Origin of the sequence: Staphylococcus nepalensis (assembly GCF_002442935.1) — a bacterium.
GTDB classification, from domain to species: domain Bacteria; phylum Bacillota; class Bacilli; order Staphylococcales; family Staphylococcaceae; genus Staphylococcus; species Staphylococcus nepalensis.
Genome location: NZ_CP017466.1, coordinates 2,825,902 through 2,883,572 on the forward strand (window position 1 = coordinate 2,825,902; position 57,671 = coordinate 2,883,572).

General features: G+C 32.8%; 62 protein-coding genes and 1 other annotated feature (1 of these 63 running past the window's edge). Of the genes, 23 read left to right on the forward strand and 39 right to left on the reverse strand.

Features of this window, described 5'->3' with window-relative positions:
• Positions 1-297: 297 nt before the first annotated feature.
• Positions 298-699, reverse strand: coding sequence for a type II toxin-antitoxin system death-on-curing family toxin (locus BJG89_RS13535; protein ID WP_096811086.1), 402 nt, complete (start codon positions 697-699; stop codon positions 298-300).
• 55 nt (positions 700-754) lie between these two features.
• Positions 755-997 (reverse strand): AbrB/MazE/SpoVT family DNA-binding domain-containing protein, encoded by a 243-nt coding sequence (locus BJG89_RS13540; RefSeq protein WP_096811087.1) that lies wholly within the window; start codon positions 995-997, stop codon positions 755-757.
• 544 nt (positions 998-1,541) lie between these two features.
• On the opposite strand from BJG89_RS13540, the gene BJG89_RS13545 reads away from it, so the two are divergent.
• The 5 genes from BJG89_RS13545 to BJG89_RS13570 all read left to right on the forward strand — a co-directional run bounded on the left by BJG89_RS13545 (position 1,542) and on the right by BJG89_RS13570 (position 4,792).
• Positions 1,542-2,234, forward strand: a complete 693-nt coding sequence (locus tag BJG89_RS13545) for an ABC transporter ATP-binding protein (protein ID WP_096811088.1) — start codon at positions 1,542-1,544, stop codon at positions 2,232-2,234.
• Between the two features lie 2 nt (positions 2,235-2,236).
• Positions 2,237-3,010: a DUF2705 family protein gene (locus BJG89_RS13550; protein WP_096811089.1), complete on the forward strand. Its 774-nt coding sequence runs from the start codon at positions 2,237-2,239 to the stop codon at positions 3,008-3,010.
• Between the two features lie 269 nt (positions 3,011-3,279).
• Positions 3,280-3,540, forward strand: a complete 261-nt coding sequence (locus BJG89_RS13555) for a hypothetical protein (RefSeq protein ID WP_096811090.1) — start codon at positions 3,280-3,282, stop codon at positions 3,538-3,540.
• Between the two features lie 284 nt (positions 3,541-3,824).
• Positions 3,825-4,064 (forward strand): DUF3923 family protein, encoded by a 240-nt coding sequence (locus BJG89_RS13565; RefSeq protein ID WP_096811092.1) that lies wholly within the window; start codon positions 3,825-3,827, stop codon positions 4,062-4,064.
• Between the two features lie 119 nt (positions 4,065-4,183).
• The gene (locus tag BJG89_RS13570) at positions 4,184-4,792 is read left to right on the forward strand and encodes a stage II sporulation protein M (RefSeq protein ID WP_096811093.1); all 609 of its coding nucleotides are present in this window, start codon (positions 4,184-4,186) and stop codon (positions 4,790-4,792) included.
• Between the two features lie 921 nt (positions 4,793-5,713).
• Here BJG89_RS13570 and BJG89_RS14860 read toward each other — a convergent pair.
• From BJG89_RS14860 to BJG89_RS13590, 5 genes are all read right to left on the reverse strand, one after another.
• Positions 5,714-6,043: a hypothetical protein gene (locus BJG89_RS14860; protein WP_232514188.1), complete on the reverse strand. Its 330-nt coding sequence runs from the start codon at positions 6,041-6,043 to the stop codon at positions 5,714-5,716.
• A 36-nt stretch (positions 6,044-6,079) separates the two neighbouring features.
• On the reverse strand, positions 6,080-6,319 hold the full coding sequence (locus BJG89_RS14865) for a hypothetical protein (protein WP_232514189.1): 240 nt from the start codon (positions 6,317-6,319) through the stop codon (positions 6,080-6,082).
• 239 nt (positions 6,320-6,558) lie between these two features.
• Positions 6,559-7,752, reverse strand: a complete 1,194-nt coding sequence (gene sqr / locus BJG89_RS13580) for a type II sulfide:quinone oxidoreductase Sqr (protein WP_096811094.1) — start codon at positions 7,750-7,752, stop codon at positions 6,559-6,561.
• 17 nt (positions 7,753-7,769) lie between these two features.
• Positions 7,770-9,104, reverse strand: coding sequence for a persulfide dioxygenase-sulfurtransferase CstB (cstB, locus tag BJG89_RS13585; protein ID WP_096811095.1), 1,335 nt, complete (start codon positions 9,102-9,104; stop codon positions 7,770-7,772).
• A 33-nt stretch (positions 9,105-9,137) separates the two neighbouring features.
• Complete coding sequence (locus BJG89_RS13590) at positions 9,138-10,205, reverse strand: DsrE/DsrF/DrsH-like family protein (protein WP_096811096.1); 1,068 nt, start codon at positions 10,203-10,205, stop codon at positions 9,138-9,140.
• A 138-nt stretch (positions 10,206-10,343) separates the two neighbouring features.
• On the opposite strand from BJG89_RS13590, the gene cstR reads away from it, so the two are divergent.
• The 3 genes from cstR to BJG89_RS13605 are packed head-to-tail and all read left to right on the forward strand — an operon-like array spanning position 10,344 to position 11,991.
• A complete protein-coding gene (gene cstR / locus BJG89_RS13595) occupies positions 10,344-10,604 on the forward strand; it encodes a persulfide-sensing transcriptional repressor CstR (RefSeq protein ID WP_017722250.1) in 261 nt (86 codons plus the stop codon).
• The gene (locus BJG89_RS13600; RefSeq protein WP_096811097.1) at positions 10,604-11,359 is read left to right on the forward strand and encodes a sulfite exporter TauE/SafE family protein; all 756 of its coding nucleotides are present in this window, start codon (positions 10,604-10,606) and stop codon (positions 11,357-11,359) included. Before cstR ends, BJG89_RS13600 begins: the two co-directional genes overlap by 1 nt.
• Positions 11,360-11,382: 23 nt before the next feature.
• Positions 11,383-11,991, forward strand: a complete 609-nt coding sequence (locus BJG89_RS13605; RefSeq protein WP_096811098.1) for a class I SAM-dependent methyltransferase — start codon at positions 11,383-11,385, stop codon at positions 11,989-11,991.
• A gap of 182 nt (positions 11,992-12,173) precedes the next feature.
• Here BJG89_RS13605 and arsB read toward each other — a convergent pair whose 3' ends face one another.
• The 6 genes from arsB to BJG89_RS13635 all read right to left on the reverse strand — a co-directional run bounded on the left by arsB (position 12,174) and on the right by BJG89_RS13635 (position 17,949).
• Positions 12,174-13,466 carry an arsenite efflux transporter membrane subunit ArsB gene (gene arsB, locus BJG89_RS13610; RefSeq protein ID WP_198401688.1) on the reverse strand — a complete coding sequence of 431 codons (1,293 nt, stop codon included), beginning with the start codon at positions 13,464-13,466 and terminating at the stop codon, positions 12,174-12,176.
• Complete coding sequence (locus BJG89_RS13615) at positions 13,463-13,780, reverse strand: ArsR/SmtB family transcription factor (protein ID WP_096811099.1); 318 nt, start codon at positions 13,778-13,780, stop codon at positions 13,463-13,465. Before BJG89_RS13615 ends, arsB begins: the two co-directional genes overlap by 4 nt.
• 904 nt (positions 13,781-14,684) lie before the next feature.
• Complete coding sequence (locus BJG89_RS13620) at positions 14,685-16,274, reverse strand: ABC transporter permease (protein ID WP_096811100.1); 1,590 nt, start codon at positions 16,272-16,274, stop codon at positions 14,685-14,687.
• Positions 16,275-16,276: 2 nt separating this feature from the next.
• Positions 16,277-17,173, reverse strand: coding sequence for an ABC transporter ATP-binding protein (locus tag BJG89_RS13625; protein ID WP_096811101.1), 897 nt, complete (start codon positions 17,171-17,173; stop codon positions 16,277-16,279).
• 17 nt (positions 17,174-17,190) lie between these two features.
• Positions 17,191-17,508, reverse strand: coding sequence for a general stress protein (locus BJG89_RS13630; protein WP_096811102.1), 318 nt, complete (start codon positions 17,506-17,508; stop codon positions 17,191-17,193).
• A gap of 42 nt (positions 17,509-17,550) precedes the next feature.
• Positions 17,551-17,949, reverse strand: a complete 399-nt coding sequence (locus BJG89_RS13635) for a hypothetical protein (protein WP_096811103.1) — start codon at positions 17,947-17,949, stop codon at positions 17,551-17,553.
• A 364-nt stretch (positions 17,950-18,313) separates the two neighbouring features.
• Between BJG89_RS13635 and BJG89_RS13640 the strand changes: the two genes are divergently transcribed.
• Positions 18,314-19,099 carry a VLRF1 family aeRF1-type release factor gene (locus BJG89_RS13640; RefSeq protein WP_096811104.1) on the forward strand — a complete coding sequence of 262 codons (786 nt, stop codon included), beginning with the start codon at positions 18,314-18,316 and terminating at the stop codon, positions 19,097-19,099.
• A gap of 86 nt (positions 19,100-19,185) precedes the next feature.
• Here the strand turns inward: BJG89_RS13640 and BJG89_RS13645 are convergent, their stop codons facing one another.
• From BJG89_RS13645 to BJG89_RS13655, 3 genes are all read right to left on the reverse strand, one after another.
• Positions 19,186-19,653 carry a nucleoside deaminase gene (locus tag BJG89_RS13645; protein ID WP_096811105.1) on the reverse strand — a complete coding sequence of 156 codons (468 nt, stop codon included), beginning with the start codon at positions 19,651-19,653 and terminating at the stop codon, positions 19,186-19,188.
• A 63-nt stretch (positions 19,654-19,716) separates the two neighbouring features.
• A complete protein-coding gene (locus tag BJG89_RS13650; RefSeq protein WP_096811106.1) occupies positions 19,717-20,301 on the reverse strand; it encodes a phosphatase PAP2 family protein in 585 nt (194 codons plus the stop codon).
• A complete protein-coding gene (locus BJG89_RS13655; protein WP_096811107.1) occupies positions 20,298-21,485 on the reverse strand; it encodes an FtsW/RodA/SpoVE family cell cycle protein in 1,188 nt (395 codons plus the stop codon). Before BJG89_RS13655 ends, BJG89_RS13650 begins: the two co-directional genes overlap by 4 nt.
• 141 nt (positions 21,486-21,626) lie before the next feature.
• On the opposite strand from BJG89_RS13655, the gene BJG89_RS13660 reads away from it, so the two are divergent.
• Entirely contained in the window at positions 21,627-22,235 is a 609-nt protein-coding gene (locus BJG89_RS13660; protein WP_096811108.1) for a class I SAM-dependent methyltransferase, read from the forward strand.
• A gap of 187 nt (positions 22,236-22,422) precedes the next feature.
• Here the strand turns inward: BJG89_RS13660 and BJG89_RS13665 are convergent, their stop codons facing one another.
• Positions 22,423-22,554: a beta-class phenol-soluble modulin gene (locus BJG89_RS13665; RefSeq protein WP_096811109.1), complete on the reverse strand. Its 132-nt coding sequence runs from the start codon at positions 22,552-22,554 to the stop codon at positions 22,423-22,425.
• A 507-nt stretch (positions 22,555-23,061) separates the two neighbouring features.
• Between BJG89_RS13665 and solA the strand changes: the two genes are divergently transcribed.
• From solA to BJG89_RS13680, 3 genes are all read left to right on the forward strand, one after another.
• Entirely contained in the window at positions 23,062-24,246 is a 1,185-nt protein-coding gene (solA, locus tag BJG89_RS13670; protein WP_096811110.1) for an N-methyl-L-tryptophan oxidase, read from the forward strand.
• A gap of 2 nt (positions 24,247-24,248) precedes the next feature.
• Positions 24,249-25,382: a M20 family metallopeptidase gene (locus tag BJG89_RS13675; protein WP_096811111.1), complete on the forward strand. Its 1,134-nt coding sequence runs from the start codon at positions 24,249-24,251 to the stop codon at positions 25,380-25,382.
• Between the two features lie 94 nt (positions 25,383-25,476).
• Entirely contained in the window at positions 25,477-26,337 is an 861-nt protein-coding gene (locus tag BJG89_RS13680; RefSeq protein ID WP_096811112.1) for a LysR family transcriptional regulator, read from the forward strand.
• Between the two features lie 169 nt (positions 26,338-26,506).
• On the opposite strand, the gene add is transcribed toward BJG89_RS13680, so the two are convergent.
• The 14 genes from add to BJG89_RS13750 form a co-directional block, all read right to left on the reverse strand.
• Positions 26,507-27,481, reverse strand: coding sequence for an adenosine deaminase (gene add, locus BJG89_RS13685; RefSeq protein WP_096811113.1), 975 nt, complete (start codon positions 27,479-27,481; stop codon positions 26,507-26,509).
• 268 nt (positions 27,482-27,749) lie between these two features.
• Positions 27,750-27,950, reverse strand: coding sequence for a hypothetical protein (locus BJG89_RS13690; RefSeq protein WP_096811114.1), 201 nt, complete (start codon positions 27,948-27,950; stop codon positions 27,750-27,752).
• A gap of 32 nt (positions 27,951-27,982) precedes the next feature.
• Positions 27,983-28,597, reverse strand: coding sequence for an adenylyl-sulfate kinase (gene cysC / locus BJG89_RS13695; RefSeq protein WP_096811115.1), 615 nt, complete (start codon positions 28,595-28,597; stop codon positions 27,983-27,985).
• Between the two features lie 28 nt (positions 28,598-28,625).
• Positions 28,626-29,801 (reverse strand): sulfate adenylyltransferase, encoded by a 1,176-nt coding sequence (sat, locus tag BJG89_RS13700; protein ID WP_096811116.1) that lies wholly within the window; start codon positions 29,799-29,801, stop codon positions 28,626-28,628.
• A 21-nt stretch (positions 29,802-29,822) separates the two neighbouring features.
• Positions 29,823-30,728, reverse strand: coding sequence for a sulfite exporter TauE/SafE family protein (locus BJG89_RS13705; RefSeq protein ID WP_096811117.1), 906 nt, complete (start codon positions 30,726-30,728; stop codon positions 29,823-29,825).
• A gap of 26 nt (positions 30,729-30,754) precedes the next feature.
• Positions 30,755-31,366, reverse strand: coding sequence for an NAD(P)-binding protein (locus tag BJG89_RS13710; protein WP_096811118.1), 612 nt, complete (start codon positions 31,364-31,366; stop codon positions 30,755-30,757).
• A 38-nt stretch (positions 31,367-31,404) separates the two neighbouring features.
• Positions 31,405-32,139, reverse strand: coding sequence for a sirohydrochlorin chelatase (locus BJG89_RS13715; RefSeq protein WP_096811119.1), 735 nt, complete (start codon positions 32,137-32,139; stop codon positions 31,405-31,407).
• A 13-nt stretch (positions 32,140-32,152) separates the two neighbouring features.
• Complete coding sequence (gene cobA, locus BJG89_RS13720; RefSeq protein ID WP_096811120.1) at positions 32,153-32,926, reverse strand: uroporphyrinogen-III C-methyltransferase; 774 nt, start codon at positions 32,924-32,926, stop codon at positions 32,153-32,155.
• Positions 32,927-32,948: 22 nt separating this feature from the next.
• Positions 32,949-34,658: an NADPH-dependent assimilatory sulfite reductase hemoprotein subunit gene (locus tag BJG89_RS13725; protein WP_096811121.1), complete on the reverse strand. Its 1,710-nt coding sequence runs from the start codon at positions 34,656-34,658 to the stop codon at positions 32,949-32,951.
• 16 nt (positions 34,659-34,674) lie between these two features.
• Positions 34,675-36,498, reverse strand: coding sequence for an assimilatory sulfite reductase (NADPH) flavoprotein subunit (locus tag BJG89_RS13730; RefSeq protein WP_186330070.1), 1,824 nt, complete (start codon positions 36,496-36,498; stop codon positions 34,675-34,677).
• Between the two features lie 188 nt (positions 36,499-36,686).
• On the reverse strand, positions 36,687-37,421 hold the full coding sequence (locus tag BJG89_RS13735) for a phosphoadenylyl-sulfate reductase (RefSeq protein ID WP_096811123.1): 735 nt from the start codon (positions 37,419-37,421) through the stop codon (positions 36,687-36,689).
• A 679-nt stretch (positions 37,422-38,100) separates the two neighbouring features.
• On the reverse strand, positions 38,101-38,547 hold the full coding sequence (locus BJG89_RS13740) for a helix-turn-helix domain-containing protein (protein ID WP_096811124.1): 447 nt from the start codon (positions 38,545-38,547) through the stop codon (positions 38,101-38,103).
• Positions 38,548-38,945: 398 nt separating this feature from the next.
• A complete protein-coding gene (locus BJG89_RS13745) occupies positions 38,946-39,680 on the reverse strand; it encodes an SDR family NAD(P)-dependent oxidoreductase (protein WP_096811125.1) in 735 nt (244 codons plus the stop codon).
• 5 nt (positions 39,681-39,685) lie between these two features.
• Complete coding sequence (locus BJG89_RS13750) at positions 39,686-40,132, reverse strand: GNAT family N-acetyltransferase (protein ID WP_096811126.1); 447 nt, start codon at positions 40,130-40,132, stop codon at positions 39,686-39,688.
• A 79-nt stretch (positions 40,133-40,211) separates the two neighbouring features.
• Between BJG89_RS13750 and BJG89_RS13755 the strand changes: the two genes are divergently transcribed.
• The 8 genes from BJG89_RS13755 (at position 40,212) to BJG89_RS13780 (ending at position 45,257) form a co-directional block, all read left to right on the forward strand.
• Positions 40,212-40,655 (forward strand): MarR family winged helix-turn-helix transcriptional regulator, encoded by a 444-nt coding sequence (locus BJG89_RS13755; RefSeq protein WP_096811127.1) that lies wholly within the window; start codon positions 40,212-40,214, stop codon positions 40,653-40,655.
• Between the two features lie 27 nt (positions 40,656-40,682).
• A complete protein-coding gene (locus tag BJG89_RS15005) occupies positions 40,683-41,381 on the forward strand; it encodes an MFS transporter (protein ID WP_325051516.1) in 699 nt (232 codons plus the stop codon).
• Positions 41,382-41,422: 41 nt separating this feature from the next.
• Complete coding sequence (locus BJG89_RS15010) at positions 41,423-41,962, forward strand: MFS transporter (protein ID WP_325051517.1); 540 nt, start codon at positions 41,423-41,425, stop codon at positions 41,960-41,962.
• Positions 41,955-42,710 carry an SDR family NAD(P)-dependent oxidoreductase gene (locus BJG89_RS13765; protein WP_096811128.1) on the forward strand — a complete coding sequence of 252 codons (756 nt, stop codon included), beginning with the start codon at positions 41,955-41,957 and terminating at the stop codon, positions 42,708-42,710. The genes BJG89_RS15010 and BJG89_RS13765 overlap by 8 nt, the downstream gene beginning before the upstream one ends.
• Positions 42,711-42,735: 25 nt before the next feature.
• Entirely contained in the window at positions 42,736-43,485 is a 750-nt protein-coding gene (locus BJG89_RS13770) for a glucose 1-dehydrogenase (RefSeq protein WP_096811129.1), read from the forward strand.
• Positions 43,486-43,528: 43 nt separating this feature from the next.
• Positions 43,529-43,693 (forward strand): hypothetical protein, encoded by a 165-nt coding sequence (locus BJG89_RS14520; protein ID WP_157772560.1) that lies wholly within the window; start codon positions 43,529-43,531, stop codon positions 43,691-43,693.
• A 67-nt stretch (positions 43,694-43,760) separates the two neighbouring features.
• Positions 43,761-44,000: a hypothetical protein gene (locus tag BJG89_RS13775; RefSeq protein WP_157774149.1), complete on the forward strand. Its 240-nt coding sequence runs from the start codon at positions 43,761-43,763 to the stop codon at positions 43,998-44,000.
• A gap of 201 nt (positions 44,001-44,201) precedes the next feature.
• Positions 44,202-45,257, forward strand: a complete 1,056-nt coding sequence (locus BJG89_RS13780) for a DUF418 domain-containing protein (RefSeq protein ID WP_157772561.1) — start codon at positions 44,202-44,204, stop codon at positions 45,255-45,257.
• A gap of 268 nt (positions 45,258-45,525) precedes the next feature.
• Here the strand turns inward: BJG89_RS13780 and BJG89_RS13785 are convergent, their stop codons facing one another.
• The 7 genes from BJG89_RS13785 to BJG89_RS13815 form a co-directional block, all read right to left on the reverse strand.
• Entirely contained in the window at positions 45,526-46,860 is a 1,335-nt protein-coding gene (locus tag BJG89_RS13785) for a GntT/GntP/DsdX family permease (protein WP_096811132.1), read from the reverse strand.
• Positions 46,861-46,912: 52 nt separating this feature from the next.
• Entirely contained in the window at positions 46,913-47,638 is a 726-nt protein-coding gene (locus BJG89_RS13790; RefSeq protein WP_096811133.1) for a GntR family transcriptional regulator, read from the reverse strand.
• A 7-nt stretch (positions 47,639-47,645) separates the two neighbouring features.
• Positions 47,646-48,662, reverse strand: coding sequence for a sugar kinase (locus tag BJG89_RS13795; protein WP_096811248.1), 1,017 nt, complete (start codon positions 48,660-48,662; stop codon positions 47,646-47,648).
• Positions 48,655-49,404, reverse strand: a complete 750-nt coding sequence (gene dagF, locus BJG89_RS13800) for a 2-dehydro-3-deoxy-phosphogluconate aldolase (RefSeq protein WP_096811134.1) — start codon at positions 49,402-49,404, stop codon at positions 48,655-48,657. Before dagF ends, BJG89_RS13795 begins: the two co-directional genes overlap by 8 nt.
• On the reverse strand, positions 49,404-50,510 hold the full coding sequence (locus BJG89_RS13805) for a DgaE family pyridoxal phosphate-dependent ammonia lyase (RefSeq protein WP_096811135.1): 1,107 nt from the start codon (positions 50,508-50,510) through the stop codon (positions 49,404-49,406). The genes dagF and BJG89_RS13805 overlap by 1 nt, the downstream gene beginning before the upstream one ends.
• On the reverse strand, positions 50,488-51,588 hold the full coding sequence (locus BJG89_RS13810) for an amidohydrolase/deacetylase family metallohydrolase (RefSeq protein ID WP_096811136.1): 1,101 nt from the start codon (positions 51,586-51,588) through the stop codon (positions 50,488-50,490). Before BJG89_RS13810 ends, BJG89_RS13805 begins: the two co-directional genes overlap by 23 nt.
• A 398-nt stretch (positions 51,589-51,986) precedes the next feature.
• A complete protein-coding gene (locus tag BJG89_RS13815) occupies positions 51,987-53,132 on the reverse strand; it encodes a globin domain-containing protein (protein WP_096811137.1) in 1,146 nt (381 codons plus the stop codon).
• 290 nt (positions 53,133-53,422) lie between these two features.
• Here BJG89_RS13815 and BJG89_RS13820 point away from each other — a divergent pair, with 290 nt between their 5' ends.
• A complete protein-coding gene (locus tag BJG89_RS13820) occupies positions 53,423-55,027 on the forward strand; it encodes an amidohydrolase (protein WP_096811138.1) in 1,605 nt (534 codons plus the stop codon).
• A 179-nt stretch (positions 55,028-55,206) separates the two neighbouring features.
• Here the strand turns inward: BJG89_RS13820 and BJG89_RS13825 are convergent, their stop codons facing one another.
• Complete coding sequence (locus BJG89_RS13825) at positions 55,207-56,046, reverse strand: ParB/RepB/Spo0J family partition protein (protein ID WP_096811139.1); 840 nt, start codon at positions 56,044-56,046, stop codon at positions 55,207-55,209.
• Between the two features lie 172 nt (positions 56,047-56,218).
• Positions 56,219-56,591 (forward strand) — a binding site (T-box leader).
• Between the two features lie 64 nt (positions 56,592-56,655).
• On the opposite strand from BJG89_RS13825, the gene BJG89_RS13835 reads away from it, so the two are divergent.
• Positions 56,656-57,671, forward strand: partial view of a PLP-dependent transferase gene (locus BJG89_RS13835; protein ID WP_096811140.1) — the 5' portion only. 88 nt of this gene lie beyond the right edge of the window; only the first 1,016 of its 1,104 coding nucleotides appear in the window; it begins with the start codon at positions 56,656-56,658; its stop codon lies off the right edge, out of view.

A 57,671-nucleotide genomic window follows, 5' to 3' on the forward strand; every position in this document is an offset into this window, starting at 1 on the left:
ACAAATTCTGTAAATCCCGAAGGTCTGCTGTCTTACTAATATATGTTTTAATAGTTGCTGATTTAAATTCACGAAATTTATGAGATACGTCTTTAATTCTTTTATAATAATCTAACTCACTCATTTTATATTTTTATGAGACTCTTCTATACGAAAAATAATTTCCTTTTACATTATCTATATTCTCTAAATTCCTTCCAGAACTTCACTTTCTATTACTATTATTAATTAAATTGACTATACATTAGTAACCTGTATAGTCAAAACATATTTACGGGGATATGCAACGCCCGATAATCAATCCTTTTCATTCATTAGTGTTATATACTTTTTAATCCATTGCTTAATGTCTGCTTCCTGTAAGTCGTCTGTAGCAATTTTAACCATATAGTCGGCCACTTCTTCATTACTAGCATTAAACTGATATCCATTCATCTTAAGGAAAACAACCAATGTCATTAAAGCTGTTCTTTTATTACCATTGTAAAACACATGTTTTTGTACTAAATTTCTAACTAAGTTAGCTGCTTTCAGTTCTAAAGTGGGGTACTGTTCTTCACCAAATACACATTGCTTAGGTGCGTTAACTAGCATATTTAAAGCATTTGGTTCTTTTACGCCTATTTGCTCATTAGGGCTATATTTATTAATAACATATACATTTAGTGTGATAATGTCTTTTTCTGTTAAATACTGCATATGCTGTCCTCCAGTAGTCTTTATCATTCATCTACATCTACGTATTAACCTGCTGCTATCTATTCACTAAATCTTTTAAAGCACTATCATACTGATTACTTACTTGATCGGCCATGCTTAAAATATCCATTTCGTTACTATCCGTTTTAACTGCTTCTAATACCACTTGACCATTCTCAACGTTAAATGCGATTTTTTGTCCCTCATTAATATCTAAAGCTTGTATTACTTCCTCTGGTATTGTTAGAACCTTGCTATTGCCAATTTTTCTAAGTTTTCTTGTGTTAGTTACTGCCATATTGGTTATCCCCTTCCGAAATCGTATTTCCTAATATATCTTTGTATATCTTTCACTATATATCATGCGCTATCTTTTGTAAATAAAATCATTTAGCTTTAATTCATTAATCACTTTAGCTTCAAAAGCTTCTTTATAAATAAAATTCCTATATACATTACCTGTCGGACGTTCTATATACATGTTATATAAATACATCTCTTTATCTAAACTAACAAACTCTTTTTAACAATTATCAGTATCTTTCTCAATTTCTCCAAGTATTAATACGTTATTTCAGCTTTCATAAATAAAATTATTTATGAAACTACAAGCCTAGTAACAAATCAGCAATAGTCGCTACAATTAAATGCATAAGCTACCTCCTATTTATAAAATTCAACATACTTACTTAAAATAAAAACAATTTATTTCTAATATGTTGGACCACTATAATTATATTTCTCTTTTAAAAAAAATATATTATTCTTATAAAAATACTATTTCTTTTAATCACTATTTTTGTTAACCTTTAATCGGCGTAAAAAATTTAGGAGGTTACATTTTGGAACTTTTATCTATGGAAAATATTAGTAAAAAAATCAAACGAAAACGCATTTTGAAAGACATCACATTTTCACTTGAAAAGGGACATATTATAGGTTTGGTTGGCGGAAATGGTGCTGGTAAAACCACATTAATGAAAGTTATTTTAGGACTTTCTAACTATCAATCTGGTACTTTGAAAAATCATATCAGTACTAATCAGAACGATATAGGAGCGTTGATTGAAGCTCCTGGATTATACCCATTTTTAACAGGTTATGAAAACATGAAATTAATCGATGAAGACCCCGATAATAAAAATATAAATCTTATTATCGAAAAACTAAAAATGGAAGACTTTATACATAACAAAGCAAAAACCTATTCTTTAGGTATGAAACAAAAATTAGGTATTGCGCTTGCTTTCTTAAACCATCCACAACTCGTTGTATTAGACGAGCCTATGAATGGATTAGATCCTCGGGCTGTAAAAGATGTGAGAGAAGCAATTATTAACTTAAGGGAACAAGGTGTTACTTTCCTTATATCTAGTCACATATTAAGTGAACTTGTTAAAGTGACTGACTCACTCTTGATTATCGATAAAGGGGAAATTGTTAGAGAAACTACAATGGATGAATTGAATCAAACAGATGAAAATGATTTAGAAAATGTACTTCTTAATATTATTGACCGTAAGGAGAAAGCCTAACCATGACAACACTCGTAAAACAAGAACTATTTAAAATGTTCAAGAAAAAATCATCTATCATTATTCCAATCCTTATTTTTATTTTAATGATTGGGTTAGCAGTACTAAGTAAAAATTACCCTGATATTATGGGGTCAAAATCACTATTCAAACAAGGTTATAGTTCATTTTCTTGGATTTTCTTTCTCATGATTATACAAGCAAGTACGATAATTACAATGGAATTTCATTATGGTACAATTAAAAATTTATTATATCGAAATTATTCTAGAACAAGCATTATCATAAGTAAGTTTATATCATTATTTATTTATTCACTTATTATATTTGTGATTAGTATTATCATTTCTTTAGTTATCAATTTAACTATGTTCTCTGACATTAATATTTTAAAACAAACGGGTGATAACCTATCCCTTTTACAAGAAATGTTATTAACTGCATTAGGTAATTATGTTGGCATGTGGTTATTACTAAGCTTAACGCTACTTATCTCTTGTATATTCAAAAGTCCTGGCGTTTCTATTGCGATTGGCATTATCTTTTATTTCGCTATTTCTATTGTTTCTGGCATATTATTTGCATTAATTAATCAATGGGAATGGTTAAAATGGTTGCCTATTAATATGTTGAACTTAAGTTCTCAAATTATAGATAATGAAATGATGAAATCATTTACTAAACTGGAATTGCATGAATTATTTATTGGCAATATTGTTTATATTGTAGTTTTCTTAGCTCTAGTTATCCTCGTTTTCAAAAAGAAAAACGTCTAATTTTGGCACCGAAATTATAGTATAACTAAACACGCTCTTAGCACTATTAAGAGCGTGTTTTTTTAATAAAAAGGTTAATAAAACATAAATTAAGATTAATTTTAAAGATAACTTATTTTAGTATAAGGATTATTATTTTGTTTTCTTAGCTTACTGATACAGAGATACTTTAGATAATATATGGTTTATTGTCTTTTTGATGATTGCATTATTGTTTTTAACCTTGCAACTGATTATTTTGCATCTAAACAGAAATGAGGAATTAAATAATGGCTAATAAAGAAGAAAAAGTAACGCATCCTAAGGCAAAATCACTTGGTATCATAGGCAACATTCTGGGATGTTTGACTATTGTAATATACTCACTGAAATCAACTTTTAGTATTCCTAATTTAGAAAATACAGCTCTTATTACAGCTTTTTTGACATTTATATCGTATTTTATTGGAAACATTATATTAAAATCCGCCATAGGAATGATTGCTAGTTCTATACTGACTTTTTATTTAATTATCATACTTTTAACTTAATTTACAAAATCACAAAGGAGCGTTATATATGTTTGAAGCTAAAAAGAATACGATAAAATCCATGCTAATACTCGTATGGTGTTTTATTTACACTGCTACTGATATGTATAACAAAATGAACTTATTTATCCTTATCATAATTGCTATTGTATGCGGTTTAGCCATCCATTACATAGTTGATTTTATCTTTAATCAAATAGATCAATTTTAAAAATAAGAGATGAATATTGAAAAAATTAATAAGTTATCCTGAATTCAAATTTTTAAAAATGGAGGTGAATAAAATGAAAATTTCTTGGATTTTTTGGTGGATCATAAGTGCTATTGAAGTTTTAAGTTTTATAGGATTCTCAATTTTACTCTGGATGAGAGATATAGATGCTAGCGGAACAATACAAACGACGCAATTAAAGTGGGCTAATATAGCTGTTTTAGGTTTTGCTTTTTTATTTCCATTTGCAATACAAGTAGCATGGTTAATCACTAATTTAGTCTTATCAAAAAACAAATTAAATCAGTCTTAGATTAAGAAAAAAACGGTCATATCAACAACCAATCGAATTTAATACCTTTGAATTATTTCTGTATATAGTATCAAGACACGAAAAAACTCATTTCAAAAACCAACAAAAAGAGGTGGATTATGTTCAATATCCAAGATCCCAATTACGCTAAAAGATCTATAAAAATATTCATCTTCACAGCTATTATTTTCTTAATCACTTTTGTTCTAGCAGTTATTTTCAGCCCGTCAATCGAAAATTTCAAAAATATGACAGATGGCCAACATGGGAACATCGCCAGGGCAAATGGCTTAACCAAGGTTTGGGAATATATTATAAATAATGGCTTTAAAGTTCCCTTTCAAATGTTTATATTTTCTTTAATTCCAATTCCATTTTTATACTTTTTAAATTTAGTTTCTACAACAATAACCACTGGAATAGTATTTGGTTTTGTAGTTCATTTTGATTTTGATAAAGGTATCATAATGGTATTATCTTCAATTCCGCATACAATCATAGAAATACTTGCAATGTGTCTTGTTATCAGTGGTTTATATAAAGTAAGCCAATCAATTATTAGAAAAATAAGTAATATTTTTAGAAAAACTAAAAAGCAAAATTTATCATTTAAATTGGCGTTAAGTAATGTTTTTAAAATTTACTTTCTAATTGCTTTACCTTTATACATACTCGCAGGATTTATAGAAACATACTTAACAGATTTTATATATAATTTATTTATTTAAATACAACGTTGCTTTATTAACGTTGAACTTCTAAATCCTTAACACCCCCCAAACTTGTCGAATGGTTGGCTTAACAGCTCACACTATGCCGGCATCCGTCTGCAAGTTTAATTAAGCGTGCTTCTAAACACATAATAAATTTTCTCGGCATAAATACATTCTTTAAACAAAATTTATGCTCTATATTTAAGAAGATAAGCCATAAATTAAAAGTGTAATTGGTGAAATCAAGAGTAAACCACTAGATAAAACATCTAACCGTTTATCTTTATTATTACTAAGTGTATTTTTTAAAAGAGAAATAAAAGACACTAATATTAACAAAGTACAAATTATATATATAACTATAATAAAAGTTCTTTTTTAATAAACTTTATCATAACGATTATGGTTTTACAGGTCTATTTGTCGTCGTTATAAACGAATTAAGTCTCGTAAGGTCACACTTATGCGTTCTAAAAAGAATGTGGGCAAAATCGTAAACGACCTTTGTTGATTTTCATTTTAGTTTTAATTAAACAGTTTTGTAGTGCAGATACAACAATTAATACTACATCAAAATTCAATTAAGATTTAGAGATTTCGGATAAATAGTTGCACAATTTGTCTGTTTTAATATCTCTATATCTTCCGATAAATTGTAATATAGTAACCTAATCCAAAGAATATTTAAAAAAATTATTTATTATCTATACCAATATACACAGGGTGACTCCCTCTACTTTGATTAAATAACACTAACTTCTTCCAATATCACTCTTTTTGTTTATTTATCATTACTTGGATATATAAAGCAACCCATAACTCCTTAGGATGAGGTGTAGAAGATTCCATTATTAAACGATGTTGCTCACCCCTACGTTGAGTGAATAGATTTTTTCCTAAGTCTAAAAACGAGCGACGTGCTGAAAATATTTTTGTTCATTCTTTGTTTGAAATAGTTGTCTCAGTTGATAAGTATGGATTATTGAATAAATATGTAGTCTTATTATCAAAAAACGCATAGGACGTTTGTTGCTTAATGCCGCCTTTTAAGATTTTTATCATCTCTAAGCGACCAATTGCTTGGTTATTAATCAATACACTATAATGTGGCCTTAAAGACCACAGTTTAATCCTTTTCAAAATAATATTATAGTTCGGTGATGTAACTTTTAAACCGGAAGCAGATACAATATCAAAAATACTAAGCCATTTTTGAATTTTATTATTAAAATATAGCGTCCAAGCCATTTCTGTTAAACCATGCATTTTAATGTGCATATCATCAAATATATATAATGGTGCTTAATAAAAAAATTCATTTTCTTCTAATAAAGGGCTTTTTTCTCTTATTGCAATTTCTTTTTTATACCGTCTTTTATAAAATTTTCTCAATGTAATTGAACCAATCAACGCTAAAATACTTGCAAACCAAAATGCGGTTAAAATTCCTGGTGAAATAGGATTACTTAAAATTCCTACCAAACTACCAATCATTATAACCGTTACTAAAATAGTTTCAATAAATAATAATAAAATAGCCAATTAAACCTATCCTTTTCAAATAATTCATTTTTCCTAATTCATTTTTCCTGGGCATAATATAACATCTACACCAAGTTTCTGCTGTATAAACATAACAAAACGGACGGTTTTTATATAAATAAAGTAAAAACCCTCCGTTTTATAAAATGTTTGAACCGCTTGAGCAATTATGTGCCTTACACGCTTCTTTTTAATATAACTATTGGTAATAATCGTCAACTACGTTGAGTAGTTGATTTTTACATAAAGCCTTTTAACATGCCATACCAATACATTCTCGGTAACAAATCTTTTTTAAATATATACATGCTTCTTCGTTCTTTGGCTTGGTTAAAAGGTAACGTTTCTTGTGGCTTTTTATTATAATCAAATTCAGCTAAGATTAATTTATTATAGCCTGTGACAATTGGGCATGAGGTATAACCGTTGTAATGATGTGTTAACATTTCGTTATTCATTACTTGTAACAAATTAAGTGTCACGACAGGCGCCTGTTTTCTGATAGCTGCACCCGTTTTCGAAGTTGGTGCGTTAGATGCGTCGCCTAGACCAAATACATTTGAATATTGTCTGTGTTGTAAAGTGCTAGGATCTACATCTACCCAACCATCATTATCTGCAAGCGCACTTTTTTTAATCACATCTAAAGGGCCCATAGGTGGCGTAACATGTAACATCTCGTAGTCTAATGTTTTTACATCACCATTCTTAATATGCTCAAATTTGGCCATTTTTTTCTCTCCGTCAATTTCAATCAGATTGTAATTGTAATTAACAATAATATCTCTTTCTTCAGCTATTTTTTCTAATTCTTTACTATACTTTTCTACATCAAACAACGCAGTTTTAGGTGTTTCATATATTACGTTAGCTTTTGAACGGATATTATGTTTTCTAAAATAATCTTCAGCTAAATACATAATTTTCATCGGTGCGCCTCCACACTTAATAGGTGTATTGGGGTGCGTGAAAATAGCATTACCGCCTTTGAAATTAGAAATTTGTCGCCAAGTTTCGGTTACATACTCTGGCGAATAATTAGAACAAACGCCATTTTTACCTATGTTCTCTTGTAACCCTTTAATAGACGACCAATTAATTTGTAGCCCTGGAGCAACAATTAAATAATCGTAATTAATGGTTGTATTATCTCCTAGCGTAATATTGTTACTTTCAGGTTTAAAACTTAAAACAGCTTGATTAATCCACTGTGTCCCTTTAGGTATAACATGCTTCATGCTTTTACGAGAGTTTTTTAGTTTAGAAACGCCCCCGCCTACTAAAGTCCATAAAGGTTGATAATAATGATTTTTAGCTGGATCAATAATAGCTATATTGCCCTTTAAATGTTGGTTTTGTTTCAATAATCTAGAAGCAACTGTGATACCTGCTGTGCCTCCGCCTACAATAGCAACTTGATAGTGTTTGATCATTTACCCACATCCTTAAATTATTTTAATGAGGATGGTAAATCTTGATAGCCTTCTCTAACGTTTACAATATTAGTAAAACCTCTATATTCTAGTATACCCGTTGCAATCGAACTTCTAACCCCTGATTGACAATGAACGTATATTTTATCGTTTTTATCAAAAGGAATTTCTGCGCTTAATAATTTACCATGAGGGATATTCACCGCTTGTTCTAAATGTCCTTGGTTCCATTCTTCATCGTTACGCACATCTAGCACATGAGTTTCTTTGCCAGTCATATCCGCGCTGTGAATAGAAGATGTCATGATTGTTGTTTGTGGCAAACGATAACCTGCTACATTTTCAAAACCAATTAATTGTAAAGTATGCACTGCTTCTTCAACTGTAGCTTTATCGCCAATTAAGTCTATATCTTTATCATAGTCTAAATACCAACCGATTTGATTAATAAAGTTGTGATTATAAGGAATATTGATAGTTCCTTGCGTATGACCGCCATGGAAAGCTTCTTTACTACGAAGATCAAAAGCGATTCTTTCATTGTTTGAGCTAGGGTAAACATTATAAGGTTGGTACATGCTCATACCAAATTGGTTAATTTGTTTCATTTGGGCAAAATGATGCGGTGGGGCTGGTTGGTTTGATGTCAATGTTTCAACAAACGTTGCTTCATCAGTTACATTAAAGGCCCAGTTGTTTATTTTTTCGTAACCTAACGTAGACATCGGTACTGCCCCTAATGCTTTACCACATGGGCTACCTGCACCATGACCTGGCCAAATTTGAATATAATCTGGTAAATCTTTAACACTATTTATAGATTGATACATTTGTTTTGCACCGATTTCTGTTGAGCCTTTCATTTGAACAGCTTTTTCTAATAAATCAGGTCTACCTATATCACCAACGAAGATAAAGTCACCACTAAATAGTCCCATCGGTATATTAGAGCCTCCCCCCTCGTCAGTAAGTAAGAAACTAATACTCTCAGGGGTATGACCTGGCGTATGCAAGACTTCTAATTTAATATTTCCTACATAAATAGTGTCTTGATGTCTAACAAAATGAGTTTGTTTTGGCATCTTTTTATAACTCAAATCATCGTCACCTTCACCAGAAACGTATATACTTACGTCCAATTTGTCCGCAACATCTCTAATACCTGAAGCAAAGTCAGCATGAATATGCGTTTCAGCAGCTTTCGTAATTGTAAAACCTTCGTCATCTGCAACTGTCATATATTTTGTTAAGTCCCGTATTGGATCAATAATCATCGCTTCCCCTGTACGTTGACATCCAATTAAATAAGATGCTTGAGATAAATGGTTATCATAGAATTGTTTGAAAAACATAGAAAAACTCCTTTTTTAAATAAATTTAATTTGTTAAATAAATAAATTATGGCTCGCTTGTTCTGTTTCGCCTATATAAGTGCCTACACCGCCAAATTCAACTTCATCTCTTAATTCTTCTTTTGTAATTCCCATAACATCCATGCTCATCGTACATGCGATTAATTTAATATCTTGTTCTATCGCTTGATTGATAAGTGATGGTAAAGAATCTACATTTTTCTTTTTCATTACGTAACGCATCATGATATTACCTAAACCGAACATATTCATTTTTGATAATGGCATGCGCACTGGCGTCTTCGGCAACATCAAATCGAACATTTTTGCAATGCCTTTCTTCTTAACATGCGTTGCTTGTGCTTTTTTTAATGCATTAAGCCCCCAGAAAGTAAAGAAGATCGTTACATCTCTGCCTGCAGCTTTAGCACCATTCGCAATAATCATTGCTGCCACCGCTTTATCTAATTCACCACTAAAGAGCACAATTGTAGTACCTTTAGCAGTATGATTTACTTCCAGTTCTTTTAGTTTTTCTTTTTGGATAATAGCATTGATTCCATCATGATTTTCCTCCAACTTAACAAGTGAGTGTCCTGTCTGTTTCGACCAGCTTTTAATATCACTAAGAAAACCAGGATCAGTAACGGTTACTTCAATTTGGTCGCCTATTTCAATATTTTTTATTTCTTTACTAAGATTAACTATAGGGCCCGGGCATTGAAGACCATTAAAATTAAATTGTTTGCGGCTCGGTTTGATTGCTTTATTACCATCTTCCACCACATCGTCATGATTCATATTTTGTTTTTCATAAGCTGTATAACCACCGTCTAAATTCACAACGTCATAACCTTGTTTAGCTAAATATTCGCTTGCTTTAGCGCTTCTATTACCACTTTTGCAGTAGACATAATAAGTTTTATCCTTGTTCTTATCGAATGTGTCAATATTTTCTACAGAATGTAATATTGCGCCAGTAATATGCCCTAACTCATATTCTTCTGGTGTTCTAACATCAATCAATTGTCCTTTTTTCCCCAATTGCTCTAACTCTACTTTACTTAATTCGTTAATATGTTCTTCTTGATATTGTTTCATATTTTCCTCCTCTAGATACCTATAGGGGTATAGTAACAGGTAAAAACAACCTAAGTCAAATACCCCGGTAGGTATTTGACAATTTACTATAAATTTATTACTATAAATATATTCAATTTAAAATCGGAGGAAACCAATATGGATTATAATAAACAAATGGTAAATCGCATCAATAGAATACAAGGCCAATTAAACGGCGTTATTAAAATGATGGAAGAAGAAAAGGATTGTAAAGATGTCATTACGCAACTCAGTGCATCAAAGAGTTCAATCCAACGTTTGATGGGTGTTATTATAAGTGAAAATTTAATAGAATGTGTAAAAGCAGCCGATGATAAGGGAGAAAGTTCTCAAGAAATGATTAATGAAGCTGTGAATTTATTGGTAAAAAGTAAATAATGGACATGCTCAATATAATAACTATGTTGTTGATTGGCATATTTGGAGGTTTTATATCTGGCTTGGTAGGCATAGGAGGAGCCATTATTATTTATCCAGCTATTTTGTTGTTACCGTCCTTATTAGGGGCTCCTGTCTATAGCGCATATATTGCTTCGGGTCTCACTTCTAGCCAAGTGTTTTTTAGTACACTCAGCGGCTCATTTAAGGCGAGAAAGAAAGCTGAATTCTCACCTAAACTTGTAATGAATATGGGCGGAGGTATGGTTATTGGAAGCATATTCGGAGCAATGCTAGCTAATTTATTTAACGCTACTTTTATAAACACTATATATATAATCATCGCCATTGTTGCATTATTATTAATGTTTGTTAAAGTTAAATCTGTTTCCCAAGAGGTAAGGTTCAAACCTGTTTTACTTATCATAGTAGGATTTGGAATTGGCGTAGTATCAGGCATTGTAGGTGCAGGCGGCGCATTTATTATTATTCCCGTATTGTTAGTTTTATTCAAATTGCCAATGAATACAGTAGTGACTAACAGTATCGTCATTGCTTTCATATCATCAATAGGGGCTTTTATCATTAAATTCATACAAGGTTATATCCCTCTAGAAAGTGCAATATTCTTAATAATTGGAAGCATGCTCTTTGCGCCTATAGGACTAAAAGTAGGTGCCAAGGTACCTGATACTGTTCAAAAAACCATTGTCAGTATCTTAATCGCAATCGCAATTATACAACTTGTATTTTAATAAATTAAAAAGGAGGCTTTAAATTGAATCACTGGGATGAAAAATTTGATTCAGAAGAATATATTTATGGCAAAGAAGCGAATTCATTTGTCAAAGATATTTTTAAAAAGCAAACAAACAATAATGAGAAAATTTTATTACTTGCAGAAGGTGAAGGCCGTAACGCGATATATCTAGCAAAACTTGGGTATGATATAACAACTTATGATATGTCACAAGTTGGAATTAATAAGCAATACCAATTAGCAAGTGAAGCACGTGTTGATATCGATGCAAACTATGGAGACATCACAAAGCCTAAATTAACACCTCAGTCATCATTTGACTATAGTATTAACATCTTTGGTCATGTGCCTAATGAAGGCAAACAAGAGATGTTCAATAATCTCGTTCAATCATTAGTCGTAGGCGGTTATAGTTATTTTGAGTTTTATTCAAAAGAACAATTAGCATATGGCACTGGCGGTCCTAAAGACGAATCCATGTTATATACTATTAATGAAATCGAATCTTATTTAAAGCATTTGCCTGTTAAGATTCATCAATTAGAACAGCATGAGATCTATCGTAATGAAGGTATTAAACATACTGGCACAGGTTCTATCATTCAAGGTCATGTAGAGAAAATATAATATCTAATCCTAAACAATCAATATCAAGTCTTAGCAATAGTTAAAAATAAGGCTTCATAAATCATATCTGTTTTTAAATCAAATCCCCAGTGTTAATAGTTAACATTGGGGATTTTCGATTTATTGATTTGAATTAACGTTTCTGGTTCCCACTTTTTAAAGTGTCTTGAATAAACACTCACTTAAAATATAATTAAGGTTAAGTATAACCCGATTAAAGTAAGAAATAGCACTGGTATGGTAATTACAATCCCCGTTTTGAAATAAGTGCCCCAACCTATTTTAACACCTTTTTGTGTCAAAACGTGTAGCCAAAGTAAAGTTGCTAAAGAACCAATTGGTGTAATTTTCGGGCCTAAATCCGAACCGATTACATTCGCATAAATCATACCTTCTTTAATTATGCCAGTTATACCAGATTGGTCAACCGCAATGGCGTCTATTAAAACGGTTGGTAAATTATTCATAACTGATGATAAAAAAGCTGAAATAAATCCCATACCTAAAATGCTGTTCAATAACCCATACTCTGAAATATGTGATAATATATCGGCTAAAACAGTAGTTATACCTACGTTTTTCAAACCAAATACAACTAAATACATACCTAATGAAAAAATAACGATATTCCAGGGCGCCTCTTTAATGACACGTTTTGTATGTACAGCGCTAGATTTACGTGCGAATAATACAAATAGTAATGCAATCGCGCCAGCAATTATTGATACCGGGATATGAATCAATTCACTTACTAAATAACCAATGAGCAATATGATTAACACAACCCATGATATGTTAAATAACCTTTTATCTTTGATGGCTTCTTGAGGCGCTAAAAGTCTTTTAGTTTCAAATGATTTAGGGATGGCTTTTTTAAAATATAACCATAGCACTAAAATACTTGCACAAAGTGCAAAAATATTTGGAATCAACATTCGACCAAAATACGCTATAAAACCAATGTTGAAATAATCTGCAGAAACAATATTAACCAAATTGCTGACAATAAATGGTAAAGATGTCGTATCTGCAATAAATCCACTCGCAATAATAAATGGGAATATGACTTTTTTATTAAATCCAAGGTTGCGGACCATTGCTAAAACAATAGGCGTTAATATTAAAGCTGCTCCATCATTTGCAAAAAATGCAGCCACAATTGAACCTAATAACATAATAAAGATAAACATTTTTAATCCATTACCTTTTGAAGCTCGGACCATATGCCTTGCAGACCATTCAAAGAAGCCTATTTCATCTAAAATCAACGAAATCAAAATCACTGCAACGAATGTCAATGTCGCATTCCATACAATCGATGTTACTTCAAGTACATCTGAAAAGCTTACCACACCAGTAATAATAGCAATGATGGCACCGATCAGCGCTGTTATACCAATATCTAAGCCTTTAGGCTGCCAAATCACAAATATCAAAGTAACCACAAAAATACAAATTGCTAAAATATCCATCATAAGCATTCACCTGATTGTATATTTTTACAAACACATGAAGCATCGGCTAAATGAATCGTATTTAAATTGTCTATAACTGCTTTTAATATATCATGGTTGAGGTTATACATACGTTTATTACCTTCTTTTCGTGATGAAACCAAATCATGGTTGATTAATAATTTCATATGGTGACTTAAAGTTGGCTGCGAAAATTTAAAATATTCCAGTAAATCACACGCACACAATTCACCGCATGAAAGTAAATCAATAATCTCTAACCTACTTGAATCTCCCAAAATTTTTAAAATGGACGATAACGCTTTATACGACAAAATAATCCCTCCTGAACACTATATAGATTATCATCTATATAGATAGATGTATATATCATTTTGTTCAAAGGCGTTTATTGAAAAAGTACGTGGATATCTCGTTTCAATTCATTTGCGTTTAAATACAAACCAAACTTTTAATTACGTTTGTTAGAAAAGTAAAACCATTTAGTATTTCTGTTACTTTCAACTAGACTTATACTAGTTCCATTTTATAGCTTAAATCTAACTCATTTAACTTCCACTATGTGTATATTCACACTTCCTATCGTAAGGTTTACAAGAAGTTACATAAAATCTCACATAATCCAAAATGAATGCATCCGTTTATCTTATTAATAGAATCACCCTTTTAATATGCGTCATCAACTCATTATTGTAGGAATTATAAAACAGTTATATTGAAAGCAAGTGAAAACGTATATTTTACATACAAACAACAAGCTAATAAAAGACCTATATTATAATGGTATTATCAAAAACAATCCAAAATCATGGTGCCGATGACTGTACGCTTCTACCCTGAATTAAAGTAGAATATAAGTTATTTTCACATGAAAAGGGCAATTGAGGTAATAGAATCATTACAATACTATTGAGAGGCGTTTCATAAAAAATGTATAAACAAAGAGAGTCGGTATATTGGCATAATATAATACTACTACGTCAATGTACCGACTCTATAAAACGCTATTTCTCTTGATTATAAAACACGAAAGAGACGAAACAAAAATTTAATTTGTTTCGCTTTACTCAAAAACACACTTAACATATTTTTTTGAAAATCAATCATATAAGGTTGCTTTTACAAGCTGATATTTAAAAAGCAATAGACTAATTTTAGTAAAACCCTGTTTCTTAATCAGTTCCGTCATATAAACATCTAATTTTGAGAACGTGTTAACTATAAGTCTTTTTTACCAAAACCAATAAACCCTATAATACTTAGCACAACAAAGATAATAAACATAACAATGAATGGTTGTATATGAAAATTTTCAATTGGCAATTGCGGTATATGTTTAAAAGGCGTGATATCTTTCATCCACGCTTTAATATTTAACAACACACCCAAGTAGTTAACTAAAAAGGTATAAGCTAAAAAAGCATAAACCGCTAAGATTAAGCGCATGCCCCACCCAACGATAAGAGTGCCTATGCCGATAAATACAAGTATAGCGGGTACATGGACAATTGCCGAAGTAATGATTGTATCGAATTGGAAAGGCTCCTTCATAGCATAATATTGCCCAACATACAAACCTAATCCGGATAAGAACAACATTACAACAGCATTTACTAATGCAAGCAACCAAAAACTTAACAAATATTTACCGCGTGATAGAGGTTTGGATAATACAAAAACTGTATAACCTTTATCTTGTTCTTTTTTAACTTTAAATAAAGTCATCAATGCGGGGATAGTACTGACCATTGCCATGATTAACATTAATTGTGGTAAAAAATGTTCCGCATAATTCCCCGATGCATTAGGTATCATAGATTTTAATAAAGGATTATTTTCAAAAAAGTCATTTATATCGCCAAAGATAGACCCGTATGATAAACCTAATACAAACAAGCCAATACTAAAATAAATAAATGCTGATTTTTGAAGTCTTATTTGTAAACCTAATGGAGATTTCATATACCATTTTGCATGACGTCTATGTACGCTTTTAGGTAGCAAAGTTTCATTCATATCTCGCATTGCGTTTAATTTAAAACTAAGACATACTACGATAATTGATAATATGAGCATCCACCAAAAAGGCCACCAGTTATTCTCTGAAAAAGCGTAGCTTCTTGATAACCAGCCCATAGGCGAAATCAACGAAAGTTTCTCATTACTTACATCACCAAAAGCACGTAGTAAGTACATAACTAGTAAAAATGAAATACCAACACCGACTACTTCAGTGCTCGTGGCTACTATTTGGGCTATTAAAATAGTAAACGTTGCAATCATAATACCAAACATACCCAGCGTCACGCTAAAAATCACGGCGCCAGAAAAATCTATGCTTTCAATACCAAGCGACACTAAACCTAATGTAGTTAATAAAGCAAAGCAAATGTTGAGCAACATACACATTGCTAAATGGCTTAATACAGTAGCTTGTCTGCCGATAGGTAAAGCATTCAAAATCTCTGTCCTGCCATCTTCTTCATCACCCCGCGTGTCTTTAGCTAAAATAGTTATATTCATAATAGCTAACATGATTCCAGTAAATAAAATCATCTCATGGGTAAATAAGACCCCTACATTGGCCTGTCTAAAATCTCCTGGGCCGAGCATAGCTTCCATCGCTGGATTTTCAGACATTTCAATAATAGTCGTCATTTTAGCTGGATCTGGATACATCGATTCAAAAGCTGGTGGAATCATTAATGTCAAACCTACTAAAATAACAAGCCACAATAGCATTTTCAAACGGTTTCTTTTTAAATAGAACAAGAAAATTTTAGTTGTTTGATAAAATTTTGATTTCATATTTACTCACCAACTTTATCATTGTCTTCATAATGTCTTTTAAAGATATCTTCTAAAGTTGGAGGTTGGGATGCTAAGCGTTTGATTTCATAATTTCCTAAATAGTTAATTACCCCGGAAATTTTTTCAGAATCTACTTTAAAATAATAAGTTTCGTCTTCTTGTGTTAAGTTATGGACCCCGGGTACTTGCGATAAGTGACTTAAAGCTTGTGTACTCTCTACAATAAAATGCATTCTTGTAAGATGGCGCATTTCATCTAATGTACCAGTTTCCACAATTTGCCCTTTCCGTATAATGCTTACACGATCGCACAACTTTTCTACTTCACTTAAAATATGACTTGATAAGAGCACACTTTTATTTTGGCTTTTTATCTCTTCAATACATTTTTGAAAAACATCTTCCATTAACGGATCTAACCCTGAAGTAGGCTCATCTAATATATACAAATCTGCATCGATACTAAAAGCTGCAATTAGCGCTACTTTTTGACGATTACCAGTTGAATATGATTTACATTTTTTGCTGACATCAAGCTCAAACTGCTTAATCAATGTTTCCTTCCGTTCATGGTTGGCACGCCCGTGCAAGTTTAAGAAAAAGTCAATAATCTCCCCGCCTGTTAAGTTGGGCCATAAGTTAACATCGCCAGGAACAAAGGCGATATGTTTATGCACTTCAACCGCGTGTTTATGCACATCTTTGCCATACATTTCAATCGTGCCTTGTGTTGGCTTTAACATACCTAAAATTGCTTTAATCGTCGTTGATTTACCAGCACCATTCGGACCTATAAATCCATAAACTTCTCCCTCGTTTACCTCCATATTCACGCCATTTAAAGCGTGAAAGTGGTTGAAACGTTTAGTAAGATTGCTAACCTTGAGTAATGCCATCTCATCACCTACAAACTTTACAATAATCCCTTCACTCTGGAATCAGTTACGATTAGATAAACTTTGTCTTCGTCCATATCCTTTTTAAATGTGGCTACAGTATTATCATCTACCCCAATTGCCTTAAGTTTTTCTTTCAAAGCAACTCTATCAGGGTTGTTTTCCTTTTCAATATCGATACCTGTAATTCCTGTATCTTCAGCAATTTTGTCAGTACGACTTTTATCTAATGATAATACGTACATATCTTGACTACCTACACCTTTATCTTGTAGTGCTACAACATCAACTTCTAAGTCACCGTCAATTCTATATCCTTTTACCACTGGCGTCATACAAAGGCCTCCTTTATAACTATACACGCATCATAATATTAATTACTTTTTAGATTGAATCATTAAATGATCAAAGCGTTCTTTTGTCATATAAAAATGTGTGTTTTCTAAAATATTATCAAACATGTCTTCTTTATTATCATCTTCTGTCAACTTAAATTTAGACTCGACGTTTTCTTGGTCCGCTTCATCAACGAAAATCACTTGCTCTTTTTTCACATCTAAAGTTTTACGATTATAAATGAGTTCTAAATGATCACGTTTTTGATGAATCGCTTCAATTTTTTCTATTTTATATGCGTTATGGATAAAATCCATAACTCTTTTTTCTCTGTATCTTTTACTTTTTTGAATTTGAAAATCTTTCGCAAATTTTTGTTTTACAAGTAAATAAATAATAACGATTATAGCTATAACTAAAAGAAAAATGAGTGTACCCATATGAAGACCCCCTTAATGATTTATATCATTTGGTTATAACATGATACTAATATATTTAATTTTCCCATTCATAATAGGGTTAAACATTTCAAAATGCTTTTCCTACGACCGTCATGGCTAATTCAACTTATAAAAACTTTAAAATATAAAAAGTCAAATCATCAAATAATAGATAAATTAATTTTCCGTATTCAATGTTTATTAAAAACCTGATTATAAAAAATAAATACTTTTTTGTTTTACGCTTATATTATTCCCCAAAATAAATAAAGTAATTCATAAATCAATAATATATAAACGTAAAGTTTAAAAAATATAAAAAAGGTAATTTTAAGAGTAAATGTAATTGAAAGGGTGATGGATGATGCTTTTACAACAAGAACTTGACCAACTGAAACAATTCAACGGTAAACAAAATGACCAAAAAGTATTCTCATTGTATTTAGATACACGTCCCGAGCAAGGAGAAAAGTGGAAAATAGAACTTAAAAATGCCTTGCAAGATTTAGCTAAGCGAACAAAAAACAGTAATAATCATGAGGAAAAGAACCAATCCAAAGATATTATTAAAAAAGTGGAAAAAAGATTGCAGGATTTAGAACCTGACTTTAAAAACGGTGTGCTATTGTTTATCACTTCAGACGAGTCATTATGGTTTGAACAATTAGTTAACGTGCCCATTGAAACTGAATTTAATTGGGGTGATACGCCTAAATTGGATCAATTGAAATCATTAACAGAACGTTATCCATATACTGGCATCGTGGTATTACAACAAGACAAAGCGCGTGTGATAGAAACTGAAATCGGTATAGCTATCGGAGAATATGACTATACTTTAGATTTAGATACGAATGATTGGCGCCAACATCAAGGCCCACAAGGTGATGATTACACCCAAGGGGGTGCCAAAAGAGATGAGTTCAAAGCGCGTGTTAAGGCAAATCAAGAACGTTGGCTAAAAAGTTTAACCTCTATCGTCGAAAAAACTTCCAAAAAGAACGGTTGGCAACAATTATATTTAGCTGGAGAAAAAGAAGAAGTTGAAAAATTGCGTTCTATGTTTAATGTAGAAATTGATAAAGTGACACCGAGTAATATCTTAAAATCAAACACTACTGAAATTATTAAAAAAGTGATGGAAACGTAATTTCATCTCAAATTAAATCACATATAAAACCACCCCCTCCACTATTTTCAGTGACGGGGGTGAATTCATATTAAACGACTTCATGTTTACTGTTGATAGTAACGACAATGTAAGTCTTTTACTTTTGATGATAAGGCTTCAAAAGGACCTTCAACGTTCGCTTCTTTAATGACACTTTCGATAGGCAAATTTTTAAAAGGTGCGGGCGAAACGTTCATCTCTTCCAACCAACTAGCCAATTGATTCGAAGAACTTACATACACAATTTTATCTAATCCAACGAGCGCATGTGCAGTAGCGCACATTGGACAATGTTCTCCCGAAGTAAAAACAATACTTGTTTTCCTTTCTTCAGGGGTAAGATGCGTCGCAGCCCATTTAGCAATAGCAATTTCTGGATGTTCAGTTGCATCTCCACTACTGATGCGATTGAAATCTTCGAATAAAATATTACCTTTAATATCTACGAGAAGTGAGCCAAAAGGTTCATTCCCTTTATTTAAAGCTGCTTCAGCAAGTTCAATAGCTCTATGTAAATAACGTTCATTATCCAAATAGATTCCCTCCTTTATCATCTACTTTATTAAATAACTAAACTATATATTTACCATAGCAAATTATTCCAATTTATCCAGTTTTTCGTCTGTTTGGTTTCCATATTGAAGTGACTGAATCATAATAAAGATGACTAAAAGACTACTCATCGTGTCAGTAAAATAATGTGCGCCTACATAAATACGAGACGCTATAATTGATATAACTAAAACAATTGCAATTAAATATAGCATTTTATTCCGTTTGATTAATAAGACTAAGCTCACTAAGAGACATACACTTAACACGTGCATACTCGGAAAACTATATCCATCAAATGCAGTTGAGGGTCTTGACCGTTGAATTGCATATTTCATAAATGTGCCTATTAAAAATACTGAAAAACACCAGAAACCATACCACCAAAATTTGGTTTTATTATAGAAAAATAAGACGCCTAATATACATAAAATTAAAATCAAACAAATAACTGGTTCAAAAATGACCGAAACAAAATAAAGATAATCGATTAAAATAGATGAATTTAAATATGTATGTAGCATATCGTAAACCGTTTGATCTATTGGGTTTGCAACACCTATTGTAATACTAATTAAAATGATAATAAGTAAAATAGCTGAAAGGGCTGCTTTTAAAAATTGAGTCATCTTACAACATCCTTTCTCTCATTGTTAATTCTTCTAGCTACTGCTAAAAGTGCTCCAAAAGCAATACTAATACTCAACATGGAAGAGCCCCCGTAACTTAATAAAGGTAAGGTTACGCCCGTTAATGGAATAATTCCAGAAACACCAGCTAAATTAATAAACACTTGCATAAATATGTAACTTACAACGCCAACACAAATCAATTTATAAAATTGATTACTCGTTTTATTCGCATAAATGAGTCCTTTTACTAAGATATAACCATAAATTATTAATGTAAATAACACACCTAGCAGTCCTAATTCTTCTGAGATAACAGTAAATATAAAATCGGTATGTGGTTCAGGTAAATAACCTAACTTAGCGATGCCATTACCTAATCCTCTACCAGTTAATCCTCCATTGCCAATCGATGTTAATGCACTCGTTAATTGATAACCTGCATCGTTTTCATATTTAAATGGATCTAACATGACTTTTATTCTTTTCAGTCTATATAGATTTTTTGCATCAAAAATCAACGTATAAACACCATACGCAAATAGTGGAATTAGCGTGATCACGCTAATTTGAAACTTTATCTTATTTTTTATATCCGAGTATATTAAAATACAACCAATAATTGCTACTGTTAAAAGCGTACCACCCAAATCTCCTTGCATTAAAACAAGTAATAACCCAACACCTAATATAGCAAGTGGAGACAACATATGTTTCAAACTATAATCTTTACGGCTTGTAACGCGTTGGTTAATGATATAAGAAAGATAAAAAATCGAAGCTAATTTCAGAAATTCAGAAGATTGCAAACTAAATATACCTAGATTAATCCAGTTTCTTGAACCGTTTATTTCTTTACCAATTAAAATCGTGATTAATAATAAAACTAACGTTCCTAAAACTATCATTTTTTGTACATTAGATCTTTTGAATACATTTATATTGATGCATGTTGCTATAAATATAACGGCCAAACTGCCTATAACCAAAAAGATAAATTGCCTTTTCATAAAATAATTACTTTCAATAGAAATGCCACCAGTTAAGGCACCTTTAGACGCAGATACCATACTTGCACTATATATCATTATGACACCTAAAATGCCTAATATAATAAAGCTAACTAACATTCCATAATCTAAACCTTTTAAACGCGGTCCTATTATTTTAAATAATTTTCTCATTTCTGCACCTCATTATAACTCTCCACGCTCTAGTAAATCAGATAAACACAGCCTACTCAATCAGACTTTAGGCCTACCTAATTTAATATATATTTAATATTTTATGAGAAATTATTTTAGAATTAGAAAAGGATGTTTAACTTGAATCAATCTAAGTTCAATCAAATCGCTCAAAATTATGATAATGATGAAAGAATTAAACTAGCTGAAATCATCTCCCTCGAAGTGAATACGTTATTAGAAAATCAACCCTATCAATCCCTATTAGATTATGGCGGTGGCACTGGACTTGTCACATTTAACATTGAACATCATTTCAACCACATTACGATATTGGACGCTTCAACTAAAATGGTTGAAATATGTGATACAAAAATTCAAAAATTAAGCAAGAAACATATTGAAGCTATTAAAGGTGATGCGCTAGCTTCAAACCAAACTATCATCGATCAATCATATGATGTGATTATACTTTCACTTGTATTACTTCATAGTGGTAATTATAAGGGGCTACTACAAAGATTAACAGCTTATTTAAAAAAAGACGGTCTAATCATTATAGTTGATTTTGATAAAAACAAAAACGTCTATTATCCAAAAGTCTATAATGGATTTGCACAAGATGACATCAGTAGCGAATTATTTAAATTAGGGCTTTCAAATATCAATGTCCAAACTTTTTACCATGGACAAAACATATTTATGAATAAAGACGCCAGTTTATTTATAGCCTCCGGGCAATTTAAATAAACTGTATAAATATACAAAAAGATAATTGCATAATTATTTTATATTTATACATTGTTTATACTACTTCTTCTTTAATTTATAACAAACAAAAACTACTGCAAATCGACACTCATAGTGTGATAGCAGTAGTTTTTTGTTTAAGTATTATTCTGAAAAATTAAGTATAAATTGAATTGAAATGTGCTCGTTAACCAAAGAATCCAGCGATGAAGTCTACACCTTTAGCTACTACATCTGCAATACTAGTTCCCATGTTAACCCAATCATGGTCTAAACCAGATTTAACTGCATTTGAAATTGCTTCTACGATACCTGACATAATATAAGCACTCCTTTAAATTGATTTAATTCATTTTGTAACTTAAGCGAAAGTATCTACTAAAGTTTTGATTAATTTAATGATACCACCGATAATATCTGCAATCATCATGTTAATACACCCCTTTACGTTTTGCTTAATTAAATTGTATAACAACTAATGTTTATAAAGTTATATTTTTCTCAATTCATTTATTTAAATGCCTAACTGTATTAAATTCGTTGAAAACCAACACTTAAGCAAAAATAGTGTTAAATTCATTTCCAACACAAAAATGAATTTTTTAATCCTCATCTAAACTCTATCTTCTCATCATTAGTTGAGGCGTATCTCTATAAGACACTTCACCCTGTCTACTTAAAATAAAAAGCACTATTTTGACATCTCTTTTAGTGATATCAGTCATCTCTTTTTATAATTTTACACTTATGTCTCCTCTCCATTACACTTAAGTTAATTACACAAATTAAAATCATTTTAATTTAATTCGACAAAGGGGGAATGAAAATGGTAAATCATTATGAAGTTATTGTTGTTGGAGCAGGCTCTATGGGGATGTCAGCGGGATATTATTTAGCAAAAAATGGCGTCAAAACTTTGATGATTGATGCTTTTGACCCACCGCATGAAAATGGTAGCCACAGTGGAGATACACGTTTAATACGTCATGCCTGTGGGGAAGGCTTAGAATACGTACCACTTGCTTTAAGAGCGCAAACACTTTGGGATGAACTTCAAAATGAAACAAACGAACGTATATTTTCTAATACTGGAGTCATCACTTTTGGACAAAGCGATTCTTTATTTGTGCAAACCGCAATAGATGGCGGTCGTAAATATAATCTAAATGTTGAAACATTATCAGCTGATGAAATTAATGAACGTTGGCCCGGTATCACAATAGCTCCTGATCAAATGGGTTGCTATGAACCTGAGGCAGGCGTTTTATTTTCACAAAATTGTATACGTACTTTTAAAAGACTTGCTTTAAACCATGGGGCTGAATTAAAAACCAACTCTCCAGTTATGAATATCGATATGTTTGATGACGTCGTTAACGTTCAGACAAATTCTAATACATTTACTGCAAATAAATTAATTATTACTGGAGGCGCCTGGAATAAGAAAATATTAGATGACTTAGGTTTACAGTTGCAACTTCAACCATCTAGACAGACCATCGCATGGTTTGATTCAGATGATATTTTATATAAATCAGATGGTTTTCCCGGGTTTTTTGCTGACGTTCCTAGCGGCGTTTACTATGGTTTCCCTTCTATCGATGGCACTGGTTTAAAAATTGGCCGATATGATAATGGAGACCCGATTGATCCAATGTATTATAATAAAGCATTTGGCGCTTACGAAAAAGATGAAAACGATATTAGTCATTTTTTAAATCAATATATGCAGCAAGCTTACGGAAATATAAATGTTGGCAAAACTTGTATGTTTACAAATACATTAGATGAGAATTTTGTCATAGATAAACATCCTCGATACGAACATATTGTGATTGCTGGTGGCTTTTCAGGACACGGCTATAAGTTTTCAAGCGCTATAGGAGAGGTGTTATATGAATTAGTTACTAAAGGGAAAAGTACACAAGATATATCACTATTTAAAATTACACGTCCAAGTTTACAACCTGAAAATAAAGCAAAAGTATTTTTTAAAGCAAGGGGGAAATAAAAATGACTCAATCTAATTTAGATTTTTTAAAATCATTGATTAATATTGATAGCACTAATCCACCAGCTAACGAAGATAATGTAGTGCAAGTTTTTAAAAAGCGATGTGAATCCAAAAATATACCATTTGATATAACCAATTTAAGTGACCAAAGAAGTAATATTTCAGTAACTTTAAAAAGTAACCAACGTGACGCTGGTAAGTTGTTATTATCTGGTCATACAGATACCGTAAAAATTGGTGCCCAAGAGTGGAAATATGATCCTTTTAAAGGCGAAATTGAGGATGGAAAACTATACGGAAGAGGAACAAGTGATATGAAAAGTGGCTTAGCCGCTTTATATCTCGCATTAGAATCTTTATATGAAGAAGGCTATGAATTAAATAAAGATATTGAATTTTTAGCTACTGCTGGAGAAGAAGTAGATTCAATAGGTGCCAAGCATTATGTTCAAAGTACAACTATGGATAACATAGATGCCATCATTATCGCAGAACCCACTAGCGAAAAAGTAGCCATTGGGCATAAAGGCGCTTTATGGATAGAAGTCACGTTAACTGGCAAAACTGCACACGGCGCAATGCCCGAACAAGGTATAAATGCCGTAGAAGGTATGAATAAAGTGATTAATTTGGTTAATGACTTAAAAGAAGAATGGGCTGAAGAAACAGCTGCATTAGGCAAAAGTAGTATATCAGCAAATATGATTAACGGTGGCATTCAAACTAACGTTATTCCTGACCAATGTGTATTAAATGTCGATATTCGAACAGTTACACCTAATATTCATGACAATCTTTATAATCAATTTAATCAACGTTTAAACCAACTTTTTTCGGACAACACATCTCCAAAGGTAAGTACGCAGGTGTTACTTGACCGCGCTACGGTTTTAACTAATGAAAACGCTAAAATTATTCAAAATGCCTTAGACATTTCAAATGAAAATAACATTACAGGCATGGCCTATTACACGGATGGTTCTGTCCTCAATCCAGACAGCAATATTCCCACATTAATTTATGGTCCTGGTATTGAAACATTAGCACACCAACCAAATGAATACGTTGAAGTCAAAGCATTCGAACGTTCTATTGATTTTTTCAAAAACTTAATTAAACAATTTGCAAAATAAATAGACTGCCGGTATACTGCCGGCAGTTCTTTTTTCATTCTAAAATAAATCTTTTCATGTATAATGGCCTCAAATGAAAAAGGCGGATGATATTATGGAAATAAAAGATTTAAAGATTTTTCAAAGTGTTAGCCAATATCAAAGTATTAGTCGTGCTGCCAAATCACTTAATTTTGTCCAATCTCATGTTACCTCCCGTATAAAACGATTAGAACAAGAGCTCAATACACAACTTTTTCTACGTCATAAAAAAGGAACAACATTGACTTCAGATGGCGAAAAACTCCAAATATATGTTGAAAAAATTATGGATGTATTGAATGAAATGGAAAGTACTTTCCAAAAGAAAGAAATGTCTAGTGGAAAAATTGAAATTGGTATAGTAGAAACAATTACTAAATTACCGAAAGTACTATCAATGTTCCGTAAAAAATATCCACAAGTTGCTCTATCTTTATACACCGACGTTACTGCGAATATTTCTCAAAAAGTGGTCAATCAACGTTTAGATTGCGCGTTTGTCACAGGATTTAAACAACATCATGACATAAATAAAATGGAGTTATTTAAGGAAAAATTAGTACTGATATCTAATGTGGATACCATGGACTTAAAAGATATAGCATCTTCTGTGTTTTTAGTGTTTGAAAAAGGATGTAATTATAGAAGGAATCTCGAATCTTGGTTAAAATCTGAAAATATTAAAAAACCAAATCTTGTAGAATTTGGAACATTAGAAACAATTATTGGAAGCGTTAAATCGGGTATTGGCATCAGTTTAGTACCTGAATCATCAGTTCAACATGACTTAGAGAACGGTGAATTATATAGTTATGCCTTACCAGAAAAATACAGCAATATATCAACAGACTTTATTTGGAATTCAAATTACCATTTAAATGCCCCTACGTCTAACTTTATCCAAACTGTTAAAAACTTCGCTAACCAGGATTAAAGATATGGCATACTTTTACCATTACAATGTGTATATATTTACTAACCAAATCGTTTATCTGTTTAATTTATTTGCCCACCTCTACAAAATGAATACAAGCGCTAAGGCGCTTGCATAAGAACTACTAGGGCTATGCGGATTACATAAGTATTACTAACCACTAGGTTTTTTACATCGACTCAAGTAATCGGTGCTTTTCCGGTTCAGTTAAAAATGCATATTGAATTGCACGTTGATTAATATATTTCATCTGTTCTAAATCTATTAATTGATGTTTAAACAGTAATTCATATTCTTCATTTAATGAAGTTTGTGTCACTGTTCGATTATCTGTATTAATAACAAATGGTATATTATTGTTTAATAAATAAGGTATGTTTATTTCTGACAAAGCGTTTATCGCTTTGGTTTGCAAATTACTTTTAGGGCATATTTCTAATAATACATCATTCGCTTTAACTTCTTGCAATGCCGCTTCATCCAAGTTAACAGCAACACCGTGACCAATACGTTTAGCTCCTATTTTAATTGCTTCTAACACATTATGCTTACAGCCACATTCACCAGCATGTAACGTTAAATGCATACCTTTATCTAATCCGTATTGAATAGTATCTTGAATGGTATGTGGCGGAAACCCTACTTCTGGTCCTGCAAAATCAATACCCCGTATCACCTCGCTGTTGTATACATCTAAATCATCAAACAATTGTTTATTTGTAGATGGTTCATGTTGTCTCATAGCGCAGATTAATAAATTCACTTTAATATCCATTGTTTCTTGTACAATTTCAACCCCCGTTTCAATGGTCTTTACTATTTCTAGGAGCGTCATATCTTGTTCCATATGTAACAAAGGTGCAAAACGAATTTCTATATATTTCACATTATCCTCATAGGCTTGTTGCGCAACGTCTATAACTGCCCTTTTCAAGCTATCTGCTGTTTGCAATACGCTTAATATTTCATCAAAACACTTTAAATATTCATCTAGACTTTCACACTGCTCACTCACAATTAGATTAGCTTCGTTCAAATTAATTTGTTGTTCTTGAGCTAACTGTCGAATTAACTTTTCACTTACAGAACCATCTAAATGGCAATGGAGTTCAATTTTAGCAATATCTTTTATACTTTTATCCATTATAGTAAACTTCCCTACCTCTAAATTAATATCATTCTGCGATTTAATCTTGTTAATATATATGTTACATAAAAATGATTCATATAATATAACACTTTATTTTTTACATTACTATACATAAAGTAAATCCATTTTTGCAAAAACTATTTAAAGCATACACAACTTCTTCAAAACACAGTATTTTTATAAAAATATAAAAAAAACAAACGGGATAAAAATCAAAAATTAAATTTGATTTTCTAACCCCGTTACGTTTCATTACTAAATTTTAAAATTGATGATAATAACCTAATATTAACAGTGATGCACCTATACCAATAATACATATGATCATTAATATGATAACTATTTTTAGTGCTACAAGAAAATGTTTTCTATTCTGGCCTTTATTTACGAGGTATACACCAGCAGCTACTACTAAAATAAATACAACAAGTAACGTATAAGCAATAATATTTAATAATTCCATCCGATTGCCCCTTTAGCGATAATTCATTTTCGTTAAACTTGTGCTGTATTGATATACTGATGTTTTTGTAAATAGTCCAAAATTTTAGACACTGATGCTTCAACAGTAAGTGTTTCAGTATCTAATATAATTTCTGGTTCGGTAGGCGCTTCGTATGGTGCGTTGACACCAGTAAACTCTGCAATTTCCCCACTTCTTACTTTTTGATATAAACCTTTTGGATCTCTAACTTCACATTCCGTTAAACTGCATGCTGTATAGACTTCTATAAAATCTGCTTCATCTAAGAGATGACGTACAGCATCTCTATCTGCTTTATATGGAGAAATAAAAGCAGTCACTGTCACTAAGCCGGCATCGGCCATTAATTTACTAACTTCTCCTATACGTCTAATGTTTTCTTTACGATCTTCAGGTGAAAATCCTAAATTTTGATTCAATCCATGTCTAACGTTATCCCCATCTAACCGATATGTATGCACTTGTTGAGCAAACAATGCTTTTTCAAGTGCTACTGATATCGTTGATTTCCCTGATCCTGATAATCCTGTAAACCAGATCACAGCGCTTTTATGTTGATTACGTTGTTGCCTTTCACTTTTTGTCACTTCCGAAGCATGCCACGTTATATGTTTAGATTTTCCCATCACTCAATATGCACTCCTTTTCATTCTGCTATTCTTTCAATCCATTAATCAGTACTTCTGCCACTTCTGGTCTTGAGAATTCTTTAGGTAAAGATTCACCTTTTTTCAATTTTTCACGAACCTTTGTACCGCTTAAATGTAAATGTTCTGAAGCATCGTGAGGGCATGTTTTTGCTGTAGCCATATTCTCACAAGTTTTACAATAAAAAGCATGCTCAAATTTCAATATTCGGATACCTAATTCAGCTTCATATTTTGAAATAAGCGCTTGCGCTTCATATGTTCCGTAATAGTTACCTACACCTGCGTGATCGCGCCCTACGATAAAATGTGTACAACCATAATTTTTACGTACTGTAGCGTGTAATATAGCCTCTCTTGGACCTGCGTATCTCATCGCTGCTGGATAAATAACTAAGCGTGTTTTATTTTCTGGGTAATATTTTTTCAGTATGACTTGATAACTCTCCATACGAACAGCAGCTGGTATATCATCTGATTTAGTTTCACCTACTAAAGGGTTTAATAGTAAACCATCTACAGCCTCTAATGCTGCCTTTTGAATATACTCATGTGCACGATGCACCGGGTTTCTAGTTTGAAATCCAACTACCGTTTTCCAACCTAAATCTGAAAATAACTGTCTTGTTTCTGACGGGTCTAAATGGTAATCCACAAATTCATCATGTTTAGGTCTATTTAATAAATAAATTGGTCCAGCTAGGTAAACGTCACCTTTTTCATAAACTTTCTTTACCCCTGGATGATCAACATCTGTAGTGCCGTATACAAGTTGCGCTTCTTTTTGTTTGTCATACGTATATTTTTCCTCCAAATCGAGCACGCCATACAAAACATCATCTTCGCCATATAAAGCAATTCGAGAACCAATATTCAAATTTTGGGATTGTTCTGTTGTTATAGGTAATGTGATTGGGATACTCCAAACTAAACCATTTTCTAAATGTAAATCTTCAACAACTTTTGTATAATCCGCTTCTTTCATAAACCCTGTTAATGGGCTAAACCCGCCTATAGCAATTAATTCTAAATCTGACAAACTCCATGAATTTAAAGTAATGGGTTCTAAGTTTTCGGCTTCTTTGATTAATTGCTCTCTAGCTGTACCACTGACTTCTCTATTTACAAGTAAACCACCGTGAGGTTGGATTGTAGCTTGTTGTTTTTCATTTATTAATGACATTTTGTCACACTCCTTATTGAATTAATCTAGTTTATTTACGTTGGATTCATTTTTAAAATTCAAAAATGGTAATTTATTATTTTGGTATAAAGCAAATAGTATTAACACGAACCAAATAACAATAAGTGCAATTTTAATCGTAATAGCTAAAGTTTGATTCAGCCCGACGACGCTGATAAGTGAATTACTGTTTGTAAAAATAATTAAACCACTTACACAGACGGCTAGAATATTCATGGGTAAAAGCTTCACCAACCATGCAGCAAATGGTGCAGCAACCATGCCACCAATACTTAAAGATACTACAAGCCACCAGTTGATTTGGCTCCAACCGAGAAAAATAATAAAACTTAGAGAAGCAGACACCGTCACGAAAAACTCACTCGCTGATACAGTACCAATTGCATACCTAGGTTCTAACTTCTTTTGAGCAAGCATTAATGGCGTATTGACTGGTCCCCATCCACCACCGCCTATAGAATCTAAAAAACCTGCAACTGCACCTTGCGGAATTAAGATTAAGCGTGATGTTTTTGTCTTTGTTTTTGAGACAGATTTTTCTTTTGTAAATAAAAATTGGTATAAAATATAGAGCCCCATTGTTAACAAAAATATAGCAATGAATGGTTTAATAAAATCGCTGTGTATATGACTTAATATCGCAGCACCAATGAATGCTGTTATAGCACCCGGAATTGCTAGTTTAACCATCGTTGGTTTATGCACATTTTTAAACTTCCAATGTGATGTCCCGGACGCTGCTGTAGTAGCAATTTCAGAAAAATGGATTGTTGCTGATACGATCGCCGGCGCCACGCCAAATGTCAATAATATAGAGGATGATGACGCGCCAAATCCCATACCTAATGAACCGTCAATCAATTGTGCGAGAAAACCCGCTAATGCAAAAATGAATAATTTATACATAGAATGATGCCTCCTCTCAATTCAATTTAATCTAAAGTATCTAACCACTTTCTAACTTCTTGTTGCTTGTTGATATTTAAATATTTTTCATTTAACATTTTTTTCAAAAATGTTTCCTTCTCTGTAGATATAAGTGAGCTATGCTTGATTCGTTGTCTACAGTCATATAAAAAATCAACATAATCACCATACGCACTGTTAAAATATTGTTGCAATGCCTCTAAAATATGAGTTGTAAGCATGGGGCTAGCACCTTGTGTTGAAATGCTGATGGTTAATTTGCCACGTCGTAAAATACTAGGAAACAAAATATCGCCAGCATTTGCTTTACCTACCATATTAATTAGAGCTTTACTTGGTTTTGCATTCAAGATAGCTTGGTTGGTAGTTACATCATTTGTTGCGGCAACAATTAAATCAGCCTTTTCCACATCACTATTTTCAAATATTTTATTATGCCATTGAATCGATTGTTGTTTGGCCAAGTGTTCTAAACCCTCTGTCACTGTAGGACTAACAACAGTGATTCGTTTTGTATATTGTGTTAAAACGCTCACACGACGTGCTGCAATTTTTCCGCCACCTATAACAACGACTTGTTTCTGTGAAAGATCAACCATTAAAGGGATGAAATCCATAATGTCACTCCTTGCTATTAACCGCCATTTTTAAGTCATTAAATATTTTGAAATGCCTCTTCAACACGTTCTTTTAGCGCTGTTTGCAAATGTTCATGATGGCTAAGATGCTCTGTTAAGATAATATCGCTTTTTTTCTGATAATCATTCACAACCTTAGCAATATATTGGTCTAAAATACCTGTGAACCATATATAAGGTAGAATGAATATTTGTGAATACCCTTCGTCCACTGCATGATTTAACGCATCTTCAAATAATGGTTCACAAGCTGCTAAATAACATACGCTTATATTGTTAGATGGCAACATAGCCGATAGTTGTGATTTGATTATAGAGAAATCCTTTTTCGTTTGAGGATTATAGCTTCCTCTTCCAATAATTAATAATTTAGCGTCTGAGTTAGGCGTAATATCTACTTTTTCAAGACGCTGTTTTAGTATTTCTGTTAATCGCGCTTGTACGCCTAAGGGTTGCCCGTAAACTATTTTTACCTCAGGAAACTGTTGCTGACTATACTCGATTTCTTCAGGAATGTCTTTATAATAGTGTCCTGCACTTAAAAGTAATACAGGAATAATCGCAATCTCATTTGCTCCTTGGTTTACTAACTTTTGAAAACCTTGTGATATATCTGGTTCTGCTAATTCTAAAAAACAAATTTCTTGTAAAGGTACATCCACTTGCGCTTGAACAAGTTCAATAAATGATGTTGCTTCTTCAACTGCTTCTGCTACACGACTTCCATGACTAACATATAAGACACCTTGCATCTCAAGCCCTCCATTATTGATATGTGAGTTGCGTCAATAATTCATTTTTATATGTTGCTTCAAACCAACTAATACGGTTTCGCAGTTTCACAACTTCTCCTACGATGATCATAGCTGGGTTTTCGATCTCTTTAGCTTCATCAATGATGGTTTCTAAGGTGCCTACTACTGTTTTTTGTAATTGAGAAGTACCCATATGAACGAGTGCAATGGGCGTCTTTTGGTCACGGCCATTTTGCGTTAATAATTCAACAATTTTAGGTAACTTTTTCACGCCCATATAAATACATAACGTTTCAGGCCCTAACGCAAGGTGTTTCCAATATTCGTCTTTATCAATATCTTTATTAATGACACCCGAAACAAAAGCCACCGAAGAACTATAGTCTCGATGAGTCACTGGAATACCTGCATAGGCCGGCGCTGCAATACCTGCAGTAATACCAGGTACAATTTCAAATGGTATACTATATCTAGCTAGTATTTCTGCTTCTTCTCCACCTCTACCATATATAAAAGGGTCGCCTCCTTTTAAACGTGTAACAGTATGACCTTCTTGAGCCAAATCAACGAGCATCTGATTTGTATCTGCTTGTGAAATAGACTGATGATTCGGATCTTTCCCACAATATATCAACTTAGCAGTCAAAGACGCATAACCTAATAATTCTGGGTTTACTAAACGGTCGTATAGAATAACATCCGCTTTTTCAATCGCCTTTTGTCCTTTAACTGTAATTAAATCAGGATCTCCAGGTCCTGCACCAACTAAAAATACTTTCCCCATACTGTCACCTGCTTTCCAAATTTTAACTATGAAATAATTGGCCGTCTGTCACTTCTTCTATGATGCCTGCCCTTACTACAAAATTACCGAAACGTTCATTCACTGTTCTTTCTTGTGCATATTGCAATAAAATTGGTCTCAAACTTTTTAATATTTCTGCTTCATCAATATTTTCTTTAAATAATTTATTTAAACGATCGCCAGCAAATCCGCCTCCTAGATACATGTTGTACTTACCAGGTGCTTTACCAATAAATGCAATTTCTGCTAACGCGGGGCGTGCACATCCGTTTGGACATCCTGTCATTCTGATAGTGATCTCTTCTTCACTTAAACCAGCTTCATCCAATAAAGCTTCTATTTTAGTAATAAGTGAAGGTAAATAACGTTCAGATTCAGCCATTGCTAAACCACAAGTTGGAAACGCTACACAAGCCATAGAATTCCTGCGTAGCCCAGTATAATGTGCCCCATCGGTTAAATTGTATTGTTCTATCAACGCTTCAATTTCCGCCTTTTTCTCCGCTTCTACGTTTGCAATAACTAAATTTTGATTAGGAGAAAGTCTAAAGTCACCAGTATGTATCTCAGCGATGGCTCTAAGCGCAGTTTTTAATTTATACTCTTCAGTATCTTTAATACGTCCATTTTGAATAAACAAAGTAAAATGGTGTTTACCACTGCCTTCGGTCCACCCATATCGATCACCATTATCTTCAAAATGAAAAGCACGTTTTGATTCTAAATCCCAACCTAAACGACGGTTTAACTCATCAGTGATCCATGAGACACCTTTACGGTCAACTGTGTATTTAAATCGAGCGTTGGTTCTGTCTTCACGATTTCCATAATCACGTTGAATCGTAAGTATTTTTTCACAAACATCTACGACTTCTGCTTTAGGGAAATAACCTATTAAACGGCCCACTTGTGGATACGTTGCGGTATTGCCATGTTTCATACCCATACCGCCACCAACTGTAAGATTGAACCCTACTAAAGCACCATCTTCAATAATAGAAATCAAACCGATATCTTGTGAAAACACATCAATGTCGTTAGAAGGAGGTACAGCGATACCAATTTTAAATTTACGTGGTAAATAGGTTTTGCCATATAGTGGTTCTGGCTCTTGGTCACTGGTGTCTAACACTTTCTCTCCATCTAACCAAATTTCATGATATGCTTGTGTTTTAGGAGAAAGATAACTACTGATATCACTTGCAATTTGATTGATTTCAGCATGTACATCGGACTGATAAGGGTTGGGGTTACACATCACGTTTCGATTCACATCTCCACAAGCAGCTAGTGTATCGAGTAAAGATTGATTAATATCAAACATGGTTTGCTTTAGATTACGTTTCAAGACCCCATGAAATTGAAAAGCTTGTCTTGTCGTTAATTTAATCGTTTGATTCGCATATTGATTCGCTATGTCGTCCATTGCAATCCACTGTTCTGGTGTTGAAGCTCCACCTGGCGCCCGAACTCTAATCATGAAACTATATGCGGGTTCCAGTTTTTGCCTACGTCGTTCATCGCGAATATCTCTATCATCTTGCATATAACTGCCGTGAAACTTTATTAATTTAGTGTCTTCTTCTGAAATAGCGCCTGTAATTCTATCTGCTAATCCTTCAACAATTGTTCCACGAAGATAATTACTATCTGCTTTGATACGCTCCATCTCATCCAATTTTTCTGAAAAATTTAAATTTGATTCTGACACGTAATCAACTCCCTTTCTAATAAACATCTCTTTGGTATCGTTTGTCTTGTTTCATTTGTGTCAAATACACTTCAGCTTCTTCGTCAGACATATTGCCTTCTTTGACTAAAACATTATGAATGGCTTCATGAACGTCTTTAGCCATATACTGTTCATCGCCACAAACATATAATGCAGCGCCATTTATCAGCCATTCATAGAAGGCTTCACTTTGTTCTTCAATTTTATGCTGAACATATACTTTTTCGTTAGTATCTCTTGAAAATGCTAAATCTATTTTGCTCAGCACGCCTGTTTTAAGCCAATCCTGCCATTCTGTTTGATATAAAAAATCTGTTGTAAAATGCTGTTCTCCAAAAAACAACCAAGTCTGACCGTTTAAACCCAGCTCTTCACGTTCTTGTAAATATGATCTGAAAGGCGCCACCCCCGTTCCAGGACCAATCATAATCACAGGCGTAGCTTCATCGAACGGGAATTTGAAATTCGGGTTTTTCTTTAAATATACCGATGCTGATTCTCCTGCTTCCAAGCGTTCAGCTAATTGAATCGAACACACACCTTGACGCTCACGTTGATGTGAGTAATACCTGACTGCACCAACTGTTATATGTACTTCATCAGGGTTTGCTTCATAACTACTTGCTATGGAGTATTCTCTTGGAGGTAATTTTCTTAAAAACTGATAAAGCACTTCAGGTGCAAGTGCCTTAGGTTGAAAGTCTTGAATTAAATCAATTAAGTCTCTGCCATATATATAAGATTTAATCCATTCATAATCTAAAACATGTTCTGATAAATCTGAATTATCAAATAATTCTGCAGCTTTCTGCAACAAAGTTTTAGTTAGTTTCGTAATTTCAAAATGATGTTGCAATGCGTTTTTCAATGTGAGGACATCACCTTTTTCATTGATAGGTATATCTATTTGAGCGTCCCAATTTAAAATTTCTAACAATCTATCTACCAATTTTTCATCGTTTTCTGGAATAACGACTAAGCAATCGCCTGGTTCATACGCTTCACCATAATCTTCAAATTGTAATTCGATATGCCTTACTTCTTTATTAGAACCCCTACCGTTCAAATTAATATTCTCTAATATTTCTGCTTTATATGGTTGAGATTTTGAATAATGTTTGTCGTTCGTCAACTGAACTTCATTTGTTGTCGATGCTGTTTCTTCACTCAAGGACTTGTCGCTCAATTGTTCAATAATATGATCCATCCATGATTCAGCCACATCATCGTAATCTAAATCACAATCTCGTCTCTCTACTAAGCGTGCCCCGCCTAGTGCTTCAAGGCGCGAATCAAATTCTTTACCGGTTTGACAGAAAAATTCATAGGATGCGTCCCCTAAAGACAATACTGAGAAACGGACGTCTGCTAGGTTAGGTGCTTTTCTACCATGTAAAAATTCATGAAAACTTATCGCATTATCTGGTGGGTTACCTTCACCATGTGTGGACGAAATCACAAATAAATCTTCAACTTTTTTTAATTCTTTTGTTTTAAAATCACTCATAGCATTTAGTTGCACATTAAAATTAAGTTCGACAAGGCGGTCCGCTAACTTCTCAGCTAAGCCTTGGGCGTTTCCTGTTTCTGAACCGTAAAGCACAGTGATGTGCCTATCACTATTTGAAGATGTCCCTTTATTTAATACAAATTGCGCAACTTCTGAGGGCGTTTCTTGTTTTGTTGTAACGCTTTGTAAATTTGCAGTTAAATAACCGCTCAACCAAACTTGTTGCTCAATAGTGAGATTTTGAATAATTTGATTTAGCTGTGTAGCTTGATTTTCATCAAATGGACTATTGATAACAGATAAATTCACAACCATTTCACCTCATTTTAATTTTTTAAATTACTTTCAGATTTTGTTCAAATATCTTTAAAAATTATACTGAACCATGACGTTTCACATATCTAAATGATATTTAAGCCCGCTATGGCATCAATTCTTTTTTACTATATCTATCTGATTGGAATACTAAGGATTAATAATAAAAAAATAGATTTTAACTATAGAGAAGGATGATCTGTAGTATGGAGTCCGCATTCAGTTTTATTTGAATTTGTCCATCTTCCTTCACGTGAATCCCCAGGCCCTTCAACAGCCGCAGTACACGGTATACAACCGATACTTGGATAGTTAAAATCGTGCAATTCGTTATAGTGCAATTCATATTTTTTAATATAGTGCCATACATCCTCCCACGTCCAATGTACCAAAGGGCAAATCTTGACTGATTGGAATCGTTCATCTTTATTAATGAACACCATATTTTGACGACTTAGTGACTGTGATCTGCGCAATCCAGATATCCAAGCAGTGGCACCTGATAAAACATCTTCCAAAGGCTTAATTTTCCTAATATAGCAACATTGATTCGGTGCATTTTTCCAAAGTGCTGGGTTATACTGTGACGCTTGTTCGTCTAAAGTGAGCTCTGGCTTTTTAAGTTTAATACGTAATTCTGGATAACGTGCTTGAACACGATCAATTAAGTCATACGTTTCTTGAAAATGAAGTCCTGTATCTAAAAATACAATTTGAGCATCCTTTTTAACACTATAAATTAAATCAATCAGTATCATGCCTTCAGCGCCAAAGCTACAAGCATAAATAACTGACTCTCCATAGGTTTGATAAGCCCATGTCACAACTTCACGTGCGCCTTTCGTTTCATCATCAATATTTATTGATTCAGAGGCATCTGCATTAAAATGGTCGTATGTAATTTTTGATTCATGCATAAATTTATTCGCCCTCCTCTTACCATTCATCAATAATTAATAATTAGATTGATTTTAATTTTAGAATTATTCGAAAATAATTATGATTTACACTTTACTCATTGTAAATTTTTATGTCAAGTGTATATTTGTATATCTAAATTTATAATTTTTTTACTAAAAACCGTCTTAAAAACTGTCATAACAAACTTTCGAACAATTTATATTCTAATTTTAATTAAATTTTATACCAACCTTGTTATATTTAGTTTTCCTCGTATCTAAACGCTTTTAGAAATTTGTAAAATTTTTCAAAAATTTTGATTTGGGGAGGCCTAAAAAGTAGGACCATTATTTAAAAAACGTAACGATTTTTAAAATTAAAAGTAAGGTAATATTGAGTATTCTTTTAAGATATTGAGAGAGACAAAAGGGCTTCTTTGACGAATTTTCATGCCTTGGGTATATGCTGTATACTTCACGATATTTTGGAGGAGCAATTGGTGTTTTTACATTTTCGAGAAAAGAAGCGTGCAATTGAAGTACGTAGCTTGTGGCATTTACGTTGAATGAATTTATTAAAATATTGAAAAGAATGCTTAACTAAATCAGGAAAAATTGTTAGTATATCGTGCGATATAAACCAATTATTCAAGGTTTATGACAGTTAAGCATACCGGGAGTCTACGTGCGTAAAGTATTATTTATACTTTTTACTTAATATATCTGTACCTATAGCACCAATAATCATTAAGCATAATGGCCCAAATGAATAAATAATGGGACCAGATAAAAAATCAATTTCGTTACCAGATATTTTTGTGATTATAAAGATTGCTATTTTTGCGACTATCAATATGAGACCAATCACTATTAAAACATCAAAAAAAGTCTTCCATTTGTGGTGTTTTAAATTTTTGCTATCTTGAATTATTTTGTCTTTCAAATAATCGTCTCCCTTTAAAAGTTCGTCTACTGTGATATTAAATATGTCACTTATTTTCAGGAGTGTTTCAATGTTTGGATATCCTTTTTCATTTTCCCATTTCGATATAGATTGCCTACTTATATTTAAACGATCTGCTAAACCTTCTTGAGATAAATTAGCTTCTATTCTTTTCTTTTTTAATATATTATGAAAATCCATTTTGGTTACACCCCCTTATCCAAATATTTTAAATGCATTTTTTCTAACAGGTAAGTATCCTATAGTTGCGGCATGTAACCGAATTGTGGCGTACGTATTTTATATAGAATGAAAAACAGCCTTTCGTCGTTGAATGTAATATTTAACAACGCTTCTTTTGTTTTAATATGCGTTGTTATTAAAAAAGCTATAAAACACGAAACAATTGCAAAAGCGTAAGGTGAATACTTATACAGATTAAAATGATACATTTAAAATAACTACAAAATTTATAAATATATAGTAATCACACATTTTATTTTCAAAGTATTTCACCTAGAAATACGACGATATAATAATTTGGTTTTTATAATAAAACAGTGCTCACTATTATTCCGAATAAATTATTATTGTTTTTATTACAATGCTGTGAGACCGCCATCAATTACAAATTCAGAACCAGTTGAATAACTCGATTCTTCAGAAGAAAGGAAAATAATCATATTAGAAACTTCTTCAGTTTGAGCAACACGTCTCATAGGAATTGTTGTTTTGAATTGTTCTACTTGTTCTTTAACACCTTCTTGTTCTAACATAGATGTTTGGATAACGCCAGGGTGTACTGAATTTACTCTAATGTTATGAGGGGATAATTCTCTAGAAGCTGCTTTAGTCATACCCCTAACTGCGAACTTGGTATCAGTGTAACCTATAGCGCCTCCTACTAAACCATTCATAGATGAAACATTAATGATGGACCCATTTTTTTGTGCTTTCATAATGCTTGCTACTGTTTTCATACCTAGAAATACGGATACTTGGTTAACATTTACTATTTTTATATAATTTTCTAAACTTAATTCTTCTAGGGGTGTATTATACGTAATACCAGCATTATTAATTAATACATCAATATGCCCCCATTTATTCATTACTGTATTTACTACATTTTGCCAGTCACTCTCGTTAACAACATCGTGTTGTATAAAAATAGTATTTTCTCCTAATGCTTTAGAAACTTGTTCTCCCAATTCTTTATTGATATCAGTAATAGCCACCCTTGCACCTTCAGCTAATAATTTTTCAACATGCGTTTTTCCCATACCTTGTGCTGCACCAGTAACTATTATCACTTTATTTTCTAATCTTTTCATTTTTATTATGCTCCTTTGCTATATTTAAATATCAATTCCCCATTTAAATCATCCACTAATGTATAGTAAAACCCTAACTCCTCATACAACTTTCTAGCTACTTGGTTCTCTCGAACAATACTTAAATAAAGTGTATTAACTTTATATTTATCTAATACAAAAAACATTAATAACCTCATTGCTTTTCGACCAATACCCTGACGTTGATATTTTTCATCAATGAGAATTCGATCAATCCATGTTTCTTTTTTTTTACCAAAGCAACCATACATCGCAAAACCTACAATTTCATTGTCGTTATAAATTGCTACAGGACACCACTGAGAAAATTTCTCGGCTTCATTTAAACATTCGTGTACAGTTTCAATAAAATTCATTTGTTTAGAATTTACTTTTAATTGCTTTACTTCGTTAACATTAGATGGATTTATATTATTTATATAAACAGTCATAATTACTCCTTTATTATTTTACCTGGAAACCTTTTACTGGTATATTAACATTACAATTTATTTTTAGGAAGGAGATAACATGGAAAACAATAATTTTTTTGAACTCATTCACAACGCCGAATTATTTAATGATGCAACGATGACGCTTTTCATGAAAAAATTTAATTTAAACGTTAATATTTCACAAATTTTAGCTTTATCAAAATTAAAAGAAGAAGGTCCGCAAAAGCCTTCTACACTTGCACTTGCTCTAGGGTACACGTCTGGCGCTATCACAAAACTAACGAACAACCTTGTAAAAGAAGGTTATATTTTACGAGAACATCAAAAAAATGACCGTAGAGTAGTCTTGATTACAATAACTAAAAAGGGTTTAAAAGTTTTAGAAGAAGCCCAAAAGCAAGGCCAAAACATGAGAAATGAAGTTTATTCTGTTTTAAATATTGAAGAAGTTGAACAACTATTAAGCATACAAAAGAAATTATTTGAACGAGTAAAATATTTAAATACAGAAAGCAGATAAATATTTTGAATTTTAGAGGTGGCTTAAATGCATAAAGAAAGGTTACATTTTGCGTGGTTAATATTAATAGGGCTCTGTGTTTCTGTAGGATTAGGTAAAGCAGCGTTAAATAATTCAGCAGGTTTATTTTTATCCCCTGTGTCCCAAGATTTAAATGTAGGCGTAGGGAGGTTAACGATTTATTTAAGTGTTTCTTCGATTGTGACCCTGCTGTTTCTTCCGTTTGGAGGAAAGCTATTATCTAAATATAGTGCACGGTTGGTATTATTTTTTGCCATTATTTTCCAAGCAGGTGCGTTCGCTTTATTTGGTTTAATGAATTCAATTTGGGGATGGTACCTCTTAGCTATACCATTCGCTATCGGCGGGGTTTTCATTACTGTAATAGGCGGTCCTGTTTTAATCGAAAGATGGTTTAGTAAAGGGAAAGGGCTGGCCCTTGGTATTTTATCAGCAATTGGAGGGTTACTGGGTGTATTTGCGCAACCTATTATAGGCGCTTTAATTAGTCAGTTTGGTTGGAGAAATGCATACTTTATTACAGGATTAGGTGTGCTTATTATTGTTACACCTATCATTTTATTATTAATTCGTAATTCTCCTAAGGATAAAAATACAAAAGCTTATGGAGATACAAGCACTGATATAGACCCCCATAAACAAATACAAAACATCGAAGGTATTGCGTATACTACGGCCAAAAAACGCCAGCTTTTTTCTTATTAGCCCTATTTTTCTTCATTATTACCGCTATATCAAGCTTTACAATGCACGTCCCTACTTATCTTGTTAATCATGGACAAAAAGTTAGTATTGCTGGCGCAATGATGTCTGCACTGATGGTGGGTGTTTTTGTCGGTTCACTCGTATTTGGTTATCTCACAGACAAGATTGGCGCAAAAAAAGTGGGTTTATTGGCTATGATACTAGGGCTAATCGCCACTATTTTATTGATTGCTATGCCTGATTTTATTGTGGTAGTAGCTGTTGCTTTATTCTTATTTGGAATGTTTACTTCATCGATTGGAACAATAGCACCAGCGATGGCTTCGTCATTATTTGGAAGTAAAGACTATAGTCAAATTTATTCCACCTCATCAATTGGCTTAGCCCTTGCATCTATTGTCGCTTTACCAGCTTATGGTTTTATATATGATATTTCAGGAAGCTATACCACGGGCCTTATTATCATTATTTTACTATTTGTGGTTAATATCATTGCGATTATTTTGGCTTTTAAAAATAAAGAAAAACTTGTTAAAGAAGGATATTGGAATTCTAAAAAGAAAGGTGATTTAAATGGCTAGACTAGATAATAAAATTGCTATCGTAACAGGTGGCGCAGGAGGCATTGGTTCAGGGATTGTAAGAGCCTACGTTAAAGAAAATGCGAAAGTTGTTATTGCTGACATTGCTGAAGAAAAAGGACAGGCATTGAGCCAAGAATTAAACAACCAAGGTTATGATACTTTCTTTATCAAAACAGATTTAAGTAATAAAGCATCATTACAAGCTTGTGTGGACCGTACTATACAGACTTATGGACAAATTGACATATTAGTTAATAACGCTCATGCATCTCGTATGAATAGTTTTTTAAATATTACGGAAGATGATTTGAATTTGTCATTTAATACGGGGTTTTATGCGACGTTTTATTTATGCCAAATGGTAATTCCTTATTTAAAAGAAACTCAAGGAAACATTATAAACTTTGGTTCTGGCGCAGCTGTTAAGGGAGATAAAAATCAAGGTGCCTATGTTGTTGCGAAAGAAGCTATTCGTGGTATAACTCGGGTGATTGCAAATGAATTCGGAGCGTTTGGTATCAATGCTAATGTGATTTCACCTATTGCTTATTCTGAAGGTGTTGATCAATGGAGAAAAGATAACCCAGAATATTATAATCAAGTTGTCCAAGGCATTCCTCTACAAAAATTTGGAGACGTTGAAAAAGACATTGGACCGGTCGCTGTATTTCTAGGAAGTAAAGATGCTCAATATATTACTGGACAAACCGTAATGGTAGACGGTGGTAGTATTAAATTATATTAATCATATAAAGAAAGCGTGATAAATAATGAAAAATAAAGTTGGTATTGTAACCGCAGCAGGTAATGGCATTGGTAGAGCAAGTGCTATCGCCTTTGCAAAAGCAGGCGCGAAAGTTGTCGTATCAGATATTTCTGAAGAGTCAGGATATGAAACTGTAAGACTCATTCAAGACGAAGGTGGAGAAGCACAATTTATTAAGTGTAATGTAGCCGAAGAAAAGGACGTTAAAAATTTAATTGACCAAACTGTTAAACAATTTGGTCGATTGGATTGGGCGCATAATAACGCAGGCATCGGCGCTCCAACGGCTTCATTAACAGAGATTGACACAGACCGTTGGCAGCGTGTAATAGATGTTACTTTAACTGGTACATTTTTATGTTTGAAATATGAGATACCAGCTATGCTTGAATCTGGTGGAGGCGCAATTGTTAATACGGCATCTACAGGTGGTTTAGTTGGAACACCTGGTTTAACGCCTTATATTTCTGCTAAACACGGCGTTAATGGGTTAACTAAAAGTGCGGCATTAGAATTTGGCAAACAAAACATACGCATTAACTCAATTTGTCCTGGTATGACAAAAACAGCAGCTGTAGAAAATTGGAGTCAAGAAGCAGAAGAACAAGCGAAAGCTTTTGAATCTGCTATTCCAATGGGCCGTATGGGCGTACCGAATGAACAAGCAAATGCCGCAGTGTGGTTATGTTCTGAACAATCTTCTTTTATTACAGGGATTAACCTCCCCGTCGATGGCGGAGAAACTGCAGAATAAATCGTTTTATTATAATATGACTATTTAATTAAGGACGTCATGTATGAGACAGACTTATCCACCTATTTTATTGATTTTGTTGTTATTAGCTTCATGTGGCAACCAAGAAAATGAGCAAAAAGAACATAATCAGCATTCAGAAAAGCAAGAAGAAAAAGTCGGTGACTCAGATACTAAAATAGAAAACCTACCTGATAAAACAGAATGATCTAAGATACAAAACAATGTGGTTTATGGAAACTTTACTTTAAACAGTAGGCAGAATCAAGATACCTATGATGACAAAAAAAACTCAAACAAAGTATATATTAGAGGAAGATAGAACCATTAAAAAAATTATTAATAAATCAAATAATATTTTATCCCCAAAAGCATTTATGCAAACAGATGCTAAGAAAGTTGAACAATATTCTGATGGTGTTTATAAATACTATTCAAAATCAATTGATAAATATTATAAAGTAATTGAAAAACACAAGTCACATAAAAATATTTTGATCGTGACAATGTATTAATTTTTTAAGAGATAGTATAACTAAATTTGATGAAAATATTACGTGGGGTTTAATTAGAATAAACTCCAAACTTACAATAACAACGAAAACGTCATAACACGTACTAATTATTAATGTGACAAAATCGTAAGACAAATTCGATTTTCATTTTTTATCCCCCCTTGTATAATGTGCTTTATATTATTGGAAAAGAGGGATAAAATGAGCGTACAAAAAGGTACAGCTTCGCTAACAAGAATTAACCTCATTGACGTTATACGTGGTATAGCTATTATAGGTATTCTATTAATTAATATTCACTTTTTTGAACCCTCTAATACAAAAAGTATAGAGATTAACATATTTGATAGTAAAGTTATTAATTATATAGAAATGTTCAGTTTAAATAAATTTCATTTTATATTTGCTTTTTTGTTTGGTGTCAGTACTTCTATTTTTATAAATAATTTACAAACAAAAGGGTTAACCCTTTGGGTACATATACGTCGAATGGTTCTTTTATTTATTGTTGGCGCATTAAGTTCCTTATTATGGGATGGCGATATTCTTAAACTATATGCAGTCATGGGGGTGCTTTTACTACTTTTTCAAAACGTGCCAAATAAAATAAAACTGAGTTGTGGCGTTTTATTGGTTACATTTGGAAATTTTTTACCCATATTAATTAAATTTATAGAAATCAAAGGTATCCACATTCCTAATTTGCTTAATTCATTTGTTTTATTAATGGTCATGCTCTCAACATTAGGACATATGTTATTAGGGCAAGCACTTTACTATATCGGTATTTTTACGAATAAAAGTTTATTGCCTAAATTAAAAAAATATTGGTTACTGTTTTTAACACTTACCCTCCTTATATGGGCACTTGCATTATTCATTCAAAATAACGAATTACTGCATAGCTTTAATCAAAACAGTGGCCCTATTATCGGTTTATTTTATATATTTTCAATTTTATTACTATACCAAATTAAACCAGTACAAAAATGCCTTTCTATATTGATTCCGTATGGGAAAATGGCATTCACGAATTACTTAGGCCAAACAATCATAGGTGTTGTTATTTTAACACCGATTCTTTCAAATTATACCGTCCATACTTATGGCATGCTTTTATTATATGTAGCAGTCACTTTATTTCAGATTACTTTCTCATTGATATGGATGCATTATTTTTTATTTGGTCCATTAGAGTGGTTGTGGCGTTGTGGAACCTATTTAAAAATCCAACCTATAAAGAAATCAAAAACATAAATTTCTTTTATAATAAAGTACATTAAAAAGGTCTACTTATTAAGCTAACGGATTCAGTTCGTAGAAGTATAGTAAAAATCAATAATACATTAATAGATATTGTTGCAAATTATAATAAAGTTAGCGTCCAACAAAAACTGGGCTACTTATCTCCTATAAAATTCAGGAAATTAGTAGCCTAGTAAATAGTGTTTTATTAACTTGCTATTTTAAAAGTTCAACATCTTCAATAGAATTCTTTTATATAATAGCTTTATATTTAACTCGCTTATATTAACGAATTAATGATAAAAGCAAAGCTAAAAGCAATAAACGCTAGCAATGTTTCCATTACTGTCCAAGTTTTGAATGTTTCTTTAACATTCAGACCTAAATACTCTTTAACCATCCAAAATCCAGCATCGTTAACATGAGACAGCATTAATGATCCTGCCCCTGTAGCTATAACTAATAATTCTAAATTTATCCCTGACATATGCTGTATGATTGGGGATACAATACCCGCAGCTGTAGTTAATGCAACTGTTGCAGACCCTGTAGCAACACGTATCAAACCTGCAACTAAAAATGCTAATAATAATGGCGAGAGCGAAAGGTTTTCAGTCATTTGTGCAATCGTGTCACCAACGCCTGTTTCAATAAGTATTTCTTTAAACCCTCCGCCAGCTCCAATAATTAAAATAATAGATCCTAATGGTAAAATACATTCTTCTACTAAATCTTTAATTACATTTTTTGACATACCTTGTTTAAAACCTAACAAATAAAAAGCGACAAAGCATGAAATTAATAAAGCTATAACTGGGCTACCTATAAATAACAAAGTATTTTTCAATAAACTCGGTATATCTCCTAAATATGGAGTAATTATAGATAACAACATTAGCAATACAGGTAACACAATAACTAAAAATGATATCGCTACACTTGGTAATGCATTCGTTTTATTATCTACTTTAATAATGTCTGGTGAATTTTCTGGTATTAAACGTTTACTAATAAACTTACCAAAAATCGGCCCTGCAATAATCGCAGTAGGTAAAGCAATAATAAGTGAATAAAGTAATACCTTTCCTAAATTTGCATCGTAAATACCGATTGCAGTCATTGCCCCAGGATGAGGCGGCACAATACCATGAACAATTGATAAGCCCGCTAATAATGGGATTGCTATAAGTAATATGTTTGCTTTTGTAGTTTTATGAATTGAAATAACAAGTGGTAATAAAATAACAATACCCACTTCAAAAAACACTGGTATACCAATGATAAAACCTGATAACATCATTGCCCATGGTAATTTTTTATAACCTAATGACTTCACTAGATAATCTGAAATTTGCATGCCTGCACCTGAATCAGACATCAATTTACCTAATATGGTTCCTAAAGCTAAAATGCCGACTAAATGTCCTAATACGTCTCCCACACCTGTTTCATAGGCTGTTACAATTTTTTCAGGTGATAAGCCTGCCATGATTGCTAAAAATAAACCAGCAACGGTTAAACTGATAAATGCATGCCATTTCCACCAAGCAACCCCTAGTATGACAATAACAATTGAAAGTAGCGTAATGATTAATAAATAAATGTTAGAATCCATCCCTGTCCCCCCATTAATGTTAGCGCTACCAACAAGTTACAAAAGTTTCACATCAATCTTTTAAACTGATTGTATATTTTTTCAACTTACTATTATAGTAACCAATACTATACTCGATAACTTCACCTGATACTGCGTAAGTTTCTCTCTCTCTAATGAGCAAAGGTTCTGACACATTAAGGTTTAATTGTATTGAAGCTTCTTCATCAAACCCAACAGAGAAATTATCTTCAATATTTTGGATTTCCATCTTCTCTTCTTCTAAAATTTTATATATCGATAAATCATTGTTCTGCTTTAATTCATCATAATTAGTTAAATGATTCAATGGATATGGTAAATAATGATTGAATAGTATATATGGCTGATCATTTAATAGATAGACTCTTGTTATCTTGTAGGATTTCACACCAAACATTTGAAATAATTGACTATTTTCTTCGTGTACAACTACCGTAATATCTTTAATAATTTTCTGTATTTTATTGCCTTGTTCTACAAGTTTTTCTGTGAAATTTTTATTGTTTGTGATGTTGTTCCTCTGTTTATGATTAATTACTGTGGTTCCTTTACCGCTTTTCTTTTCCAAGTAGCCTAAGTTTACCAATTCTTTAATTGCAGATCTTACAGTCACTTTACTCACATTAAACTCTTTTTCGAACTCTATTTCTGTCGGTATATAATTTCCAACTGTATATATCCCATGGATAATTCTGTCTTCAATAATTTGTTTTATTTGTAAATATAATGGCCCTTTTTCTGATGATAATTTCGTCATAAATCAATTACCTCTCAATATCATTTTTTTCATTATTTATAACTTTTATTATATCATCAGTATCAAACAAAGGTGTATCTCCAGAAATTGTATGCGCTAACACACAAGAAGCAGTTGAAAATGTCACCGTGTCTTGCGGATCCATATTTGAAAGTTCTCCGTGAATGATCCCACAAGTATAGGCATCTCCAGTACCAATTCTGTCTAAGATATCCACATCAAACGCTTTAGAATAATACATAGCCCCATTATCATATAAATATCCTTTAATGACGTTATGGTTGCTCCCTTGTACAGTTCGAATCGTCCCCCCGATTTTATTAATTCCATATTTTTTGGCCACTAGAGGGAGGAGTGCTTCTAATTGTCCTTCTTTTGTCTCTTTATTCGTTGATAATCCTAAAGTTTGAATAGCATCTTTTTCACTCATTATAACGATGTCTGCTTCTGATAAAATAGTTTCATAATATGGTTTAGCACGTTGATTACCATTTTCTCCCCATAACGAAGGTCTAAAATTACAATCAAAAACTACTTTAATATTTTGTTCCTTTGCTAATTTCACTAGTTTTAAAACATTATCTCGTGTTAACTGATTCATAGCTAACGTGATGCCACATATATGTAAAACATCAATGTCTTCGAGTGATTGTAACAAGTCAAATTTTGAAATACCGGTAATATTAAAACTACTTTGTTGCCTATTGGTGTACGTCACATTACTTGGACGATTACCAAACCCTTTTTCTAAAAAGTACATACCTAAATTATTATCGTTTTTGATTACTAAATTACTTTGAATCCCTAACCTACGTATTGCACCAATAGCAGATGAACCAATTGAATTATCTGGTACAGCGCTAATTAAACTAGAAGTATATCCAAATTGTGCTAACAACCCAGCAACATTGACTCCCGTACCAGTAAACGAATATTTCAAATCTTCTGCTTGTCTTAACAAGAGATTATCAGGCACTTCCAAACGCATCATTATTTCTCCATATGCTGCAATATGTTTATTCATATTGATCAACTAATTGTTTCATTTTATAAGTTAACCATTCTACATCTTCAATACGAGTTAAACCCGTCTCTTTATCAATAATAGAAGAATAGACATGCGGTATAATTTTTGGCACATGATAATCTAAAGCAATTTTTAGAATTTCTTCGAAATTTTCCTTGGTAATACCGCCTGTAGGCTCTAATCCAAAATTCATATCTCCACATGCCTGAGCTACGGCTTTATATTCTTCGACTGTATCTAAACCGCTCATTGGGAAGAATTTAATAGCATCTCCGCCCATGTCTTTAATTAAATTAATAGCAGCTTTTATTGGTATAACTGCTTTTTCAGAATCTTCGCTACTTATTGGACCTGTGGAAACATTGACATAACCTACTCTACCTGTAGGTGATACTAAAGCGTTAACCCAAGATGTGTCGTGCGTGTTAGCTGTTGTTTGTCCTACACTTGTAAATACTTGATTAATGTGTGAACCTTGGTAATCTTTTGCAATATCTGATACAACTTTTGCTTGTCTATTATCACCAGCACCTAATCCAATCGATATTGCATCATCAACGTGTGAACCAAAATCACTCATACTAGTTACCGCGTCTTTGACAGTGTCATAATCTTTTGATAATACGCCAATAACTACATTTTTATTTGCTGCTTGATATACATCTTTAATATTTCGTTCCCCTTTGGCTAATACATTGAGCGCTACGCTATCTTTATAAAATCTGTCTAATATTTTCATTAAATTTCACCTTCCACTATCTGTACAATCGTTTTATATATTATCTCCATTTCACCGCGTTTTAACGGTCTAGGATCTATATCAAAGAACCCTTGTTTAACACCATAATCTCGTGTGTAAATAGCTATGTCAGCAGATTTTAGTTTCTTAGCAAATGATTCTGCATTCAAATTTAAAATTGATGGATCCACATATACACGTGTTCTATATATCTCTCTGCCTGCTTCATCTTGAACGACTTCTAGCTTAATGCCTTGATAGTCATTAAGCGCTTCTAATTTTTGTAGTTCCTGTTTTTCATTTTTAGAATTGTCCACTTTCTCAAAATATTCATCTAAAGCTTGTAATAACCCAAAAGTTGATTCTTTACCCACTTTCATACTTCTTCCTATAAAGTGTAATTGCACTTTCGTAGCTTCAATGAGTGAATTTTTACCTGCAACGATACCAGTTGTAGGACCTTGTATTGCTTTTGAGCCACTGAAAATAGCTATGTCTGAGCATTGTGTATATTTTTTCAAATCTTCTTCTGCAGCTGCATCTACAATAAGCGGAATATGATGTCTTTGTGCCACTTCATATACCTCTTCTACAGATGCCATGTTTTTTTGAACTGCATGATGCGATTTTACATAAAGAATAGCTGCTGTATTTTCATTAATTGCTTCTTTTATATGTTTATTTTTCCCTTCATTTGCGTACCCTACTTCAACTACTGAACCCCCGCCTAAATAAATCATTGTCTCTATAGGGGCACCATATTGAACATTATGCCCTTTAAATAAAATCACTTCATTTTTATCAATTTTATCGTTATGCAATCTTTGACTTTTACGTTCGTTGCCCCCTGTGATGACACCAGCAATTGATAATGCTATGCCGCTTGACGCAGAGTTTACAACCACAGCATCTTCTGCATTAATCTTATTCGCAATATATGCGCCAGATTTATCAACCAAATCTGCCATCTCTACGTAATTTTGTCCGCCAAATTTCATCGCGTCCATTACTGAATCTGTTGGTGATGAAACGCCAAGAATGCTCATTCTCCCACTTGCATTAACAACACGTTTCAAACCATATTTATAATTTAATGAATTTTCCATTTGCTACTACGCCTCTTTCTTTAATTATTTGGTTACTTTTAACCGTTTGTTTAGACGAATCAGTAAACATTTGCTCTTCTTCAACCACGTCAAATATAGTCAGATTCGCTATACCACCCTCTCTCAGTTCTGCCAATGTAGGTTTGTTAATAATTGCCGCGGGTTTTTGCGTTACTGCGTAAATAATTTCTTTTAGTGTATATCCTAGATATAAAAATTTTGATAATACATTAGCTAAACTAAATACTGGTCCTTCTACTCTATTTTTTTTATAAATATCCGTACTTATCGTATCAAAATGTATATTAGCATTTCGTGCTTGCTTTGCTACCTCAAATGAAAAACTGGCATTACCATGACCAACATCTAAATTAACCCCTCGGTTGACCGCTTCTGTTAATACTTTCAACGGTTCGCCATTATTATCAAACAGATTATTATCTTTACCATTTAAGAAATGTGTGATTACATCTCCCTTTCGCAATAAAGGTATTACCTCTTGGATTTTTGGCGGGGCAGAACCAATGTGGGTCATAATAGGTAATTTCAACTGTTCACTGATTTCCACAGCTTTTTCCAAGGGTATCGTGCCGTTACCTTTCACAACGCTACTGCTTATTCGTGATTTCAAACCAATGACCATATCTTTATATTGATGCGCCGCTGTAATACATTGTTGCTGGTCTATCCAAGTTAAATTAGATAGCTCATCAATTCTCTCGAGCCCTATTTTTGATATGTTTAAAAATGAAAATACATTTGTTTCACTATTTAATGCACGATTATATAATTCATCGATTCTATCTGCACCACAGCTTCCAGCGTCGACAATTGTGGTAACGCCTTGTTTCACTCCGATCTCATCAATCTCATCTCCATATGGACTGAAATCCGAAAATGCGTGTACATGTAAATCAATCCAACCCGTCGATAAATAAGAACTTGAACCATCAAAAAGGATAGGCCCCTCTAATGTATGATGCTCTCCAATACTTTTAATTACACCCTCTTCAAGAAAAATATCGATACGCTCTTCATTTATTGTGGAGATATTTTTTATTATTCCTGTGCTTTTCACACTATCTCACCTCGCGAAAAGATTATAACATTATAATGTTTGAAAACGCAATCATTATAATGTTTACAAAATTAGAAACACTTAAAATTTTGATGGATAGAGTGAAATCTTAAATATACGGTTAAAATATCTAATTCTGCATATTTTCTTTTCACCTCTATTTTTAATTGTTCATTTGAGTACTATTTTTTATATTTTCGTGATCAATCATTACTCTATTTTTACTTTCTAAAAACAAGTAATTTTTTCCATAAAAAAACACCTCCGTATAAATTCATTTTAGTATGAAATCAACGGACGTGTTTTTTATTTTATTTCCTCGTTTTGGGTAGTCAGCTAATAGCTGAGATATTTTGCTTATAAAATCAATATTTTGCAAATGCTCGGGTGTTTGTAAATTATACTGAGAAGCTTAGTCTTGGAATAAATGTTTCGAAATGAATGTTATCCATTGGCACTTCTAATTTTTGTAATTCCGTAATCATTGCTTTTAGGAACGAGTTACCACCACATACGTAAACTTCCGTTTCGCCATCAAGATATTGTTTTAATTGTTCTGCATCTATAAAGCCGTCTTGGTCGCGGAAGTGTTTATCAAATTGTGCTATTGAAGATTTAGCCGTAATGTCTTCTAATTTTTCTTCAAAAGCTACATTCTGAGCATTAGATGTTGATTGAAGGAATGTTGCAGTTAAATCAGCATCAACCGCTTCTTGATACATTGAAACGAGTGGTGTAACACCAACGCCAGAGCCTAAGAATAATTGTTTATTAGCTTTATTTGCTAAACCAAATCCACCTACAGGCGCAGATAGCAGCAATGTATCCCCTACGTTAACTTCATCATGTAACACTGTGGATACTTCGCCTTCATGCTCTTCTGTAACGTCTCTACGTACACCGAATGTTAAGAAATCTTTATCTCCATCAACAATAGAGTAATGTCTTTTAGCTCTGTACGGTAATTTTTCACTAGATATATCAACTGTAATATATTGACCTGGTATAAACTGACTTAAGTCAATTTCATCTGATGTTACTGTGAAAGATTTAATCATGTCAGTTTCTTCAGTAATATTTGTTACAGTGAATGGTTTAAAACCATCCCAAGCCATTTTACTGTATACATCTTTTTCTAAACCGATAAACGCATCTGCAATTGCTCCGTACGCTTTAACCCAAGTTTGAATAATTGGATCATCTTCATTTAAACCAGTTTCTTGTTGGATGGCCCATATTAAATTTTCTCCTACAATTGGATAGTGTTCTGCTTTTACTTGCAATGCGCAATGTTTGTATACAACTGGCATGATTGCAGGGACGATAGGTGATAAATCTTCAATATTTTCAGCTGCTGCTAACACTGCCATTGCTAAAGCAGAAGATTGTAGCCCTCTTTTTTGGTTCGTTTGATTGAATACATTTTTTAATTCAGGGTGTTGTTCGAATAATCTTTTATAGAAAGTTGATGTAATCGTCTGCCCTTTATCTTTTAATAATGGTACAGTTTCTCTAATTATTTGTACCTCTTCTTGAGTTAACATAAAACCCCTCCTAATTATTTCGTCATCCACATTATTGTACTAAGTGAGCTCTCTTACAATGAATTTTATGTTGATTTCACAGAAACTTCACATTCAATATTCATTAATTTGTAACTTTTATTTTTATTATTAAATAACATAATATTTAACTTATTAGCGCTTCTATTTATAAGGTTATATCACTTAAATTATAAATATAATTTTTATTAGGAGTGATTATGATTGATAATTAATTTTTAGAAGACTAAAATACTGATTGAAAATGAATCGTCTTCTAGGAGGAATTAAATATGCAAATCTCAAAAATAATTAACGCTATGATTTTAGATATGGACACAAACACACCTTATTTAGGCACACTTATAATCAATAACGGCATCATCACAGATATTATTACTCAAGACGAAAAGGTTAAAAACCCAGATGCAATTGATTTAAATGGCCAATATATTATACCTGGATTTATCGATACGCATAGTCATCCAACCGCTTATGGAATGACCAAATTAATGGTCAATTGTGCTGATTCTAATATTAAAAATATGGATGATATCATTGCTACTTTTAAAACACAAAAAGAGCATTTAACTCATGACGGTTGGTTGATTGGTTATGGTTACAACGAGAAAGATCTAGCTGAACAACGACATCCAAACCGCTATGATTTAGATCAAATATCTACGGATACCGCAATTGCTGTTATGCATTATTCAGGACATATGGCAACTGCAAATACAAAAGCCCTTGAACTCATGGGTATTGGTTTTACAGATGACAATCCTGAAGGCGGTTATTATGAGCGTGATAATGAAGGTAAAGTTAACGGTGTATTAATCGAAATGCCTGCTACAGAAAAATTAATGTCAGTTCTGCCAGAACCCACACCTGAAGATATTGCGCACCGAATGAACTTAGCCGTTGATGATTATGTTAAAAGTGGTATCACGAACACTTCTGATTTATTAATTGGTAACAAAGGCGAAACAGACTATGAGGGCGTATTAACTTTTTTAAAACAACCACAACGCATACGCACACGTTGGATGATAACCCATCAATTACTAGAACATCACCCTAAGTTTCAAGACGTTCACGCTGATACGATTGAACGCGATTTTCAAACCTATAGTAATCATATGAGTCATCTTGGCGGCGTGAAATTTTTCAATGATGGTTCAATACAATTACAAACTGCTTCTATTAGAGGAGCCTACTTAGATGGCACTGAACCACCAAAACCTTTATTGAAACAACACCATATGATTGAAAAGTTCAAACACTTCCAGCAGTTAGGTTATAATATTGTTACACACGCTAATGGTGATGCCGCAGCTTCAGCGGTTATTGAAGCGTATAAAAAAACAGCAGAATTTAAAACTAATCCATTATGTAACAGAATCGAACATTTACAAACTATTTCAAAATCAGACATACAAGAAATGGTAAAACACCATATTGGCGGATCATTCTTTATTAATCATGTTTATTATTTTGGAGACTTACATCGAGATGTATTTTTAGGTAATGATAAGGCACAAAATTTAAACCCTGTGAAATGGGCAGAAGATAGCGGTATGACTTTTACGCTTCATACAGATGCCCCTGTGACACCAATATCTCCTTTAGAGTCTATTCAAATTGCTGTAGATAGAAAAACTAAAGATGGCGACACTCTAGGAGAACACCAACGTTTAACACGTGATGAAGCTTTTAAAAAAATGACAGCAGACGCTGCTAAATTAAACCATACAGAACAAAGTGAAGGCACGATTAAAGCTGGAAAAGTTGCCGATTTTGTTGTATTAAATCAAAATCCATTAGATACGCATACAACATTAAATAATTCGCTTATCGAAATGACAATCTGTAATGGGCAAGTTGTTTACAAGAAATAAGCCTTCCTTCTCATTCAATAATCAAGAGACAAAGCGATCAATATCTCTGCTTTGAGTTTTATATAGGTAGTAGGTGACTGGAATGAAAATACGCTTATAAGCAAAACAAGCTTTTTTCACTCCTAGTCATCTTTGCCTTAGCGATATCATAACGCTTATTGCGGATCATGGTTTCTGTCTTATTCTTCTTTATATTTTTCATTAAGTTGATGGATTAATCTTTTAAATTCTGCTTCAGATTTAAACTCAAATGTTATCTGTCCCTTTTTATGCTTTGTAGATATCATAACATTTGCACCATATTGTTCTTTTAATTGGCGCTCTTGTTGTTGAATAAACTTAGGCTTTGAAGCAGGTTGTGATGAAGTGCTTTGCTTTATCTTACCATCATTACATGTGTTCACATATTGCTCGAGTGAACGTACGCTCCAAGCCTCCCGGGAGGCTTGATGAGCTATTTTTTTTATTTTTTGCTTATCTTTTATCGCTAGTAAGGTGCGACCATGAGCCCCTGAAAGCTTGCCGTCTTTCACCATCCCAGTGACTTCTTTAGGTAATTGGAGTAAACGTAACATATTAGCTATGTATGGTCTAGATTTGCTCAAACGCGTTGCAATGTCTTGCTGTGTAAGTTTTAAATCCTCCATTAACTTTTTGTAACTTTCGGCTTCTTCTATAGCGTTTAAATCTTCACGTTGGAGATTCTCAATCACGGCGAGTTCCATCATATCTTCATCAGTTAATTCTTTAATTATTGCTGGTATATGAGTCAACCCAGCTATCTTTGAAGCTCTATACCGACGTTCCCCTACTACAATGTTGTAACCCGCTATGGTTTTTCTTAACACGATAGGTTGCAAAATACCATGCAGTTGAATTGATTCAGCTAAATCCTTCAAGCGTGCTTGATCGAATGTTTTTCTGGGTTGATAAGGGTTTGCTTTGATTTTTTGAATTTCAATTTCATTGACTTGAGCATTTTGATCTAATTTAAGACGTTCATCTATTGAATCTCTCATCGTGTACACCTACTTTCCTGACAAATATAACCTTTTTATTTAATCCTAGTATATCATCACTGTCACAATGAAAAACATAATTCGGAATTATTGATTAAATCTAAATTTTCAGATAAATTGTTGACAAAAGTCATTTAAGTGTGTAACCTAAAATGTAACAAATTCGAAATAGCAACACACAGTAATAAGGAAAGTAGAATTTACACTGCTGACACAGAGAGTCTTCGCTTGCTGAAAGGAGACACAGAAAGAAAGTTTGAAAATGGCCTTTGAGTGTTGATGCCAATATGAGGTATCAACGGGTTCGCCCGTTACAGCGATACAGTATTAACATTTTGTTAAATGGCGTACTGGATTATGCCACGCGTCGGATATGTTGTTAATACTCATTTTACATTTAGCTAAAGTGAGTTTTTTATTTAAACATATTACGATAGCACAATTCAGTACATGTGTGTAAGACAATTTGGCGTACTGGATAAGATTACTTTAGTGATAAAGTAATAAACAAAGGTGGTACCGCGAGCTAAGCTTTCGTCCTTTACATCCGATTTATTCGGGTTTAAAGGACGAAAGCTTTTTTTATTTTTAAAGGAGGTTATTTGTATTATGAAAAATACTGAACTATCACAAATAGCACTTACACATGATTCAACGGGCGCAATTGCAAACCCAATTTATTTATCAACTGCTTATCAGCATCCGCATTTAGGGGAATCAACAGGCTTTGATTATACAAGAACTAAAAACCCAACACGCTCAGCATTTGAAGAAGCCTTTGCTAAGTTAGAACGTGGCACTGCTTCATTTGCTACTGCAAGTGGTATGGCAGCTATACAATTAATATGTAATTTATTTAAAGCAGGTGACGAAATCTTAGTATCATTTGATTTATACGGAGGTACGTTTAGACTATTTGATTTTTATGAAAAACAATATGGTGTTCACTTCAAATACGTAGATTTTTTAAACTATGAAGCAGTAAAGGAAAGCATTACAGATCATACTAAAGCATTATTCATTGAAACAATTTCAAACCCACAAATGTTAGAAGTAGACGTTGACCCTTATTATGTATTAAGTAAAGAACATCATTTATTAACGATTATAGACAATACATTTTTAACACCTTATCTATCAACACCGCTTGAAGATGGTGCGGATATCGTACTACATTCGGCTACAAAGTATATAGGTGGGCATAATGATGTACTTGCTGGTGTAGTTACAGTTAAAGACCCTCATTTAGCTGAACAATTAGGTGAATTCCACAATATGATCGGTGCAACTTTATCACCTTTTGACAGTTATTTATTACAGCGTGGGCTAAAGACATTACATTTAAGAATGGACCGTTCAGAATACAATGCCAAATTGCTAGCAGAACGATGTTGTAACTTAAAAGGTATTGATCAAGTCTTATATTGTGGGCGCACAGGCATGTTGAGCTTACGGTTAGATAAAAATTATAAAGCGGATAAATTTTTAGAAAGCTTACAAGTTTGTATTTTTGCAGAAAGTTTAGGCGGCACTGAAACATTCATTACCTTCCCATATACGCAAACACATGTCGATATGCCTGATGAGGAAAAGGATAAACGTGGTATTGACGAATATTTACTTAG

Bases quoted from the DNA above. Each gene is read 5' to 3' on its own strand.
- BJG89_RS13540 (WP_096811087.1), bottom strand. From the start codon at position 997: ATGGCAGTAACTAACACAAGAAAACTTAGAAAAATTGGCAATAGCAAG.
- BJG89_RS13785 (WP_096811132.1), bottom strand. From the start codon at position 46,860: ATGGATTCTAACATTTATTTATTAATCATTACGCTACTTTCAATTGTT.
- BJG89_RS13620 (WP_096811100.1), bottom strand. From the start codon at position 16,274: ATGAAATCAAAATTTTATCAAACAACTAAAATTTTCTTGTTCTATTTA.
- BJG89_RS13535 (WP_096811086.1), bottom strand. From the start codon at position 699: ATGCAGTATTTAACAGAAAAAGACATTATCACACTAAATGTATATGTT.
- BJG89_RS13590 (WP_096811096.1), bottom strand. From the start codon at position 10,205: ATGAAACAATATCAAGAAGAACATATTAACGAATTAAGTAAAGTAGAG.
- BJG89_RS13550 (WP_096811089.1), top strand. From the start codon at position 2,237: ATGACAACACTCGTAAAACAAGAACTATTTAAAATGTTCAAGAAAAAA.
- BJG89_RS13740 (WP_096811124.1), bottom strand. From the start codon at position 38,547: ATGGATTTTCATAATATATTAAAAAAGAAAAGAATAGAAGCTAATTTA.
- BJG89_RS13745 (WP_096811125.1), bottom strand. From the start codon at position 39,680: ATGAAAAGATTAGAAAATAAAGTGATAATAGTTACTGGTGCAGCACAA.
- BJG89_RS13790 (WP_096811133.1), bottom strand. From the start codon at position 47,638: ATGACGAAATTATCATCAGAAAAAGGGCCATTATATTTACAAATAAAA.
- BJG89_RS13815 (WP_096811137.1), bottom strand. From the start codon at position 53,132: ATGTTAACTCAAGAAGAGGTACAAATAATTAGAGAAACTGTACCATTA.
- BJG89_RS13780 (WP_157772561.1), top strand. From the start codon at position 44,202: ATGAGCGTACAAAAAGGTACAGCTTCGCTAACAAGAATTAACCTCATT.
- BJG89_RS13690 (WP_096811114.1), bottom strand. From the start codon at position 27,950: ATGGAATTATTAAATATTATTGCTTATACGTTACTTGTTGTATTTATT.
- BJG89_RS13765 (WP_096811128.1), top strand. From the start codon at position 41,955: ATGGCTAGACTAGATAATAAAATTGCTATCGTAACAGGTGGCGCAGGA.
- BJG89_RS13680 (WP_096811112.1), top strand. From the start codon at position 25,477: ATGGAAATAAAAGATTTAAAGATTTTTCAAAGTGTTAGCCAATATCAA.
- BJG89_RS13825 (WP_096811139.1), bottom strand. From the start codon at position 56,046: ATGAGAGATTCAATAGATGAACGTCTTAAATTAGATCAAAATGCTCAA.
- BJG89_RS13665 (WP_096811109.1), bottom strand. From the start codon at position 22,554: ATGTCAGGTATCGTAGAAGCAATTTCAAATGCAGTTAAATCTGGTTTA.
- BJG89_RS13565 (WP_096811092.1), top strand. From the start codon at position 3,825: ATGAAAATTTCTTGGATTTTTTGGTGGATCATAAGTGCTATTGAAGTT.
- sqr (WP_096811094.1), bottom strand. From the start codon at position 7,752: ATGATCAAACACTATCAAGTTGCTATTGTAGGCGGAGGCACAGCAGGT.
- BJG89_RS14520 (WP_157772560.1), top strand. From the start codon at position 43,529: ATGAGACAGACTTATCCACCTATTTTATTGATTTTGTTGTTATTAGCT.
- BJG89_RS13755 (WP_096811127.1), top strand. From the start codon at position 40,212: ATGGAAAACAATAATTTTTTTGAACTCATTCACAACGCCGAATTATTT.
- BJG89_RS13600 (WP_096811097.1), top strand. From the start codon at position 10,604: ATGGACATGCTCAATATAATAACTATGTTGTTGATTGGCATATTTGGA.
- arsB (WP_198401688.1), bottom strand. From the start codon at position 13,466: ATGATGGATATTTTAGCAATTTGTATTTTTGTGGTTACTTTGATATTT.
- BJG89_RS13555 (WP_096811090.1), top strand. From the start codon at position 3,280: ATGGCTAATAAAGAAGAAAAAGTAACGCATCCTAAGGCAAAATCACTT.
- BJG89_RS13675 (WP_096811111.1), top strand. From the start codon at position 24,249: ATGACTCAATCTAATTTAGATTTTTTAAAATCATTGATTAATATTGAT.
- BJG89_RS13715 (WP_096811119.1), bottom strand. From the start codon at position 32,139: ATGCAAGGTGTCTTATATGTTAGTCATGGAAGTCGTGTAGCAGAAGCA.
- cstR (WP_017722250.1), top strand. From the start codon at position 10,344: ATGGATTATAATAAACAAATGGTAAATCGCATCAATAGAATACAAGGC.
- dagF (WP_096811134.1), bottom strand. From the start codon at position 49,404: ATGAAAATATTAGACAGATTTTATAAAGATAGCGTAGCGCTCAATGTA.
- BJG89_RS13775 (WP_157774149.1), top strand. From the start codon at position 43,761: ATGATGACAAAAAAAACTCAAACAAAGTATATATTAGAGGAAGATAGA.
- solA (WP_096811110.1), top strand. From the start codon at position 23,062: ATGGTAAATCATTATGAAGTTATTGTTGTTGGAGCAGGCTCTATGGGG.
- BJG89_RS15010 (WP_325051517.1), top strand. From the start codon at position 41,423: ATGCACGTCCCTACTTATCTTGTTAATCATGGACAAAAAGTTAGTATT.
- BJG89_RS13650 (WP_096811106.1), bottom strand. From the start codon at position 20,301: ATGACTCAATTTTTAAAAGCAGCCCTTTCAGCTATTTTACTTATTATC.
- BJG89_RS15005 (WP_325051516.1), top strand. From the start codon at position 40,683: ATGCATAAAGAAAGGTTACATTTTGCGTGGTTAATATTAATAGGGCTC.
- BJG89_RS13770 (WP_096811129.1), top strand. From the start codon at position 42,736: ATGAAAAATAAAGTTGGTATTGTAACCGCAGCAGGTAATGGCATTGGT.
- BJG89_RS13705 (WP_096811117.1), bottom strand. From the start codon at position 30,728: ATGTATAAATTATTCATTTTTGCATTAGCGGGTTTTCTCGCACAATTG.
- BJG89_RS13635 (WP_096811103.1), bottom strand. From the start codon at position 17,949: ATGGGTACACTCATTTTTCTTTTAGTTATAGCTATAATCGTTATTATT.
- BJG89_RS13805 (WP_096811135.1), bottom strand. From the start codon at position 50,510: ATGGAAAATTCATTAAATTATAAATATGGTTTGAAACGTGTTGTTAAT.
- BJG89_RS13630 (WP_096811102.1), bottom strand. From the start codon at position 17,508: ATGACGCCAGTGGTAAAAGGATATAGAATTGACGGTGACTTAGAAGTT.
- cstB (WP_096811095.1), bottom strand. From the start codon at position 9,104: ATGTTTTTCAAACAATTCTATGATAACCATTTATCTCAAGCATCTTAT.
- BJG89_RS13570 (WP_096811093.1), top strand. From the start codon at position 4,184: ATGTTCAATATCCAAGATCCCAATTACGCTAAAAGATCTATAAAAATA.
- BJG89_RS13795 (WP_096811248.1), bottom strand. From the start codon at position 48,662: ATGAATAAACATATTGCAGCATATGGAGAAATAATGATGCGTTTGGAA.
- BJG89_RS13750 (WP_096811126.1), bottom strand. From the start codon at position 40,132: ATGACTGTTTATATAAATAATATAAATCCATCTAATGTTAACGAAGTA.
- cysC (WP_096811115.1), bottom strand. From the start codon at position 28,597: ATGGGAAAATCTAAACATATAACGTGGCATGCTTCGGAAGTGACAAAA.
- cobA (WP_096811120.1), bottom strand. From the start codon at position 32,926: ATGGGGAAAGTATTTTTAGTTGGTGCAGGACCTGGAGATCCTGATTTA.
- BJG89_RS13710 (WP_096811118.1), bottom strand. From the start codon at position 31,366: ATGGATTTCATCCCTTTAATGGTTGATCTTTCACAGAAACAAGTCGTT.
- BJG89_RS13640 (WP_096811104.1), top strand. From the start codon at position 18,314: ATGCTTTTACAACAAGAACTTGACCAACTGAAACAATTCAACGGTAAA.
- BJG89_RS13735 (WP_096811123.1), bottom strand. From the start codon at position 37,421: ATGCATGAATCAAAAATTACATACGACCATTTTAATGCAGATGCCTCT.
- BJG89_RS13625 (WP_096811101.1), bottom strand. From the start codon at position 17,173: ATGGCATTACTCAAGGTTAGCAATCTTACTAAACGTTTCAACCACTTT.
- BJG89_RS14860 (WP_232514188.1), bottom strand. From the start codon at position 6,043: ATGCATGGTTTAACAGAAATGGCTTGGACGCTATATTTTAATAATAAA.
- BJG89_RS13820 (WP_096811138.1), top strand. From the start codon at position 53,423: ATGCAAATCTCAAAAATAATTAACGCTATGATTTTAGATATGGACACA.
- sat (WP_096811116.1), bottom strand. From the start codon at position 29,801: ATGTCATTAATAAATGAAAAACAACAAGCTACAATCCAACCTCACGGT.
- BJG89_RS13655 (WP_096811107.1), bottom strand. From the start codon at position 21,485: ATGAGAAAATTATTTAAAATAATAGGACCGCGTTTAAAAGGTTTAGAT.
- add (WP_096811113.1), bottom strand. From the start codon at position 27,481: ATGGATAAAAGTATAAAAGATATTGCTAAAATTGAACTCCATTGCCAT.